At 61.4% G+C, this 57671-nt stretch carries 51 protein-coding genes and 4 pseudogenes (2 of these 55 cut by a window edge); 22 read left to right on the forward strand and 33 right to left on the reverse strand.

Going from position 1 to position 57671, the window contains the following annotated elements; all coding sequences use genetic code 11:
• The 7 genes from FSO04_RS10180 to FSO04_RS10210 form a co-directional block, all read left to right on the forward strand.
• Positions 1-274: the 3' end of a LysR family transcriptional regulator gene (locus FSO04_RS10180; protein ID WP_154559577.1), read on the forward strand. The gene continues 674 nt to the left of window position 1, outside the view; the window shows 274 of its 948 coding nt (coding positions 675-948); its start codon lies beyond the left edge, outside the window; the stop codon is at positions 272-274.
• A gap of 136 nt (positions 275-410) precedes the next feature.
• On the forward strand, positions 411-1061 hold the full coding sequence (locus FSO04_RS10185) for an RraA family protein (protein ID WP_154559578.1): 651 nt from the start codon (positions 411-413) through the stop codon (positions 1059-1061).
• Positions 1062-1079: 18 nt separating this feature from the next.
• On the forward strand, positions 1080-1853 hold the full coding sequence (locus FSO04_RS10190; RefSeq protein WP_154559579.1) for a fumarylacetoacetate hydrolase family protein: 774 nt from the start codon (positions 1080-1082) through the stop codon (positions 1851-1853).
• A 41-nt stretch (positions 1854-1894) separates the two neighbouring features.
• Positions 1895-3373 carry an aldehyde dehydrogenase gene (locus tag FSO04_RS10195; protein ID WP_154559580.1) on the forward strand — a complete coding sequence of 493 codons (1479 nt, stop codon included), beginning with the start codon at positions 1895-1897 and terminating at the stop codon, positions 3371-3373.
• Positions 3374-3495: 122 nt separating this feature from the next.
• Positions 3496-4032 carry a thiamine pyrophosphate-binding protein gene (locus tag FSO04_RS10200; RefSeq protein ID WP_154559581.1) on the forward strand — a complete coding sequence of 179 codons (537 nt, stop codon included), beginning with the start codon at positions 3496-3498 and terminating at the stop codon, positions 4030-4032.
• A complete protein-coding gene (locus FSO04_RS10205) occupies positions 4029-4634 on the forward strand; it encodes a thiamine pyrophosphate-dependent enzyme (protein ID WP_154559582.1) in 606 nt (201 codons plus the stop codon). The genes FSO04_RS10200 and FSO04_RS10205 overlap by 4 nt, the downstream gene beginning before the upstream one ends.
• A 7-nt stretch (positions 4635-4641) precedes the next feature.
• Positions 4642-5511, forward strand: coding sequence for an alpha/beta hydrolase (locus FSO04_RS10210; RefSeq protein WP_154559583.1), 870 nt, complete (start codon positions 4642-4644; stop codon positions 5509-5511).
• A gap of 60 nt (positions 5512-5571) precedes the next feature.
• Here FSO04_RS10210 and FSO04_RS10215 read toward each other — a convergent pair whose 3' ends face one another.
• From FSO04_RS10215 to FSO04_RS10270, 12 genes are all read right to left on the reverse strand, one after another.
• Positions 5572-6642, reverse strand: coding sequence for an oxygenase (locus FSO04_RS10215; RefSeq protein WP_233464806.1), 1071 nt, complete (start codon positions 6640-6642; stop codon positions 5572-5574).
• Positions 6643-6675: 33 nt separating this feature from the next.
• Positions 6676-7620, reverse strand: coding sequence for a Rieske 2Fe-2S domain-containing protein (locus tag FSO04_RS10220; protein WP_154559584.1), 945 nt, complete (start codon positions 7618-7620; stop codon positions 6676-6678).
• Between the two features lie 111 nt (positions 7621-7731).
• A complete protein-coding gene (locus FSO04_RS10225) occupies positions 7732-8757 on the reverse strand; it encodes an amidohydrolase family protein (RefSeq protein ID WP_154559585.1) in 1026 nt (341 codons plus the stop codon).
• Positions 8758-8910: 153 nt separating this feature from the next.
• Entirely contained in the window at positions 8911-9741 is an 831-nt protein-coding gene (locus FSO04_RS10230; protein ID WP_154559586.1) for an SDR family oxidoreductase, read from the reverse strand.
• Positions 9742-9754: 13 nt separating this feature from the next.
• Complete coding sequence (locus tag FSO04_RS10235; RefSeq protein WP_154559587.1) at positions 9755-10525, reverse strand: SDR family NAD(P)-dependent oxidoreductase; 771 nt, start codon at positions 10523-10525, stop codon at positions 9755-9757.
• Positions 10526-10589: 64 nt separating this feature from the next.
• The gene (locus tag FSO04_RS10240; protein ID WP_154559588.1) at positions 10590-11642 is read right to left on the reverse strand and encodes a phosphotransferase family protein; all 1053 of its coding nucleotides are present in this window, start codon (positions 11640-11642) and stop codon (positions 10590-10592) included.
• 19 nt (positions 11643-11661) lie between these two features.
• Positions 11662-12936, reverse strand: coding sequence for an acyl-CoA dehydrogenase family protein (locus FSO04_RS10245; protein ID WP_154559589.1), 1275 nt, complete (start codon positions 12934-12936; stop codon positions 11662-11664).
• Positions 12937-12971: 35 nt separating this feature from the next.
• Positions 12972-13709: an SDR family NAD(P)-dependent oxidoreductase gene (locus FSO04_RS10250; protein WP_154559590.1), complete on the reverse strand. Its 738-nt coding sequence runs from the start codon at positions 13707-13709 to the stop codon at positions 12972-12974.
• A 20-nt stretch (positions 13710-13729) separates the two neighbouring features.
• The gene (locus FSO04_RS10255; protein ID WP_154559591.1) at positions 13730-16048 is read right to left on the reverse strand and encodes a CoA transferase; all 2319 of its coding nucleotides are present in this window, start codon (positions 16046-16048) and stop codon (positions 13730-13732) included.
• A complete protein-coding gene (locus FSO04_RS10260; protein ID WP_154559592.1) occupies positions 16045-17052 on the reverse strand; it encodes a fumarylacetoacetate hydrolase family protein in 1008 nt (335 codons plus the stop codon). The genes FSO04_RS10255 and FSO04_RS10260 overlap by 4 nt, the downstream gene beginning before the upstream one ends.
• Positions 17049-17573 carry a bacteriohemerythrin gene (locus tag FSO04_RS10265; RefSeq protein WP_199203020.1) on the reverse strand — a complete coding sequence of 175 codons (525 nt, stop codon included), beginning with the start codon at positions 17571-17573 and terminating at the stop codon, positions 17049-17051. The genes FSO04_RS10260 and FSO04_RS10265 overlap by 4 nt, the downstream gene beginning before the upstream one ends.
• Positions 17573-18268, reverse strand: a complete 696-nt coding sequence (locus FSO04_RS10270; RefSeq protein ID WP_154559593.1) for an SDR family NAD(P)-dependent oxidoreductase — start codon at positions 18266-18268, stop codon at positions 17573-17575. The genes FSO04_RS10265 and FSO04_RS10270 overlap by 1 nt, the downstream gene beginning before the upstream one ends.
• 166 nt (positions 18269-18434) lie before the next feature.
• On the opposite strand from FSO04_RS10270, the gene FSO04_RS10275 reads away from it, so the two are divergent.
• From FSO04_RS10275 to FSO04_RS10330, 12 genes are all read left to right on the forward strand, one after another.
• On the forward strand, positions 18435-18848 hold the full coding sequence (locus FSO04_RS10275; RefSeq protein WP_154559594.1) for a Zn-ribbon domain-containing OB-fold protein: 414 nt from the start codon (positions 18435-18437) through the stop codon (positions 18846-18848).
• Entirely contained in the window at positions 18845-20035 is a 1191-nt protein-coding gene (locus FSO04_RS10280; RefSeq protein WP_154559595.1) for a thiolase family protein, read from the forward strand. Before FSO04_RS10275 ends, FSO04_RS10280 begins: the two co-directional genes overlap by 4 nt.
• Before the next feature lie 186 nt (positions 20036-20221).
• Entirely contained in the window at positions 20222-21523 is a 1302-nt protein-coding gene (locus FSO04_RS10285; protein ID WP_154559596.1) for an MFS transporter, read from the forward strand.
• A gap of 29 nt (positions 21524-21552) precedes the next feature.
• Positions 21553-22791 (forward strand): NAD(P)/FAD-dependent oxidoreductase, encoded by a 1239-nt coding sequence (locus FSO04_RS10290; RefSeq protein ID WP_154559597.1) that lies wholly within the window; start codon positions 21553-21555, stop codon positions 22789-22791.
• 80 nt (positions 22792-22871) lie between these two features.
• Positions 22872-23573 carry a hypothetical protein gene (locus tag FSO04_RS10295; RefSeq protein ID WP_154559598.1) on the forward strand — a complete coding sequence of 234 codons (702 nt, stop codon included), beginning with the start codon at positions 22872-22874 and terminating at the stop codon, positions 23571-23573.
• A 191-nt stretch (positions 23574-23764) separates the two neighbouring features.
• Positions 23765-24685, forward strand: a complete 921-nt coding sequence (locus FSO04_RS10300; protein ID WP_154559599.1) for a LysR substrate-binding domain-containing protein — start codon at positions 23765-23767, stop codon at positions 24683-24685.
• A 104-nt stretch (positions 24686-24789) separates the two neighbouring features.
• Positions 24790-25665 (forward strand): HTD2 family dehydratase, encoded by an 876-nt coding sequence (locus FSO04_RS10305; RefSeq protein ID WP_154559600.1) that lies wholly within the window; start codon positions 24790-24792, stop codon positions 25663-25665.
• Between the two features lie 20 nt (positions 25666-25685).
• Entirely contained in the window at positions 25686-26846 is a 1161-nt protein-coding gene (locus FSO04_RS10310) for an acyl-CoA dehydrogenase family protein (protein WP_168435631.1), read from the forward strand.
• A gap of 10 nt (positions 26847-26856) precedes the next feature.
• Positions 26857-28035, forward strand: coding sequence for a CaiB/BaiF CoA transferase family protein (locus tag FSO04_RS10315; RefSeq protein WP_154559601.1), 1179 nt, complete (start codon positions 26857-26859; stop codon positions 28033-28035).
• 25 nt (positions 28036-28060) lie between these two features.
• The gene (locus tag FSO04_RS10320; protein ID WP_154559602.1) at positions 28061-29437 is read left to right on the forward strand and encodes an MmgE/PrpD family protein; all 1377 of its coding nucleotides are present in this window, start codon (positions 28061-28063) and stop codon (positions 29435-29437) included.
• Entirely contained in the window at positions 29430-30275 is an 846-nt protein-coding gene (locus tag FSO04_RS10325) for an HpcH/HpaI aldolase/citrate lyase family protein (protein ID WP_168435632.1), read from the forward strand. Before FSO04_RS10320 ends, FSO04_RS10325 begins: the two co-directional genes overlap by 8 nt.
• A gap of 712 nt (positions 30276-30987) precedes the next feature.
• A complete protein-coding gene (locus FSO04_RS10330; protein ID WP_154559604.1) occupies positions 30988-31740 on the forward strand; it encodes a CerR family C-terminal domain-containing protein in 753 nt (250 codons plus the stop codon).
• A 28-nt stretch (positions 31741-31768) separates the two neighbouring features.
• Here FSO04_RS10330 and FSO04_RS10335 read toward each other — a convergent pair.
• From FSO04_RS10335 to dld, 3 genes and pseudogenes are all read right to left on the reverse strand, one after another.
• A pseudogene (locus FSO04_RS10335) lies at positions 31769-32501 on the reverse strand (IS6 family transposase).
• A 9-nt stretch (positions 32502-32510) separates the two neighbouring features.
• Complete coding sequence (locus FSO04_RS10340; RefSeq protein WP_154559605.1) at positions 32511-32657, reverse strand: hypothetical protein; 147 nt, start codon at positions 32655-32657, stop codon at positions 32511-32513.
• Positions 32658-33258: 601 nt separating this feature from the next.
• Entirely contained in the window at positions 33259-34998 is a 1740-nt protein-coding gene (gene dld, locus FSO04_RS10345; protein ID WP_154559606.1) for a D-lactate dehydrogenase, read from the reverse strand.
• Positions 34999-35153: 155 nt separating this feature from the next.
• Here dld and FSO04_RS10350 point away from each other — a divergent pair, with 155 nt between their 5' ends.
• Both FSO04_RS10350 and FSO04_RS47455 read left to right on the forward strand, forming a co-directional pair.
• Positions 35154-36047, forward strand: coding sequence for a LysR family transcriptional regulator (locus FSO04_RS10350; RefSeq protein WP_154559607.1), 894 nt, complete (start codon positions 35154-35156; stop codon positions 36045-36047).
• Positions 36035-36779, forward strand: a pseudogene (locus FSO04_RS47455) (transposase family protein); the annotation flags it as partial. The gene FSO04_RS10350 and the pseudogene FSO04_RS47455, both read left to right, overlap by 13 nt.
• A 236-nt stretch (positions 36780-37015) precedes the next feature.
• On the opposite strand, the gene FSO04_RS10365 reads toward FSO04_RS47455, so the two are convergent.
• From FSO04_RS10365 to FSO04_RS10380, 4 genes are all read right to left on the reverse strand, one after another.
• Positions 37016-37288 carry a DUF1488 family protein gene (locus FSO04_RS10365; protein WP_154559610.1) on the reverse strand — a complete coding sequence of 91 codons (273 nt, stop codon included), beginning with the start codon at positions 37286-37288 and terminating at the stop codon, positions 37016-37018.
• Between the two features lie 205 nt (positions 37289-37493).
• Positions 37494-38810, reverse strand: coding sequence for a replication-associated recombination protein A (locus tag FSO04_RS10370; RefSeq protein ID WP_154559611.1), 1317 nt, complete (start codon positions 38808-38810; stop codon positions 37494-37496).
• 510 nt (positions 38811-39320) lie between these two features.
• Positions 39321-40646: an aspartate aminotransferase family protein gene (locus FSO04_RS10375; RefSeq protein WP_154559612.1), complete on the reverse strand. Its 1326-nt coding sequence runs from the start codon at positions 40644-40646 to the stop codon at positions 39321-39323.
• A 30-nt stretch (positions 40647-40676) separates the two neighbouring features.
• Positions 40677-40844, reverse strand: coding sequence for an alpha/beta hydrolase family protein (locus tag FSO04_RS10380; RefSeq protein WP_154559613.1), 168 nt, complete (start codon positions 40842-40844; stop codon positions 40677-40679).
• Positions 40845-41915: 1071 nt separating this feature from the next.
• Between FSO04_RS10380 and FSO04_RS10385 the strand changes: the two genes are divergently transcribed.
• Positions 41916-42167 (forward strand): hypothetical protein, encoded by a 252-nt coding sequence (locus FSO04_RS10385; protein ID WP_233464807.1) that lies wholly within the window; start codon positions 41916-41918, stop codon positions 42165-42167.
• Between the two features lie 665 nt (positions 42168-42832).
• On the opposite strand, the pseudogene FSO04_RS10390 reads toward FSO04_RS10385, so the two are convergent.
• From FSO04_RS10390 to FSO04_RS10450, 14 genes and pseudogenes are all read right to left on the reverse strand, one after another.
• Positions 42833-43297 (reverse strand): annotated as a pseudogene (locus FSO04_RS10390) (DDE-type integrase/transposase/recombinase); the annotation flags it as partial.
• An 87-nt stretch (positions 43298-43384) separates the two neighbouring features.
• Positions 43385-43477 (reverse strand): annotated as a pseudogene (locus FSO04_RS48720) (IS6 family transposase); the annotation flags it as partial.
• The gene (locus FSO04_RS10395) at positions 43474-43713 is read right to left on the reverse strand and encodes a GMC oxidoreductase (protein WP_199203021.1); all 240 of its coding nucleotides are present in this window, start codon (positions 43711-43713) and stop codon (positions 43474-43476) included. The pseudogene FSO04_RS48720 and the gene FSO04_RS10395, both read right to left, overlap by 4 nt.
• A 394-nt stretch (positions 43714-44107) precedes the next feature.
• Complete coding sequence (gene iolG, locus FSO04_RS10400) at positions 44108-45115, reverse strand: inositol 2-dehydrogenase (RefSeq protein ID WP_154559615.1); 1008 nt, start codon at positions 45113-45115, stop codon at positions 44108-44110.
• A gap of 88 nt (positions 45116-45203) precedes the next feature.
• Positions 45204-46325, reverse strand: a complete 1122-nt coding sequence (locus tag FSO04_RS10405; RefSeq protein ID WP_154559616.1) for a porin — start codon at positions 46323-46325, stop codon at positions 45204-45206.
• A gap of 99 nt (positions 46326-46424) precedes the next feature.
• The gene (locus tag FSO04_RS10410; RefSeq protein ID WP_154559617.1) at positions 46425-47954 is read right to left on the reverse strand and encodes a CoA-acylating methylmalonate-semialdehyde dehydrogenase; all 1530 of its coding nucleotides are present in this window, start codon (positions 47952-47954) and stop codon (positions 46425-46427) included.
• A 55-nt stretch (positions 47955-48009) separates the two neighbouring features.
• The gene (iolB, locus tag FSO04_RS10415) at positions 48010-48804 is read right to left on the reverse strand and encodes a 5-deoxy-glucuronate isomerase (RefSeq protein ID WP_154559618.1); all 795 of its coding nucleotides are present in this window, start codon (positions 48802-48804) and stop codon (positions 48010-48012) included.
• On the reverse strand, positions 48801-49739 hold the full coding sequence (gene iolE / locus FSO04_RS10420) for a myo-inosose-2 dehydratase (protein ID WP_154559619.1): 939 nt from the start codon (positions 49737-49739) through the stop codon (positions 48801-48803). The genes iolB and iolE overlap by 4 nt, the downstream gene beginning before the upstream one ends.
• A complete protein-coding gene (gene iolD / locus FSO04_RS10425) occupies positions 49736-51637 on the reverse strand; it encodes a 3D-(3,5/4)-trihydroxycyclohexane-1,2-dione acylhydrolase (decyclizing) (RefSeq protein WP_154559620.1) in 1902 nt (633 codons plus the stop codon). The genes iolE and iolD overlap by 4 nt, the downstream gene beginning before the upstream one ends.
• Entirely contained in the window at positions 51634-53598 is a 1965-nt protein-coding gene (locus FSO04_RS10430) for a bifunctional 5-dehydro-2-deoxygluconokinase/5-dehydro-2-deoxyphosphogluconate aldolase (RefSeq protein WP_154559621.1), read from the reverse strand. The genes iolD and FSO04_RS10430 overlap by 4 nt, the downstream gene beginning before the upstream one ends.
• A gap of 41 nt (positions 53599-53639) precedes the next feature.
• The gene (locus tag FSO04_RS10435; RefSeq protein WP_154559622.1) at positions 53640-54659 is read right to left on the reverse strand and encodes an ABC transporter permease; all 1020 of its coding nucleotides are present in this window, start codon (positions 54657-54659) and stop codon (positions 53640-53642) included.
• A complete protein-coding gene (locus FSO04_RS10440) occupies positions 54652-56295 on the reverse strand; it encodes a sugar ABC transporter ATP-binding protein (RefSeq protein WP_233464808.1) in 1644 nt (547 codons plus the stop codon). Before FSO04_RS10440 ends, FSO04_RS10435 begins: the two co-directional genes overlap by 8 nt.
• Positions 56296-56356: 61 nt before the next feature.
• Complete coding sequence (locus FSO04_RS10445) at positions 56357-57286, reverse strand: sugar ABC transporter substrate-binding protein (protein ID WP_174825284.1); 930 nt, start codon at positions 57284-57286, stop codon at positions 56357-56359.
• 127 nt (positions 57287-57413) lie between these two features.
• On the reverse strand, positions 57414-57671 hold the final stretch of the coding sequence (locus tag FSO04_RS10450; RefSeq protein WP_154559624.1) for a TIM barrel protein. It continues 600 nt past the right edge of the window; 258 of the gene's 858 nt are visible here — the last part of the coding sequence; its start codon lies beyond the right edge, outside the window; it ends in the stop codon at positions 57414-57416.

Genomic DNA, 57671 nt, shown 5'->3' on the forward strand with positions numbered 1-57671 from the left:
CGTGCAGAAAGCGCTAGTTGCGCAGGGATACGGCGCGACGGTGATGCCTCGTGTTGCCGTTCAGCAGGAGATCGAGCGCGGCGTGTTCAGCGCTGCACGGATCGACGGCGAAGCCTTTTTAAGGCGAATTTATCTGGCAATCCCGACGACGAGACGGTCCTCCACAGCGGTTAGATGCGCCACCACCGTGCTGCAGAACTGCGTGAGGGATATCGCTTGCAGCGGCGAATGGGAAGGCGCCCGTTGGATCGAGCCTAGCCATACCCCGGACTGATCGAAGCATCAACTTTTGTGATTCGACATCCCGCCGATGCGGCTCCTAGAATCCCTTAGCCGCGGATGCGCCGCCAGGAGAAAAGACACCGCACGCGCTCATCTGCGTTATCCGCCCTTTGGCAAAGAGAACTCCAATGACCTCACTCGCCGATCAACTGGCCACCTGCAACACCCCGGGTCTTTTCGATGTCCTACGCATCCACGGCTTGCCCGTCCACGAATTGCCGCGCGACATCAAAGGCCTTGCACCCACAATGAAACTCGCCGGACCGGTGTTTACCGTCACCGGACGCGCCGACCCGACTATCTCGGTCAGCGAATCGCTGGAGCTCTTCATTTCCAGGGTTCTATCGGGCGCGCCGCGCGACCACGTCGTGGTGTGCCAGCCGCATGACCATGCGCGCTCGGCGATGGGCGATCTCGCCGCCGAGGCCCTCAAGCAGCGTGGCATCCGCGGGTATTACATCGATGGCGGTTCACGCGATGCGGACGAAATCGAAGCCATCGGTTTTCCTGTTTTCGCCCGCTATACCAGCCCGATCGACATTGTCGGCAGCTGGCGCCTGGAAGCCACCGATGTGCCGGTGGTCATCGGCGGCGTCACCGTGTCGGCTGGCGACTACCTGCTAGGCGATCGCGACGGCACGCTCCTGATCGAGCGCGAACATGCGGAGTTCGTCATTACCGAAACGGTCAAGACAATGAGCACGGATTCACGCATGCGCACGGCCATCCGCAGCGGTCGCGATCCGTATGACGCCTTCCTCGAGTTCGGCAAGCTGTAGAACACCCCAGGACATCCCATGAAAATCGCCCGCTATCAATTGCATGACGCCGTTCACTATGGTGTGCTCGAAGGCGAGCATCTGGAGCGGCTGGGCGGCTCGCCCTTCGACGGCATCATACCGGTCGGTCAGACAGATGCGTTGGCTGACGCGAAACTTCTCTGCCCGCTGCTCGCGCCGAGACTTTTCGCGGTTGGCATGAACTACGTCGGTCATATCGCCGAGGCTGGCGCGAAGACGCCTGAGATTCCGCAGTTCTTCATGATGCCGACGACAGCGGCCATCGGCCCAGATGAGGCCATCGTCCGGCCGCGCGAGGCCCAGGTGGTCCATCACGAGGCGGAGCTTGCCATCGTGTTCGGCAGAAAGGGCCGTCGTATCGATATCGCCCATGCGCTCGACTACGTTTTCGGCTACACCTGCGCGAACGATGTGAGCGAGCGTGTGATCCAGAACCGCGAAATGAGCTACGGGTGTTTGCTGGTCGGCAAGGCCTTCGATACCTTTTGCCCGCTCGGACCCGTCATCGCCACGGGACTCGATGCCGGCAATTTGCGCGTGCAGTCGAGCGTCAACGGCACCCAGCGCCAGGACGGCAACACGTCGGACCTGCTCTTCTCCGTGCCCTTCATCGTGTCTTATCTGAGTCAGGCGGTCACCCTGCTGCCCGGCGATGTGATCCTCACCGGCACGCCATCCGGCGTCGGGCCGCTTAACGGCGGCGACGTCTGCGACATCACGATCGAAGGCATCGGCACGCTGAGCAATCCGGTGATCGACGAAGCCGCTTGAGCGGGCTCGCCGCCGCGCCCTCCTTTGAAACAGGAATTAACATGCAACGCTATGTGCATTACATCGACGGCAAGGATACGCCGCCGCAAAGCCAACGCTGGTTCGAATCGCACAACCCGTACACCGGCGACGCCTGGGCGGAAATTGCCGAAGGCTCCCCCGCCGACGCCGATCTGGCAGTTCAGGCTGCGCACCGCGCCTTCACGAGCGGCGCATGGCCGCAGTTGACCGCAACGCAACGCGGCGCGCTGTTGCGACGGCTGGGCGACCTGATCGCACGCGACGCGCAAAAGCTTGCTGCCACCGAAGTGCGCGACAACGGCAAGCTGTTTGCCGAAATGGCCGGGCAGCTGAACTATATTCCGCAGTGGTTCTATTACTTCGGCGGTCTCGCGGACAAGATCGAAGGCAGCGTGATTCCGCTCGAAAAAAAGGGCTTCTTCAATTTCACGCGCCATGAGCCGCTCGGCGTGGTCGCGGCAATTACGCCCTGGAATTCGCCGTTGCTGCTCACCGCGTGGAAGATCGCGCCGGCGCTCGCTGCAGGTTGCACCGTCGTGATCAAGCCGTCGGAATTCACTTCGGCGTCCACGCTGGAATTCGTCAGGCTGATTGAGGAGGCCGGTTTTCCGCCGGGTGTGGTCAACGTCGTGACCGGATTCGGTCGCGATGTGGGGACGGCGCTCGTCGAACATCCTCTGGTGCGCAAAATCACCTTCACCGGCGCGGACAGCACCGGACGCGCGATCAACGAAGCCGCCGCGCGCCAGTTCAAGCACGTGAGTCTGGAGCTGGGCGGCAAATCGCCGAACATCGTGTTCGCCGATGCGAATCTCGACGACGCCGTCAACGGCGCGGTCGCCGGCATCTTTGCCGCGACTGGACAGACCTGTATTGCCGGTTCACGGCTGCTGCTGCAGGAGTCGATCTATGACGCGTTCGTCGAGCGATTGCTAGCGCTCGCACGCACGGCGCGGATGGGTGATCCGATGTCGGTGGATACACAGGTCGGCCCGATTACCACGCGTCCCCAATACGACAAGGTGCTGCACTACATCGATGCCGCACAGAGCGAGGGCGCCACGCTCCTGCTTGGCGGCAGCGCAGGGACACGGCCGGAATGCGGACGCGGCTGGTTCGTCGAACCGACTATTTTCGGCGACGTCGACAACAGCATGCGCATCGCCCAGGAAGAGGTGTTCGGCCCGGTGTTGTCGATCATTCGCTTCAGGGACGAAGACGACGCGCTGCGCATTGCCAACGACGTGCGCTTCGGACTCGGTTCGGGGGTCTGGACATCGGACATAGCTCGCGCGTTTCGCGTGTCGGAGCGGCTCCAGGCCGGCACCGTCTGGCTCAATGCCTATCGTGCGGTCAGTTTCATGTCGCCATTCGGCGGCTATAAGGATTCAGGTCTGGGCCGCGAAAACGGCGCCCAGGCGATCCACGCGTACCTGCAAACCAAGAGTGTGTGGGTCAACACGGGAGCGGGCAGCGCCAATCCGTTCGTGATGCGTTGAGGGCGCAAGGCGCTGCGCACGTCCATGCCAAAAGCTGATATCACCAGCAACCTTTGTTATTGGCGCTGCGTCCGTCTCTCGCCCTAGCATAGCGCTACACATTCACGGATTCACGAGGAGACATGAGCACAACCGAGTCGCCAGTATCGAACTGGCAGGAGAACATTTTCTCCATTCTGAAGGGCGGCGGCGTACGCCAGGTCGCCTACGTGCCGGATGCCGGCCACGCGCACGTGATCCGCCGCGTCCAGCAGGACCCGCAGATGCGCGACATCGTGCTCACCACCGAAGAGGAAGGCGTCGCGCTCACGAGCGGCGCATGGCTCGGCGGCCAGCGCGCGGTACTGCTGATGCAAAGCAGCGGCGTGGGCAATTGCGTGAACATGTTCTCGTTGTTGCAAAGCTGTCGCTTCCCGTTTCTCACCTTGGTGACGATGCGTGGCGAGTATGCCGAGTTCAACCCCTGGCAATGCCCGATGGGCCAGGCGACCCAGGCAGCGCTCGAATTGATGGGGATCACCGTATGGCGCGCCTCGACGCCTGACGAAGTCGAAGACATGGTGTCCGCCGGCCTCGACGCCGCCTTCGAAGGCGGTCAGCAGATTGCCGTGCTGCTGTCGCAGCGCCTCATTGGACGCAAAAAGTGGGAACGAAAATGAACACCGCCTCTTCCATCGCTTCTTCCGCGTCGATCGATCGTCGCGAATTCGTCGCGCGTCTGCTCGCGCTTTGCCCGAACGCGCTGGTGGTGACGGGCCTCGGTTCGCCGACCTACGACGTATTCGCCTCAGGCGACTCGGACCGCTACTTCTATCTCTGGGGCGCAATGGGCGGCTCGACCTCCGTCGCGCTCGGCCTCGCGCTCGCGCAACGCGATCGCCCCGTGCTGGCGATTACCGGTGACGGCGAACAGTTGATGGGCATCGGCAGCCTCGCAACCGCCGGCGCACAACAGCTGCCTAATCTGAGCGTGGTCGTGCTGGACAACGGCCACTTCGGCGAAACCGGCATGCAGCGCAGCCATAGCAGTCTTGGGACCCGGCTCGCGCAGGTGGCGCGGGCATGCGGCATCGAACAGGCTGCCGAAATTTACTCCCTCGACGGTGTCGAGGCGTTAGCCGCCCGGATCAACGCACGCGCAGGACTGAACTTCGCGCAGGTGCATGTCAAAGCGGACGAGTTACCGCGCGCGTTGCCCTCACGCGATGGTGTCTTTGTGAAGAATCGCTTCCGTCAGGCACTCGGGTTCGCTTCGTTGTGATCACGCCATGACTCTGTCCACCACGACTCCGCTGTCCGCCGAACTCGAAGCGCAATACAACATGCGCCTGCTGCGCCCCGATTTCGAGTCCAGCCTCCTGCAGGAATGGCTGGCACGTTCAGCCACATTCAGGCACTTGCCGGGCGCGCAACTGGATGTGGCGTACGGCCCGAGCGAACGGGATCGTCTGGACTACTTTCCCGCCGCGTCCGCCGATGCACCGCTGCTGATCTTCTTTCACGGCGGCTTCTGGCAACGCGGCGACAAGTCGGTGTACAGCTTCGTGGCCGAACCGTTCGCGGCCGCGGGCGTGTCGGTCGTGCTCGTGAATTACACGCTGTGTCCGGCGGTTTCGGTCGAAGGGATCGTCGCGCAATCGCAGCGGGCGCTGGCATGGCTGTGGCGTCACGCCGGCGAACTCGGGTGCTCGCGCAAGCGCTGGTTCGTTAGCGGCCATTCGGCGGGCGGTCACCTCGCCGCGCGGATGATGGCGACGCACTGGGATGCGCTCGGCGACGATTTGCCGAAACAGATGCTCAGCGGCGCGATCCTGATCTCGGCACTATTCGACCTGGAGCCGCTGTGCGGCACCTCGATCAACGAAGGTTTGCAGCTCGACCATGAGCAGGCGCGCGCCGCGAGTGCGTTGCGGCATCCTCCCGCGACCGACGCGCCGCAGCTGCTCGCGGTGGGTGGCGCCGAGACGGCAGCGTTTCATCAGCAGGCTCGCGCTTACGAAACAACATTCGGCAATGCGCAGCGTTTCATGCCGCATTACCGCATCGACGACTGCGACCATTTCGATGTGGTGCAGGCCTTTGCGAACTGTACGCATCCATTCTTCGAACTCTGCCGCGAGTTTATCCGCGCGCGTTAGCGAAGTGCACGGGCGTTATGCACGCCCGTCCTTCTCTCCAACGCCCGCTCTCGCGGGCTGTCAATCCACCATCCCGAGCAGCGCGCGGATGTCACGTCCTGGTTCGGCGTCCGATCCGTACGAGCAGTCACCGCGCGCCTGCCGTTGCACCAGTTGATCCATCAGAAAGCGATAGCGCGTACCCGGCGCATCGAAACGCGAATGCAGATCGAGGCGGTCGTCCGGTTCGAAATAGCGTTCGTTCTGCGGCCGGATCACCGAATTGTCCTGCGGCTGGATCACGAACGCGATTCGCGGCATCACATAGCGCAACGGAATCGGCGCGGCCGTCGTATTGAAGGTGACGTCGCAGCGCGAGCGATGGCGGCCCACCGGCACGAACGGCTGCAGGTTCGGCACGTCGTAGCCGGGCCTGAAACGCGGATAGGAAATGCATACGTTGCTGCGCAAATGCACGTGCAGCACCGCACGAAAATCTTGGTACTTCGCGCGCACGCCGCCTACCCAGCGCATGATCGGCGCCACCGACTTCTGCGTGACGATCCGGGTGCGCGTAACTGTCTCCGAAGTCCATTCCGTTTCAACGATGTCGGACTCGGACGCGCCGTCGCCGATCGTATTGGCGTGCAGAAAATCGGCATGCGTGAGATCGATCAGATTCTCGATCGAGAGCGCCGAGGTCGAGTCGAAGCGCACCGTGCGTTGCGTATAGCCGGGCAAACTGCCGTCGAGCGGCAAAAACGGAATGTGCGGCAGCAATTGCTCGTCGGCGTTATCCGGATTGCCGTACCACGCCCAGATATAGCCATAGCACTCCACCGCCGGATAGAAACCCGAGCCGCCAGTGAACGCGCTGGCCTGCGCACGGCGCTGGTCCAGTTGCTCGGGGCGGAACTCGGCGGCGAAAGGCTTACCCGCGTGGTCCCGCCACAGAAAATACGGCTGCGAATGGACGATGCGGCGAATCGGTTTCTCCGTCACATCGCGGCTATGCGAGACCGGGAACCAGGCGTCGTGCAGATCGTAGTTGAGCGGGGTCCAGTCGCGGCGCGCGGATCTGGACCGTGTGGCGGCCGAGTCGGCCGCGGCATCGGCCGAGTCGGTGGCGAGTGTTTCGGTGACGGCATTCATGATGCGGTGCTCCTTGTGAAAATGGGAAACAGCTCAGGCGGCCTCGCTTAAAGGCGCACGCCGCGCGGCGCGTGCCGCGGCCAGATCACGCGACGGCGCCACCAGCAACGCGGCCAGCACGGCGCCGTCGATCATTTGATGGATCTGGAACGGCGCGCGTGCGCGACGCCGGGCGAGATGCCAGCGCAGCGGCGCGCCGGCCACCCGCGTGTCGTGTCTGAAACCGCGCCAGCACAGGCTGGTAGTGCCGCGCCGATTGGCACTGGAAGCGATGCACAAAGTCACGAGTGGCGCCTCGTCCGCATCCAGCAACTCGACGCGTATCGTGCCGCCCTCGAGCGGCACCGCCGTGCGTACAATCAGCGGATGATCGATGACGAAGGCTGGCGGCAGCATCCGCGTCGTCCATACCGCGCCGCGATCGACCACGAGACGCCCTGCTTCCAACCGTGGATCGCCGAGGAAGAAATCGGTGATACGCACGCTGCCGAATTCGAGCAGGCATTCGGGACCGTCGAGCATCGCCGCGAGATACTCGTCGTGGGCGATATTGACCACGGCCGCGCCGCTGAACTCGGTGCCTTGCGGTTGATAGTCTGCACCTGGCAGCCGCGAGTCGTCGGGGCCGCCTTCGCCTAACCACACGTGTACGAAGCCGTTGCTTTCGGCAACCCGATAGGCACGCGCGCCGTAACGCGACGGCACGCGCTCGTCCTCACGCAGATTCGGAATCGTGGCGCACATCCCGGTCGTGCCATTGAAGGTCCAGCCGTGATAACCGCATTGCAGCCCCTTCGGCGTGACCGTCCCGAGCGCAAGCGGCACGCGCCGATGCGGACACCGATCCTCCAGCGCGCACAGCTCGCCTGCCGCATTGCGAAACAACACCAGCGCCTCACCATTGCACACGACGGCGAGCGGCTTCTCGCCGTTCACCGATTCGCGAAGCGCCGCCGCCCACCAGTTGCCTGTCGTCATATGCGTGTCTCCGTCTTTTTATCGAGTCTCGCCGGCACGGTGCCACCAGGCATCGCACCGGCTCGCGTTGCAGACTTCCTTGCGTGCTATGTTTTTGCGCGCGCTACTGCTTCAGGCGGCGACCTGCTCGCTGACGTCGAGCTTCAGCAGCTTGATGGCATTGCCGCTGCGGATCTTCTCGCGGTCCGTCTCCGACAGTCCGAGGCCTTCGGTCAAGTCGCCGTGCTCGTACGCGCCGCCGAAGTTCGTGCCGTATACCAGGTTATCCACGCCGACCACCTCCACCACGCCGCGGCGCAAGCCAGTTGCGTGCACATCGAGGTCGAAGTAGAAGTTCGGCAGATAATCCATCACCGGACGCTTGTTGCGCGAGTCCGGCGCCATCACGCGGTTGAGATCGTTCAGGCGTCCAAGCTGGAAAATCGCCATGCCGCCCGCGTGCGTGATGTAGGTCTTCAAGCCGGGGAACGTATCGAGCGCCCCGCCGTTGATCAGATTCCAGAAGAACAACGTTTCGTCGACGCAGTCGCCGACGATCGAGGTGGTTTCGAACCTGTCGTCGGTATGCTTTTCGCCCCAGTAGATCGACTGGTTGAAGCCGTGCACCATGATCGGCGCATCGAGCTTTTCAAGCTGCTCCCACACCGGGAACAGTTCTTCGCTATGCGCTTCCAGTCCATTGAAATTGGCGCCGCCCACGCACACGCCCCTGGCGCCGAGTTGCGTCACCGCACGTTCGATTTCGCGTGCAGCCTCGGCCGGATTGGCGAGGTTCGCATGCGCCCAGAACGCGAAATGTTCCGAGTCCTTTGCGCAGAAGGCGGAGAGTTCGTCGTTGCAGATGCGCGCGTATTCGTCGCCGAATTCGCCGGCCCAGTACATGAACGCATGCGACGGCGTGGACAGCACCAGCTTGTCGACACCGCGCTCGGTCATCAGCTTGCGGCGCGCGTCGTGCGTCATGCGCGCGAGCAGGTTGGCCTCGGCTTCGTCGTCATCGCGCGCTTTTGACGGTTGCGTCGTGCCGAGCGAAAAATGACCCACCGTCAGGCCTTTAGTCTTCATGAAGGGGCCCCAGAACTCGTGGCGCTTGAGCATCGCGGGGGTGAAAAGATGGGCGTGGACGTCGATCAGCATGGGTCTTTCTCCTGTATGGCGGGGTATGGCTTTGTGGGTCCGTGTATGGACGCCGGTCGCTACGCGAATGTCATGCGGGCGGCGGCGCGATGGTCGAAATGTCCGCGCATCGCATCAATGCGTGGCGCGCTCTGCTTCATTGGTTCGATCTATTCAGTCGGTTCGATCTGCTGCGCGAGGCATGCGGCCCATGAAACCCGGCGCGCGCTGATGAAACTGCCCGCTGCCAGATGCGCCCGCCACCGTCACGCCGGAATCGACGACCAGCGTGTGCGCGGTGACATGGCGCGCATCGTCGCTTGCCAGGTAGACGAGCGCGGCGGCGATTTCCTCGGGCATCAGCGGCGTACCGAGCGGCGATGCCGTAGCGGCTGCGTCGAGCGCCGCTTCGAGACTGCCGAGGCCCTGCACGATCATGTTGGTGACGGTCGTACCCGGGGCCACCGCGTTGACGCGCACGCCGTGAGGTGCGAGTTCCGAGGCCGCTGATCGCGTGAGTCCGATCACACCGTGTTTGGCTGCGGTGTACGCATGCGGCCCGAGACCGCCGATGACACCGGCAGTACTCGCCACCGACAGAATGCAGCCGCCCTTTCGCCGCACCATCGCGCGACCGGCGTGCTTGATACCGTAAAACACGCTATCGAGCAGCACAGCAAGGGTGGCGTGCCAGGCAGCGGCGTCGGTCTCGAGAATTGAGCCGAACGCACCCACCAATCCCGCGTTGTTCACCATACAGTCGAGCCGGCCATGCCGTTGCAATGCATGCTCGACCGCCTGAGCGACCTGGGCTTCAACGCTCACGTCGGTGCGCACGAACGATGCATTCGCCAGTTCGTGCGCCAGAGAAGCACCGGCGTCGACGTCGATATCGGCCAGCACCACCGTGGCGCCTTCCGCCGACATGCGCCGTGCCGTCGCCGCGCCTATGCCACTGGCGGCACCGGTGATCAGCGCGACCTGGCCTTGCAGACGTTCAGTCATCGCGTGCCCGCGCTCAAGGAATCATCAGACCGCCGTCTACCGCCAGCGTCTGTCCGGTGATTAAGTTCGCGCCGTCGCTGACGAGAAAGAGCAGCACGGGCGCCATCGCTGTGTCGGGATCGCCAAGGCGCCCGCCCAGCGGAATCTGCTGCGCCATGAAAACGTCGTGCGCGGCGAGTTGTTCGGCATCCAGCCGGGCGCGGAACTTCTCGTACATCGGGGTCCACATGGCGGGAGCCAATGCATTGACCGTGATGCGGTGCTTGCCCCACTCCTTCGCCGCCGTGCGAGTCCAGCCGAGCACCGCCGCCTTGGCCGCCGAATAATGCGCGAGCCCCGGCACGCCCATCACGCCCGCCGCCGACGCGAAATTGATAATGTGCCCGCCGTGTTCTTTCAGATGCGCGAAAGCGGCCTGATTGGTGTTGAGCGTGCCGCGCGCGTTGACGTCGAACATCAGGTCCCAATCTTCCTGGGTGATCGATTCCGCCGGCGATTTACGCTCAACGCCGGCGATATTCACGAGCGCATCGAGGCCGCCGATGCGCTCCACCGCCGCGCTGAAAGCGTCGTCGACTTGCGCGCGCTGGCTCACGTCGCAGCGGAAATAATGCGCGACGCCCGGCCCCTTTGCGGATGCATCTGCGGCGATCTTGCGGCCCGTGTCGTCGTTCAGATCGAGTGCCGCCACTTTCGCGCCCGCAGCAACCAGGGCCTTTACGGCACTCGCGCCGATACCGCTCGCTGAGCCCGTCACGATCACGCGTTTGTTCTGGATACCCATGTCTGTCTCCGTGTTTCTATTCTGTTCGTATCGAATACGCCATGCGCCACCGGGGGGACGTGCGTCACGCCAGTTGCACAATCAGATCTTTGGCCTGCCCGAGCAGGCGCACAGCCGACGCATGATGCTTGCTACCAAGTTCCGCCGATGACTTGCCCGCGCACGACCGCGCATAACTCCCCTCTAGCAGAATGCCGAGCTTGAAGCGCGCGAGCACGACATACCAATCGATCGCGGATAAATCACGATCGCTACGCTCGCGGTAGTAGCCGACGAGCTCGGTGGCACTCGGAAATCCGAGCCACGGTGTGACGCGTATCGTTCCCGCGCCCTGACCCTCGGCATTCGGCCAAGTCGCCACCAGCCAGCCGAGATCGAGCATGGGATCGCCGACAGTAGCCAGTTCCCAGTCGATGATCGCCGCGAGTTCGGCCGTGTCGTTGCGGAACATCACGTTAGCCAGATGAAAATCGCCATGCAGAATGCCGGTGCGCGACGGCGCGGGGCGAGTCGCTTCCAGCCACTGCGCGACCTCGACGACGCCCGGCAATGAGGCCGGACCGGGCCAGCCCGCATGCACCTGATAATGCTCCAGCTGACCGCGCCAACGCGAGACCTGCCGTTCGAGGAAGCCCTGCGGTTTGCCGAAGTCGCCAAGACCAACCGCCAATGGATCGACTTCGCCGAGCCGCAGCAGCGCATCGACCATCGAGTAGCCCATGCGTTGCTGCGCTCGCGGCTGCGCATGAAAATCCGGCAGCGCCGCCGCCGAAGCGTTGAAGCCTGTCACCGGCGCCATCAGATAGAACGGCGCGCCGAGCACGGCATCGTCGGTACAGGATCCAAACAACGCCGGATGCGGCACCGCGGTGCCTGCCAATGCGCCCAGCACGCGCGCTTCGCGAGCGATGGTCGCGCACACTTCCGGCCGTGCGTGCAAAGGCGGCCGGCGCAGGACGAATTCACGCGCCCCGCGTCTGAAGCGCAACAGGATGTTTTGCGTGCCGCCCGTGAGAGGCTGCGCGTCGGCAATCGGTCCGCTTTCGAGTGACTGCGCATCCATCCATTGCGTGAGCCGTTCGAGGTCCACGGCCGCTTGCCAGCCGGAATTCGTCATCACCTACTCCTGTGAGCAGTTAGCCAAGCGCCGCGCGGAATTTGCGCTCGGCTGCCGCGGCTGCGGTGGGCCGGTGGTAAGCAGGAAACAGGTCCTGGCACGGCGCGTAGTCACGCAGCAACTGTTTGGCGACGGTGACCTTGTGCACCTCGGTCGGACCGTCGGCGAGACCCATCTGGAAGGCACGCGAGATCATGCCGGCGAACGGCATCTCCGAAGAAGCGCCGATTGAACCATGCACATGCAGCGCGCGCGCCGCGATGTCATGCAGCACCTTCGGCATCGCGGCCTTCACCGCAGCGATGTCCTTGCGCACCTTCTGGTAGTCCTGATAGCGATCGATGCGCCACGCGGTGCGCATCACGAGCAGGCGGAACTGCTCCAGTTCGAGCCACGAGTCCGCGATCTTTTCCTGCACCATCTGTTTGTCGGCGAGCACACTGCCCTGCGTGTGACGTGACAGCGCCCGCTCGCACAAGGCATCGAGCGCTTTCTGCGCGAGACCGATCGTGCGCATCGCGTGATGCACGCGGCCGCCACCGAGCCGCACCTGGGCGACAACGAAGGCTTCGCCGGGTGCGCCGAGCATATGGTCGGCCTGCACGCGCACCTGGTCGAAGGCCAGATAGGCGTGCGTCGCTTCAGGCTCGTCGGCCATACCGACATTGCGCAGAATGCTTAGGCCCGGCGTGCCCGCCGGCACGATGAACATCGACATGCCCTTGTAGGCGGAGACATCCGGATCGGTGATCGCCATCACGATGAAAAAGTCCGCGAACCGCGCGTTCGACGCAAACCATTTCTGCCCACTGATCACCCAGTCGTCACCGTCGCGCACCGCACGGGTCGTGAAGACTTTGGGATCTGCGCCCCCTTGAGGTTCGGTCATCGCGAAACAGGAGACGATATCGCCTGCCAGCAAGGGCGCGAGATAACGCACCTTCTGCGCTTCAGTGCCGTAATGCGCCAGGATTTCCGCATTGCCGGAATCGGGCGCCTGACAGCCGAAGACGATCGGCGCGAACAGCGCGCGGCCCAGAATCTCATTGATTAGCGCGAGCTTGACCTGCCCATAGCCCGGTCCGCCGAGTTCGGGCCCGAGGTGGCACGCCCACAGCTTGCGATCCTTCACCTGCCGCTGCAACGGCTTCACGAGAATCTGAAACTTCGGGTCGTGGATATTCCACGGGCTGCCCAATACATGTTCGAGCGGTTCGACTTCGTCGCGCACGAACTGCCCGATCCAGTCGAGTTCGGCCTGAAAGTCAGGATCGGTTTCAAAGTCCCAGGACATGCGGTTCCTCTTCGAGGTAAACGTGCGAATAAGACTCAGGCGAGCAACATGCCGCCGTCGAGCAGCAAGGTCTGGCCGAGCATGTAAGCGGACAGCGGCGACGCGAGGAACAGTGCGCCGCCGGCCATGTCCGCGGGCGTGCCGAGGCGACCGAGCGGAATGCGCCGCAGCGCGCCTTCGAGCCGCTTCGGGTCGGCGGTCGTCACGCGCGTGAGCTTGGTTTCCACAAGCCCGGGCGCGATGCCGTTCACGCGGATGCCGTCGCGTGCCCACGCTTCGCCTAGCGTGCGTGTCAGACCGAAGGCGCCGGTTTTCGACGCGTTATACGCGGGATTGCCGCGCGTCGAATGAAAGGCTGCTGCCGAACTGACGATGATCATCGCGCCGCGTGCCGCCTTCAACGGTTCGAAGCAACGGTCCGCACAGGCCATCAGGCTGGTGAGGTTGATGTCGAGCACCTTTTTGAAGCCTGCCGTCTTGAACTCCTGACGGTCGTATAGCACCGTGCCTTGCGCCTGCACCAGCACGTCGAGACGATCGAACGGCAGTGCGCACCGTTCGATGTTCGCCGACTCCGAGACGTCCACCTGGGCATAGTGCAGCCCCGTCAGATTCGAATCGATCGAATCGGCGTAATCGGATACCGAAGCGCGCGTGCCCCACACATGTACCGTCGCGCCGCGTTGCAGAAACGCCTGGGCAATACCGTTACCGATACCGCTCGAGCCGCCCACCACCAGCACGTTCTTGCCGGTGAAATCCAGTTCGTTCATTGTCCTTGTCTCCGTGGCGCTCAAATACGCGTGATGCCCTGATTGACCAGCTGTTCGATGTGTTGCGCGTCGAAACCCAGCATCTCCAGCACCTCGCGGCTGTGCTCGCCGAGCGCGGGCGGCGCCCGTTCGATGACGAGCGGTAAATCGTCGAAGTCCCACAGCGCGCCGATCTGCTGCAGCGAGCCGTAGACGGCGTGGCCGTACGTAGCGTGCAGCCCGGCGGCGGCATGGTCGGCGCTGTCGAGAAACGCGTCGCTTTGCGATTCCAATGCAGGCTCGGCGGGTACGCCCGCTGCGTGCAATGTGGTCAGCGCCGCCGTGACGTCGAGCACACCAAGCGCGGCTTCGGGCTCCTTGCCGGCGACACGCATGAAGGCGTCGCCTTCCGCTACGCTCAGCGCGGCCACGGCGATCCAGCCATCCTTGCAGCGATAGAGGCGATGCGTCGGCGCGATGCCGTGCTGGCCCGCGTCGAGATGCGCCATCGGCGTCAAGGCGCGCTCCCGATCGATCACAACGGCTTCGCTCGCGGTCATCGTCATCGCACCGAGCAGCGACGAGGCGACGGCCTGTCCCTGGCCGGTCCGCATGCGCGCGAGATGCGCGAGCAACACCGCGAACACCGACGACAAAGCCGCCAGATGATCGCCGACGCCAAAGCGCAGCCAGCTCGGCGGATTGCCCTCGCCGCCCGACTCCGCTTCCCAACCGACCGCCGCCTGCATCAACTGATCGAAACCGGGCCAATCGGCACGGGGACCTTGCGGACCATACGAGCTGACGTGTGCGCAGACGAGCGCCGGTTTGATGGCCCGCAACTGCTCGGGCGCAATGCCGAGCTTGCGCGCGGCAGGCAGGCGCACGTTGTGATGAACGATGTCAGCCCAGTTCGCAAGAGCTTCGACAACCGGTTTGCTGCCTTCGGCGCCGAGCTTCAGTGCAAGCCCGCGCTTGCCGCGCTGCGTGCCGGCGAAGGCGCGCTCGAGCCGTCGCATTGCGTCGCCCGCGGGTGGCTCGACCTTGATGACGTCGGCACCGAGATCGGCGAGCACCATGCAGGCAAACGGACCGGCGAGATAAGCGCCGAGGTCCAATACCTTGAGACCGTCGAGCGGCGGACGGGATGCCGGAGACGCGGCGCCTGACGCGCGAGCGCCATTAGCGACGCCGGAATCCGCGCGAGCGGTGGCGCCAAAGCGATTCTTGTCCGACCAGTCGATATCGCGTGCTGCCGTCGGTGCTTGCAAAGGTCCGCGCACACGTGCTGGTGGATTGACGTGATAAGCCGGTCCGGGTTGGGACGTCCTGCCGAGCACCGGATCGTCCACGCCGACCACATAACCGTTGAGCCGCGCCTGCTCGTCGGCGTAAATCTCGCCGAACGGCGCGGCGATCTGCGCAGCGACGTCGTGCGCCCAGAAATGTTCGACCCAGTCCTGCGCATTGCGCGTGGCGATGATTTCGCGGTTCGCGCCGAAGTTGGGCGCGACATGGCTCGGCGGCCATTGCGCATTGGCGCGCGCTACCTCGTTCGGGCCCATCGCGGCGAGCGCTTCGGCCATCCACGGCGCGGCGTCGGGCGAGTAATGCACGTGAATCCAGCGGCCGTCGGCGCAGCGATGCAGCGGAATCGGCACGCTCTTGTCGAGCCCCTTGACAAACACCGGTGTGGGCTGCGCGGCGCGCGACCAGTGCATCGTCATCGGCACGAGCGCGGCTTGCGCGAGGCTCGTGTGCGCGATGCCGCCCTGCCCGTCGCGTTCACGCGCGATTAGCCGCGCCATAACGCCGACCGCGCTCAGCCAGCTGGCGATCCAGCTCGCGAACGGCATGCGGATAAATACCGGACCAGGCCGATGCCCGGGTTGTTCGTCAAGAATGCCTAGACGCGCCAGCACCAGCGTCTCGCGCACCGGAGCGTCGGCGAGCGCATGACGGCGCGGCCAGCCGCCCACGCTCGCGATGACCAGCGCCGGATAGCGTTGCCGCAATTGCGCGTCGTCCAGCGACCATCTGGATGCTTCGGCGGGCGTGAGGTCGTGGACCAGCACGTCGGCATCCGGCAGCAAGCTATCGAGCAGGTCGCGCTGCGCGGCAAGGTCGCCATCGGTCACGCGGCGCTTGCCGCGATCGAGCACATGAAAGAGTGCCTCGTCGCGCTCGGCCTCATGGCGTGGGCGTTCGATTTTTACGACGTCCGCGCCGGCTTCGGCGAGATACAACGCGGTGGCGCTGCCTGCGAGGCCCGTGGCAAAGTCGATTACTTTCAGACCGGCTAACAGCGCTGGCTTCGTGCTTTGCGCCCGTTGCGCGGCGTCGGCTTGAGCGGCACTCATGCTTCGACCTCCTGCACCACCGGCCGCACGATCCTGCTGCGCAACACGCCGATGCCCTCCACCTCCAGTTCGACCACATCGTCCGGCTTCAGATAGCGGAGCTGTTCAAGTCCGCAGCCGTTGCCGACCGTACCTGAACCCAGAAACTCGCCCGGATGCAACGTCTCGGAGCGCGAGATATGCGCGATCACGTCCTCGAATTGCCAGCGCATGTCGCGCGTGTTGCCGCGGCCCCATTCCTCGCCATTGACACGCGCAATCATCGTCAGATCGTACGGGTCGCCCAGTTCGTCGGCGGTGACGAGGCACGGGCCCATCACGTTGGCCGTATCGAAGTCCTTGCCTTTGGCTGGCCCGAGCATGCCGCCCATTTCGGTGGCCTGGGCGTCGCGCGCGCTGATGTCATTGAAGATCGTGTAGCCGTAGATGTGCGCGCGCGCATTCTCGCGCGAGACATCTTTCGCGCGCTGGCCGATGTAGCAGCCAAACTCCAGTTCGAAGTCGAGCAGCTTGCTATAGGCAGGCCAGATCACGTCGTCGTCGGGGCCGATCACCGCGAAGCGGTTGCACTTGTAGTAGATCGGCTGACGGTTGAAGGTGTCGATCACGCGATCGTCGGCGCGCGTGTTCATCGCCTTCAGCGTCGCCTCCGGGTCGGGCGTACGCAAGGCGCGCGCACGACGCGCCGCGGCGAAGCTCTGCCGCAAGTGCAGTTCGAAGCACGAGCAGTCGCGCATCTGCGTGGGCGGTTGAATCGGCGCGAGCAGCTTCACGGCACTGCGTTCGTGCACCGCGTCGGCGGGCGCGCGGGCCTGCAGCGCGCGGGCTTCTTCGAGCAACGGCTCGCCGCCTGTCAGCAACGCCTGCACGCTCGCCAACGCGATACTGTCGCCGCCACGCACGATGCGGCTCGCCTCGCGTAAATCGAGTACCGCCTGATCATTGTCGAACAGTGCGCCGGAGCGCTGCACGCCGTCTGCCAATTGGAAAGTGACGAGTCTCATCGAGTGGTTCCGGCTTGAAGGGATGAATCGGACGCAGGGGCGGCGCTGCCCGGCATGGCGCGTCGCAGGACCACCGGCAGGCCGCCATGGGTACGTTTGCTCATCCAGTGGGACAAGGCCGCGTCCATGTAATCGGCGTGGCCGGGAAACCAGCCGGCGAGCGCCTCCGCGAGTTCTCGCGCGACCTGACAGGCGGCGCCGTCGCGCAGCATCTGTGCAACTTCGCGCACCGAGCGCAGAACCGCCGCGTGTTCGTCCGCGTGACACTGGGCGGCGGGAAAGCTCGTGTCCTGCATCCATTGCTCTTCCTGCTCGAAATGAGCGACCGCATGCTTTTCGAAAGCCGCGAGCGTCCTCGGCACCGCTGCCTCGTCGCATTGCTGCAAGGCAGCCACACAGTCGACGAACTCACGATGCGTCTCGTCCATCTGCGCAAAGCCAAGCAGGAAGCCGTCATGCCAGCTCAGCGCGGCGGCCGGCTGCGGCATTGCGTTCAGGTCATGAGAAAGTGCGGTCGCCATCACGCGCGCCCCGCTACCGGCAGGCACGCGCCGGTCATCGCGCTGGCATCGTCAGACAACAGGAAGGCGATCACCGCGGCGAGCTTGTCCGCCGCGACCCAGCGCGACGTATCGGCGTCCGGCATATCCGCGCGATTCGCGGGCGTATCGATGATGCTCGGCAGCACCGCGTTGACGGTGACGTTGCGGTCTTTCAGTTCTTCCGCGAGCGCTTCGGTGAGCCGCGCGACGCCCGCCTTCGACGCCGCGTACGCGCCCATGCCCGCACCGGCCTTCAGGGCGGCCAATGCGCCGACATTCACGATGCGTGCGCTCTGCTCGCGCAGCAGATAAGGCAGGACTTCATGCGAAGCGATCGCCGCCGTGCGCACGTTCATCGCGTAAAGACGATCCCACGTTTCGATGCTGCCCGACTCCAGCGTTTCCCACGCAAAGCCACCCGCGATGTTGACCAGCGCGTCTATCCCGCCGAGCCGCCCGGCGATCTGCTCGAACGCGCTCGAGGTGCAGGCCGCATCGCCCAGATCGACACCGCCGAATACCGCTTCCACGCCGTCGGTCGCCACGCTCGCAGCGCGATCCACCAGCGCGACACGTGCGCCGCGCGCGCTCAGTTCGGCGCCGACCTGGCGCCCTAACGCGCCAAGACCGCCCGTGACGATGACTCTGCGATGGATGAGTTGATTGGTCGGCATAAGAACGCCTGTCTCCTGTGTTTGACCGGGCTTCTGGGTGATTTCCCTGGCGGGAAAACCCTGCACCGTTCTCGCTAATTTAATACATTTTTCGCGTTTCTGTTCATATATTATGGCGACATCAACAGACGGTCAACTGCCAGGCAATACGAAATCAACCGCATCCATGCCGAGAAAACTTCCTCTTCTGACTGCTGAAACCGCGCCGTTCTGGCAAGGCGGTGAACATGGTCTGCTCAACATTTACCACTGCGATGCGTGCCGCTATCTGTTTCATCCGCCCGCGCCGCTCTGCCCACGCTGCATGTCGTCGCACGTCGGCGCGAAGCCGGTCTCGGGACGCGGCAAGGTGGTGAGTTTCACGATCAATCATCAGGCATGGCTGCCCGACCTTCCGGTGCCGTATGTCGTCGCGATCGTCGAACTCGCGGAGCGCGAAGGCCTGCGTTTCGTCACGAATATCGTCGGCGGTGCGGTCACGGACGTGCATATCGGCATGCCGGTGCGCGTGAAATTTGAACAGCAGGAAGACGTGTGGCTGCCACTCTTCGAAGCCGATCCCGAACGGAGCGCGGCATGAGCGAGAACCTGTTCGAGAAGAACGTGGCGATCAGCGGCATCGGTCAATCGGAAGTGGGCCGTCCTTCGAACCGCACGGCGATGCAGTTGAGCGTGGACGCCGCGCTCGAAGCGATCGCCGATGCCGGCCTCACCCGCGAAGATATCGACGGGATTGCATGCTGGCCGGGCGACAACGACAATGGCAACCCGTTCTCGCCGGTGGGTCCGAATGCGCTGATGAATGTACTCGGCCTGAAGGTGAACTGGTATGGCGCAGGCTACGAAGGACCTGGCCCGCTCACGGGTCTGGTGAACGGCGCGATGGCGATCGCTGCCGGTTTGTGCAGACACGTCTTGGTGTTTCGCACCATTACCGAGGCAAGCGCGCGCCTCAAAGACAAGACCGCCAGCGCGCTCACCAACAAGACGGTGGGCCGCGACGGCAGCTATTTCTGGCAGTGGTACACGCCTTTCAATGTCGTCTCCGGCATCAACCTGATGGCGCTGTATGCGCAACGTCACTTTCACGAGTACGGCACTACGGCCGAGCAACTTGCTCAGATTCCGCTGACCTGTCGTGCCAACGCGATGCTCAATCCGAAAGCGGTGTTTCGCAATGCAATGACGATGGACGACTACCTGGCATCCCGCATGATCTCCTCGCCGCTGCGCATGTTCGATTGCGATGTGCATTGCGACGCGTCCACGGCCATCGTGCTGTCACGCGCCGACCTCGCGTGCAACGGGCCGAACGCACCGATCCGGCTCGAAGCCATCGGCTCCGCGCTGCATCAGCCGTGGTCGTGGGATCAGATTTCGTTAACGGAGATCGCCTGCTTCGACGTCGGACGCATGCTGTGGTCGCGCACCGATCTGAAGCCGAAGGACGTCGGGAGTGCGCAGCTCTACGACGGCTTTTCGATCCTGACCATGCTATGGATGGAAGGACTCGGACTCTGCCCGCGCGGCGAGAGCGGCGCGTTTGTCGAAGGCGGCCAGCGCATTGCGCGCGGCGGCCACTTGCCGTTGAACACCAACGGTGGCCAGCTGTCCGGTGGACGTACACATGGCCTCGGCTATGTGCACGAGGCCTGCACGCAGTTGTGGGGCCGAGGCGGCGAACGCCAGGTCGCGCCACATGAGGTGGCGATTGCAGCGGCAGGCGGTGGTCCGCTCGGCGCCAGCGTGCTGCTGGTCAAGCAATGACGCGGCTCACTTTAGACCGATGACGCAACCAATCGCGTCTCCTCCCAGGGCATCTACCGAGTTATCCGCATCAATCTATATGTAGAATTGTTTTCTGTATGTGGAATACCACACCCGTAGCGAACTGCTTTCCAGGCGCGTTTTGTGCGCACAGTGGTCGCTTGCCGATCCGCAAAGGAACCGCCGATGCCCCCCTCTGACTCGTCTCAATCCGCCGCCATCGACCTCACCGAATTCCGCGCCGGCTGGCGCTCCGTGCTGATGGCGATGCTCGGGCTTGGCGTGGCCGCCAATGCTTCTCTGCTGTATGCGTTCGGTTCGCTGGTGATTCCGCTGCAACATGCGTTCGGCTGGAGCCGCGGTGAACTGCAACCGGCGATCAGCTTTCTGTTCGGCGGTGCTGTGATCGGCGCGCAAATTGTCGGCTGGCTCAATGACCGCTATGGGATGCGGCATGTGACGATCGCGTCGCTGATCGGACTCGCCGTCGTCTATGCGCTGATGTCGCTGATGCAGGCGATGGGCCACTCGATCGGGTGGCTCTATCTGATGTGCACGCTGCTGCCGATCGCCGGCATGGGCACGATGCACATCACGTGGACGCATCTGGTCAACCTGTGGTTCGAGCGCAATCGCGGCCTGGCACTTGCCGTGATGCTCTCAGGCACGGGCCTCTCGGCAATTCTGATCCCGTCGGCAGTGACGTGGGTGATCGGCCGCTGGAACTGGCAAGCCGCGTTTCTTTTGCTGGCGGCGCTGCCGTTGATTCTGGTGTTGCCGCTCGTGCTGATGTGGTTGCAGACACCGGCCGCGCAAGACGCATCTGCGGGCCGTGGCGAGCGTGCCGCCGGCCATCGTGCGGCGCCGCCGGTGCGGGCGCATACGGGGCTCGCGTTCCGTGACGCGATGGGTTCGGCGCGCTTCTGGACGCTCAATATCGCTCTCTCGCTCGTGGTGGCCGCAACGGTCTCGATGGTCAGCAACACCGTGCCGCTCCTGCGCGACAAAGGGCTCTCGGCGGTCGAAGCCAGTCATATATTCGGCAGCTTCGGACTCTCGCTGATTGGTGGCCGATTGCTGGTCGGCTATCTGATCGACCGCCTGTGGGCACCCGCGGTCGCTGCGGTCGCGCTCGCCATGCCCGCCCTGGGTTGTCTGCTGCTCTCCACCACCAGCGCCGATCACGCCGCCACGCTCGCGGTTGCGACGCTGTTGATCGGCCTCGGCGCCGGCGCTGAATTCGACATTGCCGCGTATCTGATTGCGCGTTACTTCGGCATGCGCAATTACGGGCGCCTGTTCGGCATGCACGTCGCGCTGATCACCATCGCAGCCGCATTGGCGCCGTGGCTGTTCGGCCGGATCTATACCGTGACCGGCTCGTACACGACGATGCTGTCGATCTGCGGCGCCGCCTTTCTGCTTGGCGCGATCACGCTGCTGCCGCTCGGCCGTTACCCGAAATTCGATTCACTGAATCTGGCCTGATTACTCGACTCGTACTCTCGATCCCTCTCATGTCATTGAATAACGTTGTCATTGTCGGTGCGGGCCAGGCCGGATATCAGACTGCGGCTTCGCTGCGGCAGGAAGGTTTTGAAGGACACATCACGCTGATCGGCGACGAGCCAGGTGTGCCATATCAGCGTCCGCCGTTATCGAAGGCTTACCTGCTCGGCAAGATCGGCACCACGGCGCTGCGCTTTCGCACTCACGAATGGTTCGAGCAACAGCGTCTCGAACGGGCCGAGGCGCGGGTCACGCGGATCGATCGCGAGGCGCAGTGCGTGGAACTGGCGAGCGGCGAGCGCGTGCCGTACGACCACCTGGTGCTCGCCACGGGTGCGCGCAACCGCGTGCCGCCCATTGAGGGAATCGAACTCGACGGCGTATTCGGCATCCGCACGCTGGAACATGCCGACGCGCTCGCGCCGCGCGTGGCGGCCGCGCGCGACGTGGTCGTGATCGGCGCCGGCTTCATCGGCCTCGAATTCGCGGCCGTAGCGGCGGCCAAAGGCCTGTCAGTCCACGTGATCGAACTCGGAACGCGGCCGATGGCGCGCGCCCTCTCCACGCATATGTCGACGCTGTTCAGCGCTGCGCATACCGGCTGGGGCGTGAAGTTCGACTTTGGGCAAACCGTCGCGCGGCTGGTCGGCGACAACGGCCAGGTGGTGGCCGTGGAAACGGGCGACAACCGCCGTCTGCCAGCGCAACTGGTCGTGTACGGGATCGGCGTGTTACCCAACACCGACCTCGCCGCCGACGCGGGCCTCGCCGTGCAAAACGGCATCTGCGTCGACACGCAGTTGCTGACCAACGATCCTTCAATTTCAGCCATCGGCGACGCCGTCAGTTTTCCGTCTGCCTGGAGCGGCGCGCCGATCCGCCTGGAGTCGGTGCAAAATGCTGTCGACCAGGCCCGCAATGTCGCGGCACGCCTGACTGGCAAACCTGTGGCTTACACCGCGTTGCCGTGGTTCTGGAGCGACCAGGGCGATCTGAAATTGCAGATCGCAGGGCTCTCCGATGGCCACGATGAAACGGTCCTGCTCGGCTCTGGTGAGAACCGGCAATTGAGCGTGTTGTGCTTCCGCTCCGGCCGCCTGATCGCAGTGGAATCGTGTAACCGGCCGGGCGACCATATGGCGTCGCGCAAACTGCTGGCCCGCGCCGCGTTGCCGACCATCGCGCAAGCGGCCCAGCCGGGGTTCGACCTGAAGGAATTCGAAGCTGCCACACGTGAGCCGGGCTGAACTGATCCGGAGCTGATTTGAATGAGACCGCTGCGGGCGCGCAGCGGCATCGTGGTTCAGCGTCATATACGGGAGCGTCGATGAGAGCACTCAAATGGGCCATGGCGGCGTGGTGTCTGCTCATGGTGCTCGCACATGCCGCCCCACCCGCAGTCAGCGGCCCCGCATCGCCTCAGGCCACCCGTTGTACCGCCGGCGATGCGGGCCGCTACGAAGTCAGCGAGTTTGTCGACCGAATCGCGCTCGTGAGCGATGGCCATCTGGTCAAGCGTATCGACGTGCCCCAGGCCAGCTGTTATCCCTCGTGCCGGCGCGAACAGGCGGATAACCATCTATACCGGATCGAAGATCCTGCCGGTGACGAGTTCATGCACCCGTTGCTGCATGACGATGATCCGACGGACCCGGCACGCGTGTCGTCAGCCGCGCTGCAGCAGAGCGATGCCGCCGCGCTGCAACTGGCGGTTCGGACCCGAGGCCGTGCGCACGCCTGGATCGTCGAGGCTGACAAAGTCAAACGCATTGTGACGTCGACGAAAGAAACGACGGCCAGCGGCAGTCTGACGTATAACGATCCGTTTTTTGTCGTGTTCAACCATGCATCGCTGCCCACGCTGACCATCACGGCGGCGGATGCGACTCTTGAGTTGGGCCCGAGCGAATTGGACCTGAATCGTTTTCCTTCGTGGCTGGTCGAGCCGATCGCGCCACAGCAGTTGGGCGCGTCGACGGTTTATACGCTGAAGATCGTCGGCGGCCCGGGTTGCGCAACAGGCAACTGAACACCCGTCGGGGACAAACTCGGAGCGCGCCTTTTTCAGGGCCTGCTGCAGGTCTGCTTTGGCACTTTCGGTATCGAACAAATCGAACGGTCCGTTGCTGAACGACGTAATCAACATCGTTTTCTCCAGATTGATTTCCGCTTTTTGCCACACCGGATCAACCGAGCTTCTCTTCATTCAGAGTACGGAACATGGCCATGCATTTCGATCTGGTTGATCTTCGTCTCATCACATGTATTGCTGAGACGGATAGCCTGACGCGTGGTGCCGAGCGGTTTCATATGTCGGTACCCGCGGCAAGCACCCGGATCAAGAATCTGGAAGAAAGCATGGGGACCAAGCTGCTGTATCGGACCAGCCAGGGCGTTACGCTCACGCCGCCGGGCCAGGCATTCCTTCACCACGCCCGCTTGGTCCTGTCGCAACTCGAGCAGCTGCGCGGCGACATGCAGGAGTACGCGCGCGGCATCAAAGGTCATGTGCGGATCTTTGCGAACACTACCGCTACAACTGAATTCCTACCTAACGACCTGCGGGACTTTCTCGCGGAACATCCTGACGTGAACGTCGAGCTTCGCGAACGGTTGAGCCATGACGTGGTGCGCGCGGTCAGTGAAGGCACGGCGGACGTCGGGATAGTCGCCGGCAATGTCAGGCCCGAATCGCTACAAGTCCTGCCATACCGCTCAGACCGGCTCATATTGGCGGTCTCGAATGCGCATCCCCTCGCCGGAAAGACCTCCATTCCATTTGAAGAGGCAAGCGAGTTTGATTTCGTCGGAATGCCCGAAGCTAGCGCGATTCATACCTTTCTGAACCGCGTAGCAAGCGACATGCACAAGAAACTTCAGGTGCGCATTGAAGTAGGTAACTTCGAAGCGCTGTGCCGAATGATCGAGGCCAACGTCGGGATCGGCGTGTTGCCTTGCTCTTCAGCGTTACGCTACGTGAAAACCATGAACATCCAGCTCGTTGAAATCGAGGACGACTGGGCGACGCGCAATCTGCTGATCTGCGTGCGCAACCTTGACCTGTTGCCGTCTTTCGCGCGGGAACTGGTCGACCTCCTCACGCAGAAGTGCAAAAGCGAGCGCGAGTCCCAGCCGGCCTGAACGTCAGCAGTTAGTCTGCGTTTAAAGCCCTCTTCTCCAGACACAAATTGTAGTCAGCAGGCGGGTGCGTCAATCTAGCGTGAACGACGCTATCCGACGCCCCCATGACTGCTGAACTCAACTACCTGCGCACCTGGATCGGCCGTACACAGGTCGAGCGCGAATTCGTCTCGCCACGTCTTGCGCAACAACTCGCTGCGACGCTGGACTATGAGGACGTCCCGCGTGCCGGTTCTCAGTTGCCTCCGCTGTGGCACTGGGCGTTTTTTCCTCACATCGTTTCGCAGTCGCAGGTCAGTGTGGACGGACATCCGACACGCGGTGGATTCCTGCCGCCAGTGCCACTGCCCAGACGCATGTGGGCGGGCAGCCGCGTCCGGTTCGAACGTCCGCTCGTGGTCGGCAGCGAAGTCACCAGGACGTCGCAGATTCTTGACGTCGCCGCCAAGGAAGGGCGTACCGGAAAGCTCGTTTTTGTACGTCTGCGTCACGAACTGGAAGACCTCGAAGGTCCACTGATTTCCGAAGAACAGGACGTTGTGTACCGCGAGTCCGCGACGACGGCGTACACCGCGGCAACCGGCCCGACCGCGCCGGCGGCTTTCACCTGGAAGCGAGAGATCGTGCCCGACCCGGTCCTGCTCTTTCGCTACTCCGCCGATACCTTTAACGGGCATCGCATTCACTATGACCGCAACTATGCCCAGGAACAGGAAGGCTATCCGGCGCTGGTCGTCCACGGGCCACTGACTGCGACGTTGCTGATCGATCTCGTCCGGCGCAGTGTTCCCGGTGAATCGATCGCTTCTTTCTCGTTCAAAGCGGTCAACCCGCTGTTTGACTGCGCCCCCTTTTTTATCTACGCGGCCCGTGCCCCCGGATCGACCGAAGTGAAGCTCTGGGCAGCCAATTCCAATGGCGTGTTGTGCGTCGATGCCGAGGCGACGCTAACGGCACCCGCGTATATTTTTCAGAAATGAACTCAGAGGAGTAGAGACAAGTGCTGGCTAACATTGACCCCTATCAGGACATTCGCGAAGCGGTTCGCGATCTGTGTTCCAACTTCCCCGCCGAGTATTTCCGCAAGATCGACGAGGAACGCGCCTACCCTGAAACCTTTGTACAAGCCCTAACCGACGCCGGTTGGCTCGCAGCCCTTATTCCACAGGAATTTGGCGGCTCAGGGCTCGGACTGACCGAAGCTTCGGTGATCATGGAAGAGATCAACCGCAGCGGCGGCAATTCCGGTGCGTGTCACGGGCAGATGTACAACATGGGGACACTGCTCAGGCACGGCTCGGCAGAGCAAAAGGCCAAATATCTTCCGGAAATCGCAAGCGGAAAGTTGCGGCTTCAGTCGATGGGCGTGACCGAGCCGACGACCGGCAGCGACACCACCAAGCTCAAGACAACCGCCGTGCGCAAAGGTGACCGATACGTCGTCAACGGTCAGAAGGTGTGGATCTCCCGGATCCAGCATTCCGATCTCATGATTCTGCTCGCGCGGACCACGCCGATCGATCAGGTCGCAAAGAAATCCGAGGGCATGTCGATATTTCTGGTCGACCTGCATCAGGCAGTCGGCAAGGGCATGACCGTGCGTCCCATTCCGAACATGGTGAATCACGAGACCAACGAGCTATTTTTCGACAACCTCGAGATTCCCGCCGAGAACCTGATCGGCGAAGAAGGCAAAGGCTTCAAATACATCCTCGATGGCCTGAATGCCGAGCGAACGCTGATCGCCGCTGAATGTATCGGCGATGGCTACTGGTTCCTCGACAAGGTCTGCAAGTACGTCAAGGAACGCGTCGTCTTCGGCCGCCCGATCGGACAGAACCAGGGCGTGCAGTTTCCGATCGCCCGCGCGCACGTCAACGTCGAAGCGGCAAGCTTGATGCGCTACAAGGCCTGCGAGCTTTTCGACGCCAGGCAGCCCGCCGGCGCGCAAGCCAATATGGCCAAGCTGCTTGCGGCTGACGCCTCCTGGGAGGCGGCCAATGCGTGCCTGCAGTTCCATGGCGGCTTCGGTTTTGCGAACGAATACGACGTCGAACGCAAATTCCGCGAGACACGGCTCTATCAGGTCGCGCCGATCTCGACCAATCTCATTCTTTCGTATGTAGCCGAGCATCTGCTCGGACTGCCGCGCTCTTTCTGAGGAGACGGACATGAAACCGCTGGACGGCGTGAAGGTCATCACCCTCGAACACGCGATTGCAGCACCGTTTTGCACCCGTCAGCTTGCGGATCTTGGCGCACGCGTGATCAAGATCGAACGCCCAGGCGTCGGCGACTTCGCGCGTGCCTACGATGAGCGCGTGCACGGCATGGCCTCGCACTTTGTATGGTGCAACCGCTCGAAGGAGAGCCTCACGCTCGACGTCAAGGCCCCGCAGGCGCAGAGTATTTTCGAGCGCCTGCTTGAGGACACCGACGTGCTAGTGCAGAACCTGGCGCCCGGCGCCGCGGCGCGACTGGGGCTGTCGTATGAAGCGTTGCATGAGAAGTATCCCCGCCTGACTGTCTGCAACATCTCCGGTTACGGATCCGATGGTCCCTATCGGGACAAGAAGGCATACGATCTGATGATCCAAAGTGAGTCCGGGTTCCTGTCGATTACCGGCGCTCCGGACTCACCGGCCAAAGCTGGCTGCTCCATTGCTGACATCGCCGCAGGGATGTATGCCTACACGAACATTCTCTCCGCGCTTCTGCAACGATCGAAGACCGGCTTGGGACGGGAAATCGACGTCTCGATGCTCGAGAGTATGGTGGAGTGGATGTCGTATCCCCTTTACTACGCGTTCGATGGCGCATCCCCGCCACCTCGTGCCGGCGCCGCTCACGCGACCATCTACCCCTATGGCCCCTTCCCCGCCGGCGATGCAAAGACAGTCATGCTGGGATTGCAGAACGAGCGTGAATGGGGTGTCTTCTGCTCGCAGGTTCTGCTGGAACCCGAACTCGCCATCGATCCTCGTTTCAGTTCCAATTCGAAGCGGGTAGCAGCACGCGAGGAACTGCGCGAAATCATTGTCACCGCATTCAGAAAACTGACTTCGGAAGAGGTCATCAGTCGGCTGGATAGCGCGCAAATCGCTAACGCGCGAATGAATGATATGCCCGACGTGTGGTCGCATCCGCAGCTTAAGGAACGCAATCGCTGGGTGAACATCGACTCACCTGCCGGTCCCATTCCCGCCCTGCTGCCGCCAGGCATCAGTACAGCATCCGATGTTCGACTGGACGCCGTGCCCGCGTTAGGCCAGCACACCGAAGCCCTTTTGAATGAACTGGGTTTTTCGACCCATGCCATCCGCGAGCTTCGTGAAGCGGCCGTGATCTAACTCCCCCAGTTAAGGTAAGCCTGTTATGAGCAATACCCAGATTCTTGCTTCGTTTGCGGCCAATCTCAAGTTTGAACAGATCCCCAAAGACGTGGTGGCACGCACGGAAGACCTCTTCCTTGACTGGTTCGGATCAGCACTGGCTGGCCGCGAGGCGCGTCCTGTCGAGACGATCCAGAAGTACGCATTCGAATTCGGGCCGCAGTCTGGTCTCTGCGAAGTACTGATCTCCCGCCGAACCACCAGCGCGCTCTTCGCGGCAATGATCAACGCCGCCGCATCGCACTTCGCTGAACAGGACGACCTTCACAACAGTTCGGTTCTGCACCCGGCAACCGTCGTGTTCCCCGCAGCGTGGGCCGCTGCGCAAGCGCTTGGTAGAAGTGGCAAAGAGTTCATCGCAGCGTCTGTCGCAGGCTATGAAGTGGGCATCCGTGTCGGTGAATTCCTCGGTCGGTCGCACTACAAGATTTTTCATACTACCGGCACGGTCGGGACGATCGCGGCTGCAGCAGCAGTCGGTAATCTTTTGCGATTGAGCGACGAGCAGATGGTGAACGCGTTTGGCTCCGCCGGCACCCAGGCAGCCGGACTCTGGGAATTTCTGAAAGACGCCGCGGACTCCAAGCAACTGCATACGGCCAAGGCTGCGGCGAACGGTCTTCTCGCAGCCTACCTGGCGGCCGACGGCTTCACCGGCGCGAAGGACATCTTCGAGGGCGCGAAAGGCATGGGCGCGGGCATGTCCACGCAAACGCATCCGGACAAACTCGCCGAAGCGCTCGGCGAGCGCTGGGCGCTGATCGAAACGTCCTTCAAGTATCACGCTTCCTGCCGGCACACTCATCCGGCGGCCGATGCTCTGATGCAGGTTCTTCAGCGTGAGAAGCTCGCGCCGGATGACATCGAGACGGTGGTGACTCATGTTCACCAGGCTGCAATTGACGTCCTCGGCCCGGTAACCGACCCAAAGACTGTTCATCAGGCGAAGTTCTCCATGGGCACCGTGCTCGCTTTGGTAGCGGAATTCGGCCACGCCGGTGTGCGTGAGTTCGACGGCTATTACAAGGAAAGCAGGATCGCGCACTTCTGCAAAAAGGTCTCGATGGTGCTCGACCCTGAAGTCGATACGGCCTATCCGTCACGCTGGATCGGGAAGGTCATCGTTCAGACGAAGGACGGCCGCACGTTCGAGGGCCGCGTGGACGACCCCAAGGGTGATCCAGGCAACACGCTCACGCGCGCTGAACTCGAACACAAAACGATCACGCTGGGCTTGTATGGCAATGCGGCCACCGAAGACGAACTCAAGCGCTCAATCAAGTCGGCATGGACGATTACCGATGCAACCGTCGTACCCAAACTGCTCCCTGAATCGAAACTGGAGACTCAACGTGGCTGACCTTGCACCCCGGTCTTATCTCTTCGTTCCCGGCAACCGGCCGGACAGGTTTGCCAAGGCGGCTGCGTCGGGCGTCGATGTTGTCGTTATCGATCTGGAAGATGCAGTGCCTCCCACCGAGAAGAAGATCGCGCGGGCTGCCCTCGCCGAGTGGCTGTCGACAAACAGTACGCCGGTGGCGGTCCGTGTGAATGATGTGAACAGCGAATGGTTTCGCGACGACATCGCTCTATGCCGTGCGCCATCCGTCGCAGCCGTCATGCTGCCCAAGACGGAACGCATCGACGATATCTTCCTCTGCGAGTTCGCGGGCAAGCCGACCGACATCCTGCCGATGATCGAAACCGCCCAAGGTTTTCGGAATGTCGTCGCTATCGCCCAGCACCGGCTGACCACCCGACTCGTATTCGGTAATGTGGATTTCCAGCTCGACCTCGGCATTGACGGCGACGATGAGCAGCTTCTGTACTTCCGCTCACAGATCGTCTTCGCCTCTCGCATCGGCAACCTGCTGCCGCCGGTGGACGGGGTCAGCACCACGCTCGACGATCCCGAGCAGATCACGCGCGACACGATTCGTGCAAAGCGGCTCGGCTTCGGCGCCAAGCTCTGTATACATCCAAGGCAAGTTGCTGCGGTCAATGCTGCGTTCGTCCCCAGCGAGAAAGATGTCGAATGGGCCCACCGGGTTGTCGAAGGCGCTGCTGCATCCCACGGCGCGGCCGTGGCTGTCGACGGCCGCATGGTCGACCGGCCGGTCATTCTGAAGGCGCAGGAAATCCTGGCAGAGTCCCAGCGACGTCTGCCCCGCGGCGCTTGCGCCAGCAGCTCCGCCTGACGCATCTCCCTTCGGCAACATGGGTTTTGGAACATCGAGAAAAAAAACCACAGCGTTGCCGACCCTCACAGTGCCGGCCTGCCCCTGCCTCAAGGCAAACCTCAAGCATTAGCGATGCACGAAGATCCCTTATGTCGGTTCCAAGATTGCTCGCGAAAGCGATACGCGTTGCGACGCACGCGTCCCGCAACCGACCGTGTCATGCTCGCCGATTGAGACTTTGAGAAGACTGTCGCACCACGGTGGATATATGTGTGGGTTAGTGCAATTGGCAATGTGCACTTTTTATCCTTCGCCGAAGGGCGCTTGAGCCACAAACCGAGGCGGTAATGAGGGGCGCGTCGGACAACTCCGTTTCCTGGCAAATCCTGCGCTTGCCATTCCACTCCTGAGCTATCGCCGTCCGGCAAGGGTCACCCTGTGGCGCTGAAGGCTGAGGTGCTAATGACGGTCGCGAACATCAACAGCTTTCGATGAAGAGCCCAACGGTCCACCGGCGGACGAGCCAACCCGGTCCGACAATCAGTATGACGATGCAAAGTGCGATCTGCACCGTTCGCCTGATGCGTGATGCAGGCGGGTATCGGGCGGGATGGAGAGCCTCCGGTCGCCAACGTCGTATCGATCAAATTATTTCCGGTTGGTGCAATTATTCCAGGCGCTACAATTGTGTCAGGTGATTTATTTCTGCGGATGAAATGGAGACACATGGATGAACACCGAAAGAAGACTGCGCCGTTCGCCAGAGGGCGGCTACGCGCGCGGCGATCGGACGCGCCACCGGATCATCGAGGCGGCGATCGAACTGTTTGGCGAACACGGTTTTGGGGGCGCGTCGACGCGCGACATCGCGGCTCGCGCCGGCGTCAACGCGCCCGCGCTGCAGTACTACTTCGAGAACAAGGAAGGTGTGTATCGCGCGTGCCTCGAAGCGCTCGCCGACGATGCATGGAAGGCATTCGGGCCGGTCGTCAAGCACGCGAAGGAAGCGCTCCGTGAAAATGCCGACGTCGCAGCGTTGATTGATGCCTTCATGCGCATTCAGGAAGCAATCGCTGACACCGTCCTCGCGAAAACCAACATTCCCGGCAGGCGGCTTTTCTTCGCGCGCGAGCAGGCCGGACACGAACCCGAAAGTGCAACGCAGATTCTCACCGGCCGGATCCGCGAGCCGCTAAATGATGCGAGCACTGCGCTTGTGGCGCGAATTTCTGGACGCGCCGCCGATGATCCGGTCACGCTGATCCGCACGTTCAGCCTGCATGGGCAACTGGTGATTTTTCATGTCGCGCACCGCTCGACGCTGACGGTCTTTGGCTGGAATAGGATCGATGCAGAGAAAGCCGAACAGATCAAGTCGACTATACGCGAACAGACGCGCACGCTACTTGAACAATGGAGCCGGGAACGTGATGAGGGGCGCACACCCGCTGTGCAAACGGCTTTGTCAACTTGTCGAGGCTGAGGAGAAAAGACGACGGGAAAGAGCGTCCTCAGAAGGCGGAGGACGGATTTTGGGCGACTTCGGTGATGTTGCACCACGCAGCGAATCGCGCCGCGAGTTGTTTGCGATAGAGAGAAGCGCGCAGTAGATGCCGTTTCAGTGCGAAGAGCTGACGGATCGGACCGAAGCTCGAAAGGAAAGCCTGTGTGCGTTTCGGGTCGCGAAAGCCTCACATGCGACGCTCGCGTTCGCGCGTCAGTTGATGACTGTTCTCTGCGCGGTTGATCAGTCGGGCCGCAGCCTTGACGAACACGTGTTTCACGTTCGCAAGTTCCGGGATCAGGGCTTTTGTTGCCGGATAGCTGCACAACTGATCGGTGACGATCTTGCTCGGCAACGGGCTCGAACGCAGCGCACACTTGAAGAAGCGTTTGGCAGCGGCTTTCGTGCTGCTTTTGCAGCAGGATGTCGAGTTCGCCGCCATGCTCGTCGACCGCACGCCACAGCAGGTACGGTTCGCCACGCATCGTGACGAACATCTCGTCGAGGTGCCACGTAGTACCCGGCTTGCGTCGCACCGCTTTCGCTCGATGAGCAAAGCCCTTACCAAACTTGTCACACCAGCATCGGATCGTCTCGTATGTCACGATCACGCCGCGTTCGAGAAGCAGTTCCTCGATGTCGCGCAAGCTCAACTGGAAGCGAAATTACCATCGAACAGCACAGCTGATGACACTAGCCGGGAAACGGTGACCGTGATAGAGCGATTTCGATTTCTTCATCGCGCCATCTTATCCCACGGGGCACGCAACCTGACAATGCCCTTCAAGTGCCTCGCGCGTGATCGCACACTCGGCGAAGCCCGTCTGTTCGGACAACCGGAAGTCGATTCTGCTGCCGTCGGCCGACGCGCTTGGCGCGAAGTCAAGTACGTCCATGAAATACCTCGTAAATTCATCGGGTCACTTTTGGCTTGCTGTCGCTCGCTTCCAAATTTAACAGAACACGCCTGGCGGCCCACTGCAACGACGAGGACAGACTGCGGATTTAGGCACGCGCATGCGCATGTAAGGCTGGGACCCCTTATAGACTTGGTTTTAGCGTTTGTGGGGTGCAAGTTTGTCGACGACAGTGGGTTGCGATATTTTGACCTATAAACAGCTTGCAGCGGTGAGCTATTACGGGAACCGAAAGCAAACATCTGACAACCGTGTCGCAGTTAATCCGTCGCCCACAGCCAGCAAAAGTGGTTATGCGAGATCAAACTGCCACAGCGCTAGTCGATGACAGAAGTCAACGCGATCCCATCGGCAACAGACGTTGCTGTGAACGGCCGCTGTCGAGACAAAGTCGAACGCGTTTTTACCGACCTGAAGGAGACTTGCAACAGATCTCAAGGGGCATTCCTTAACCGACCGGCACTGGCCCTTGCGCACGGCACGACGCCATGCTTCTTAGCAACACCATTCAGTTCTCGCCGCCGCAACTCAGACAACAGAAATAGTGACTGCGAACTCTGCTGGCGGCAATAGACGGCAGCTAGGCCGCCGCTTCCCGGTACCTCGCGAACTTCGACGTCTGTCCGATCCCCGGGTTGAAGCAGTTGCAGGGATCGAGTTGCTCATAGAACGCCGCGAGCTGGGGCTTCGCACGGTACAGGTGACCGACGTTGTGTTCGGCCGGATACTCGGCGCCGCGGCGGTCCAGCAGCGTCCACATCTTGTGTTCGACTTCGAGGCAGTCGTTGCCCTTCTTGACGATGTAATCCTGGTGGAACACGTGGCACAGGAAGTGGCCGTAATACAACTTGGTGGAGATCGCCTCTTCGATGTCAGGCGGCAGCGTCTCGATCCAGTCGCGATCGTTACGGCGCAGCGCAACGTCGAGCGCGACGATGTTTTCCACTTCCCGGCTGTGCACGGTGCGATAGCGGACTGCGGCGCCGGCGGCGGCAAAGCGATGCAGGAACGCTTTCCTGCCTTCTTCGTCGGTGCATTCGAAATAGCCGCCGGTGGCGTTTTCGAAATAGCTCGAGAGGAAGGCACGCGTTTCTTCGACACTTTCGGCCGTCACCTTCAGCATTAGATGATGCTCGTACTTGTCACGATACTGTTTCATTCGCGGCGGCAGGTGACTTGGGAACAACCGGCTCGCGGCCTGCATGACGCGGTCGGTGATATGCGAAGGGAAAAACCCGAGGCGATCGAACAATGCATCGAAACGGCTTTTCAGTCCGAACAGCGCGGGCAGCCGGGACGTGCCGAGATAGTTGATCGCGAGGAAGCTGTCCTTACCGTACTCCTCAGCGACGTCGAAGGCGTCCCGATGCAGGTATTCGCCCGAGATCGGCAGGTGTTTGAAGTCGTGGAGCGCATGACGGCGGATATCAGTGAGCTCGTCCGGCCGGTTCGTGCCGATATAGAACACTTTTGCGTTTCGCTCAATCGGAAACGTGTCGAGCCGTACCGCGAACACCATCAGCTTGCCGGCCGAGCCTGACGCCTCATGGAGGCGCTGTGGATCGGCGTTGAAGCGCGCCGGCGTATCGGCATCGATCTTACGAACATGAGTCGCGTAGCCGTGGTCCGAGCCGGCGCCCGCGTCGTGCCGGACATCGGAATCCGAGAACCCGCCACGCTCAAGCCTGCCAAGGATGTCGTCGGGCGTTTCGCCCAGCTCGATTCCCAGATGGTTCACGAGGCTCAGTCGGCCTGTCGCATCGACCCGTGCGAATGCCGCCATTTCCGAGTACGCCGGGCCGCGCTGCACCAGCGCACCGCCCGAGTTGTTGCACACGCCGCCAAACACCGACGCGCCGATGCAGCTCGAGCCGATCACCGAATGAGGCTCGCGCCCAAGCGGCTTCAGCATTTTTTCAAGCTGGTCGAGTGTGGCCCCCGGAAGGCAAACGACCTGCTTGCCATCGTTGATCACGTACACCTTCTTCATGCGGCTCGTGCTGACGATCACGATGTCGCGATCATAGTCGTTGCCATCGGGTGTCGAGCCGCCAGTGAGGCCCGTATTCGACGCCTGTGTAATGACAATCACGTTCGCTGCGATGCACGCCTGCAGCACCTTCCACTGTTCGACAATCGTGCCGGGGCGTACTACCGCGAGCGCCTTGCCTGCACCAAAACGAAAGCCCGTGCTATAGCGGCGGGTCGCGCCGTCATCCGTCAGGGTGTGCTTCTTGCCAACGATGTTGCACAGGTCCGCAATCAACGTGTGGGCCGCGTTGGCCGGAAGCGTGGCTAGTGACGCACGCGCTGCTGACATCAAATTCTCCCGAGGAAACATTGGGCGTGACGCGCATCGACTTCGTTCAGCTGTTTTGGCTGCGGCCTCGGAGCGCATCGGATTGACCCAAAGGTTAAAATCAGGCCGGCCATTAGTCCAATATCTCAAAGCCACATTTTGGAGACGAAAAAGATATGGAATTTCGTCAGCTACGCTACTTCCTCGCCGTCGCCGACCATCTGCATTTCACGGAGGCCGCGACGCACCTCGGCATCGCCCAACCGCCTTTGAGCCAGCAGATCCTGAAACTCGAGCGGGAAATCGGCACGCCGTTGTTCATCCGGCATCCGCGCCGCGTCGAATTGACCGAAGCGGGACGGCTTTTTCGCGAGCGCGCGCTACGCATCGTCGAGGACGCGCAGCAGGCGCTCGTCGAAGTACAGAACGCGGGACGCGGAGAGACGGGACGGCTTTCGCTTGGCTTCGCGGGTTCGACCGTGTTTCATCCAACCGTCGCGACGATAATGCAACGGTATCGGCATGCGTATGAGCGCGTGTCGATCAGTTGCGAGGAAAGCAACAGCTCGCAGCTGCTCGACAAAGTCGCCGAGCGGCAACTCGATGCCGCTCTGGTGCGCATGCCGCTGAATTGCCTGGATCTGATCGTCGAGCCGCTGGTCGACGAAGACATGTTGGCGGTGCTGCCGGCGAGCCATCGCCTGAACCGACGACGGCGTGTCGATCTGGCAGACCTTGCGCACGATTCGTTCATCCTCTTCCCGCGGCCAATCGGCCCTGATCTCTACGACTCGATCATCAGCGCCTGCCGCGAAGCCGGCTTCGCGCCCGCCATCAGCATGGAGTCGCCACAGATCTCATCGGCGGCGAACCTCGTGGCAGCTGGATTCGGGGTTGCGGTGGTGCCTGCATCGATCCGGCAGATCCAGGTCGAAGGCGTCTCGTATCACGAACTGCGGAGCAAGCCGCTCTCGACCGGTATCGCGTTAGTCCATCGGCAGCGCGAAAAGTCGCCGACGGTGCTGAACTTTGTCAGGATTTTGCGGCAGCAGCGAGTGGCCGCACGATGAACGAGCTGAACATCGACACGTGGTGTGCGAACAGCAGTTCGGCCTAGGGGCTGCGTCGAGCGCGCGCACCTGACCCTGCAGGACCGGGTGGTGAAGGAACTGCGGCTGCGCGGCATCAGCACGATTGACGCCTCGAATGCGCATGCGCCCGCCTTCATCGCGTCCTACAATGCGCGCTTTGCGAAACCGCCGAAGAGCGCGTTCGATGCACACCGGCCGCTGCGTGACGATGAGGATCTGGACGCCATCCTGACCTAGCGCGAGCCGCGGCGCGTGACGAAGTTGCTGACGGCGCAGTACGACCGCGTGATCAACCAGCTCGAGGACACGCCGGCGAACCGGAAACTGGTTCACCGCTATATCGACGTCTGGGAGTATCCGGACGGGCGGATTGAGGTCAGGGCGGATGGCACTGCCCCTCCCTACGTGCCCTATGCCCGGCTGTCGGAGATCGACCACGACGCGGTGATCGGGCACAAGCGGCTCGGTCACGCGCTGCAGGTCGCGCAGGCGCTGCAGCCGCAGCACGATAACCGGCGCGCATCGGGTTCACCGTCACGCACGAATCGTGACAACGGGGTTGAGCCGGACCTGCGCCCACCGGGCACGAAAAAGCACCGCGAGCTCACCCAGGCCGATGTTGATGACGTGATCATGCAACTGGCGCTGCAGCATGTGCAGACACACAAACTACCGCGCAAACCTCGCCAGCGGCCTGCAGGATCTCGCTGAACGGACGTAGGCGCCCTGCCCGCTCACGCGCTGCCCTCCAACGCTACGTGAGATTCAAACCGTTAAAGACTGAGTCAAAACCGATGTCAAAACCCGACATCTATCTGGCCATCGGCACAACATTTAAGAAGGGCCTCGACATGCACATTCGTTCCTTTTACTCGATTAATGGCGATCGAACGTAGTGCCGGACAGCTCCGGAGATCTGAACTGTGCCCGGATTGAGCCGAGGCCACCTACCGCTTTGTGACGAAGTCATCACTTGTAAGTTGCACGGGCTGGTCCGGCCGAGCCCGCATCTTCCTTTCCGCAATTGCGGCAATCCGATTTCGACCATCGGCGAACGTCTTCAGCATGCGACTTTCATCGGCACCCGGTGAGAGCCAGAAATGCGCTTCAAGTGCCTTGCGTGTGATTGCACACTCTTCGGAGCCGATCCGTTCGGGCAATCGAAACGTAATTTTGCTTCCGTCTGATGAAACGCTTGGGACGAAATCAAGAACGTCCATGACACACCTCGTAAATTCATCGGCAAATTGTTAACTTGCTGTCGCTCGCTTTCAAATTTACCAGAACGGTCGAGATTATATCTAATCTATACATATCTCGATCAAAAGCACCGCTCAGCATGAGAACAGGGCATCACTGTCTGCATGCGTACTATGCATCGCGACATCCGATACATATTTCTCGCCTACAATCGTGGGACAAATTTTAATTTTGCGAATCCTTTGAATGAGTCCCATCGTCAAGCGACTGTAGCCATCGAAGTTTTTCAGCAATCCTTATCTCAAGTCCGCGCGGGACTGGTTTGTACCATTGAGCTTCTGGCATACCGTCGGGAAAATACCGTTCGCCCGCTGCATAAGCATCCGGTTCGTCATGCGCATACCTGTAGCCCTTGTGATATCCAAGCTCAGACATCAGTTTCGTTGGCGCATTCCGGAGATGCATTGGCACCGGCCGGGAGCCGTCAGCTTGAACAAAGGCCCGGGTCTCATTCCATGCAGCGTAGACCGCGTTCGACTTTGCCGCCATCGCGATATATGTAGCGGCCTGAGCCAAGGCCAGGTCTCCCTCAGGCGAACCTAGACGTTCGTACGCCTCCGCAGCGTTAATGGCCACGTGGAGAGCTCGAGGGTCGACATTTCCCACTTCCTCACTGGCCATCCGAATCAATCGACGAGCAACGTAACGAGCATCTGCGCCGCCATCTAGCATTCGCGCGAGCCAATATAGCGCGGCATTTGGTTGCGAGCCGCGAATGGACTTATGCAGGGCTGAAATCTGGTCGTAAAACTCATCACCGCCTTTATCAAATTTACGTAGCGAGGGACTGCTTGCTGACAGCACAAAATCGGCGGTCATCATGCTAACGCCAGCGCCAGATGCAGCGGTAGACACTTGCTCGACCAAGTTCAAAAACCTACGCGCGTCCCCGTCGGCGAACCCCACCAATACCGATATCGCATTTTCGTCAAAACTGACATCGTTTAGATGCAGGAGCGCCCGGAGATAAAGCTGGCGAAAATCGGCTTCATTCAACGGCTGCAAAACATAAACCTGAGCCCTCGAGAGAAGCGCGCTATTTAATTCGAAAGACGGATTTTCAGTCGTGCTGCCGACAAGAATAAATAGACCACTTTCGATATGCGGTAATAGTGCGTCCTGTTGCGCCTTATTGAATCTGTGTATTTCATCAACAAAAAGAACCGTTGACTTACCTTGAACGTCAAGTGCATTTTGAGCGACGTCAATCGCGGCCCTGATTTCTCTCACACCCGCCAAAACGGCCGAAATGCTCACAAACTCGCTATTGGCAACATTCGCGGCAAGACGCCCCAACGTGGTTTTGCCCACACCGGGGGGGGGCCATAAAATGAATGAATGCAGTTTTTCTGCGTCGAAGGCCAGCCTGAGTGGTTTTCCTTGACCTAGGAGGTGCTGCTGCCCAACCACCTCATCGACTGACCGGGGCCGCATTTTCTCGGCCAAGGGTTGAATAGGGACTTTCGAAAACAAATCAGTCATTCAATTGCCACCAAGGTGAAATACTTAAAATCGGCTCAAACAAAAGAGAAATAGGTCACCCCCTCGGCAGACTGATTTATGCAACAACGCCATCGCGAGATGGCAAAGGAATGGCCGGGACGAGCCGTGTAAAGCGAGAGGCTTACGCGCGGCTATATGAGCGGCTGGCGGTGAAATTCCACCGATCGACCCGCTTGAATGCCTGCTACTCAAGGCTCAATTTGTTTTGAATCGCCTCCCAACAGGGGTTGGCGGTCAATCGCCGCGTCCAGAAATCTGAGCTTTCACCGATCGGGATTCGTCCATCAAAAATCCACGCCTACCGAGGCTCTCGGACAAATTCAGCGCCAACCGAAAACCAGCACCCAGTTGCCTGTCGTAGCGACAGGCCTCACGCATCGTTGAATTCAGACGTCCAGCACAATAGAAAGCGCACAAGGGATATCTATTGCTGCGCGGCTATCCTCTTAGACACCGCGCAGTTTTTTATGACCTTGTGCTCGTAGCTCCTCAGACCTCGATCATCGTCTGTTTCGCCGCTCGCTCAGTCGCGGCAATGAAACCATCAACCTCGTCCTCGGTCATGACAGTCGAGAGGAATGCCTTGCCCGTCTTGGCGATATGATAGCCCTCAAGTACCAGATTTCGTTGCAGCTTGGTCACCCACTTCATCTCCTCCTTGCTCGAATAACCGGATCGGTAGTCGTGAATCTCGCGCTGATGACCAAACACCATGAACATCGATGAAAAGCCGGTGGCCTGACCCGGGAAGCCGGCATTGGCGAACGCCTGGGTCACGCCCGCGCGCAAACGGTCCCCCAGCACGTCCATGCGATCGGACTCGGCCTGAGTGTACAAGTCCAGAGCGATTTTGCCTGCAGTCATGGTAATCGGGTTAGCGGTGAAGGTACCGCTCCATGGCAATAGCGGCTTGCCCTCACGGTGATCGAACACTTGCATGAACTTGCGCGAACCTGCCACGGCCCCCACAGGAAAGCCACCGCCGATGATTTTTGCGAGCACGGTAAGATCGGGCTTGATATTGAAACGCGTCTGCGCCCCGCCGCTGTGTACGCGGAAGGTGATGACCTCATCGAGAATAAACACTGCGCCGATTTCAGTTGATACACGGCGGATCATTTCAATAAAGGCTTGCGACACCGGGACGAAACCGAAGTAACTCGGCGCTGGATCGATAAGGATCGCAGCAATGGAATCGCGGTTCGCCAGGATGATCCGCTCTGCCGCTTCGACGTTGTTGTACGGGATCACCACGACGTCGTTCTTGACGCCTTCGGGCGTACCGTTCGAATACCCGACGGACTTGGGATCATCACCCCAGTTTTCCGGCGAAGAGTCCAGGCTGACTTCGGCATAATCGTAGGAGCCGTGATAGACGCCTTCGGCTTTGACGATTTTGGAGCGGCCAGTGATCGCGCGTGCAGCCTTGATCGCGCACATCACCGCTTCGGAGCCGGAGTTGGAGAATCGGATCCACTCGAAGCCTTCAGCGCGTGCACAAATGGTCTCGGCCAGCGCCACCTCAGGCTCGGTCGGCAGAGTAAACGCAGTGCCCTTGGTGACCTGCTCCTGAATAGCCGCGACGATCGCCGGGTGAGCGTGGCCATGGATGAGTGAGGCGAAGTTGTTCAGCAGGTCCAGCCGGCGCGTTCCGTCGACGTCCGTGACATAGGCGCCAGAGCCGCTCCCCGCGTAGACGGGGAAAGGTTCTTGCCATGGCAAGATGCGGGTAATTCCTCCCGGCATGACTTTACTGGCGCGGTCGTACAGGGCTTTGGACTGGCTATGGGTTTCTGGCCATTTTGCAGCGGACATAGGTGTTTCCTTCAAAGGCAGTAGGCTTGATCAGAAGTGGCGTTTGAACCATTCAACGGCCGCGGCGCTGGAGGCCTCGAACTGGCCCAGGTAGGGGTCGAAATGCCCGCAATCGAGTGGCACCAGATGCTCGGGTTGCAACGTCCGCTCGTAGGACTTGAGCGCAAAGTCCGAAACGGTGACGGTGTCTTTCTGCACAACGATGATTTGAAGTGGCGTAGGGCCGATGCGGTCGATGGCGTACGCGGATTCGTACTCGCGACTGCCGTAAAACCATGCGCCACGACAATGGCAGCGTGGTGAACGGTTGCATCGCCCGTGAGACAGAGCCAGCCCTTCAATGTCAGGTCATCGGTTGTCTTGAAGCTGATATCGCTGCGCATGAGCATCCTGTCGTGCCGTGGCTATGGTCTTTTCGCAGATGTTGAATGCTCGCAATTTGTACGCACAGGTTCGTGGTGGCCAAACTTCTGCGATTGTCGGCCAACCGAACTACTGGCCGTGAACGTGCAGTTATTTGGCCTTCGGCGTGAGCCGGACGCCGTCGATGCGCAGCGGGAGGATTGAGCGCACGCCCTGCTTGTATTCGAAGCCCCGTGGGGCGCGACCGGGCGGGTACCCTTATTCGATGGCCTGCAATTCGAGCTGCACCGGCAGCCTGCGTAGCCCGCTGCGCGTCCCGAACTTTCGCCGCGCACCCGTCGGCGCAGTTGTGGTCTTCACCACCGTGTTCCCGGCCGCTAAGGGTGGTGCATTAGCGATCGGGCGATCAGTCTCTGATATTTGACGCGGTGCGGCGCCTGAACCGTTCGATGGCCGGCTATCCGACGCCGCAGACAGCGCCTGCGCGAGCCCGCTGCACGCATGGTCAGCACCGTCACGCACCGCGATCCACCCGCCGGAGCGGGATTCGATATCAATTGTCTGTCGGCAGAACGGGCAGTGCATGGGATTTTCTCGGCAAATTTCGGCGGCCCCCAGATGATGCCTGTTTCCTGACCGTGTTGCCGGTTTGCCGCGTAGGCGAACGGCATGGCAGGGGCCGCCTGAGGAAACTGGAGTCTGCCTGCCGCTGTTCGTCGAAGGGTAGTGGCGACGAACCGATCGGGACCTGACTGGCCTGTGGTTGCACTACTCCTGAGCAGTGCATTAGATATTGATAAAAGCGGTTACCAATAGTAGTGTCTCGACCTATTGGTGAGTGGATTCGGGAACAACAAGTGGCACAACTGTCGATCAAAGGGGCTGCCAGGCGAAATGAGTTTGCTGATGCAACATGAAGTGGAGACGGGACGACTCTGTCGTTCATTGACACTGCGCGCCAGCGAGGACGGCAGGAGCGTGCAGCTGGTGGAATGCGACGAGCGAAAGGCTGGAACCCAGCGCGAATACCGGTTCGAGATCACTACGGGCGAACTGATCACCCTGATTCGCTCGCACGGCAAAGAGGTGCCCGGAGAAAATCAGGGCAATCCTGCATATTCCGGGTCCATCCCGGTAATCACACAGGCGAAAACATGAGCGAGCTTCTTCAAAGCGCCCGAGCGTTACTTCGACGCGGACGGGTAGAGCGCGAAAGCCTGTCACACAGGTGATGGATTGCAAAGACGCGATTTAGCTAAAGTCAGCGCGCGTTCTGCCGAAAACGTCATCATGAACACACCGAAACCCTCCGACGCTGCGATCATCCATGCCGCGGTACAAACCCTGGAAACTCCTCTGCGGGATTCGCGGGATGGAGCCAGACGATCTCGACGATGCGGTGGTCGACAAGTTTCTCTGGAGTTCGTTCGAAGAGTATCTCAGCAGCGGCTCGATTGTCGCCGATACGGCTTTCGCCAGGCGGCCCTAACGGAGGCTTACCGCACGGCTGATAGTGCGTATCCAGTTCCTGTAGCCTCACGTCAGCCTCGCCAACCCGCTGGTTGTCAATCCCATCTGGTGTCGCGCGACGCATCCCAAGCAGATAGGCGATGGCGCTCGCGCGCGTCAAGAAAGAACGTTGCATCCTGGCTGAATCCTCACTTCTGAGGGCAGCATGGTACTGGATGCCCCTGCTCATGTCGAAAGATCGGACCGGACGGGAACGCATCCCACGATGCCAATGTTGGCCGACGCAACCGGTTTCCCTAGCGTTGTCACATTAACGTGATCGCGGCGCAGAAGTGCGATGGACGGAGCTTTCCTTAAAAGCAGGGCGGATTTTGGGTAAGCTCGGTGAAACGATGCCACGCGTCAAAGCGGTGAGTGAGTTGTTTGCGGTAGAGAGACGCGCGCAGCAAATGTCGCTTGAGAGCGAAGTGCTGCCGGATCGGTCCGAAGCTCGAGAGAAACGCCTGGGTGCGCTTGGGGTCGCGAAATCCGCGCAGGCACCGCTCACGTTCACGCGTAGGTTGATGGCTATTTTCGGCCCGGTTGTTCACCCGGGCCGCAGCCTTGACGAACACGTGTTTGACGTTTGCCAGTTTGGGAATCCTGGACTTCGCGGCCGGATAACTGCGCAGCTGGTCAGTGACGATCTTGCGCGGCACTGGGCACGAACGAAGCACGCGCTTGAAGAATCGTTCGGCTGCGGCCGTGTCGCGCCGCTTCTGCAGCAGGATATCGAGTTCGGCGCCGTGCTCGTCGACGGCTCGCCACAGCACATAAGGTGTATTAGCCTAGACCGGACCTGACAGGTAGTCGGAGAAGCGAGATAAGGAAGCAGATCTAGTGAGGGATCAGTTTCTCCCTGGCAAGCTCAACTGAAACCGAAAGTACCAGCGAACGGCACAACTGATCACCACCGCCGGAAAGCGATGACCATGATAGAGCGATCTAGATTTATTCATCTCCCGATTCTACGCGACCACCTTGGCAACGTGACAAAGCCCCCGTCGGCAATCTTCTCCGCCACCATGAGTGTCGGCGCGTTCGTGTTGGCACCCGGAACAACCGGAAAAATGGAAGCGTCCACGACTCGCAATCCCTGCACACCACGCACCCGCGCAAACTCATCCGTCACGGCCAGCGGATCGTCGGCCGCACCGGTTGTACCAATGCCGGTGTTCCGGACCGGGGCGGCGATCCGTCAGTACGGCAACGCAGATCTAGCGCCGGCACTCGATCTGCGACGCGAGACCGCGACAACAACGAACGCTAAGGCGTCAGGACACGTTCCGGGCAAACGCAAGGGACGTGAATCAATCGCCCCGGCTTTGACGCAACCAGATAGTTTTGGCGAACCGATGGCAACAGATCAAAAGACCCTTTTGTGAAGCAAGGACCACATCCCGGATTACCGGCATGGGACCAATCGAAAGATGAACGTCGGCCTCGACGTTTAGATTGGTCCCCGATGCTTCGGCCCATCCTGGCGGACAAGCTTCAACATGCCGCGCTCGTAGACACTGGTCCAGCAGTGCTGTACGCGGGAATGCCCCGCGCGTACGAGGATGCCGATATGCCACACCAGAAGAGCGCTACGCTCCTCCCTCAGATTCGACCTGAAGTGTCTCGCCTTTCTTTTGCCACGAAAGCGTGGCGAGTTGAGCCAACTCGAGCGCCTTAACGCCGTCATCGATCGTCGTACGCACAGGCGTGCCTGTGGTCAGCGCCTGGACGAAGTTCCCCATCTCCGCAGCGTAGGCCTGCCGATAGCGCTCGAGAAAGAACGGCTCCGGCACGTCGATCGACACAGCATTTGCCGACCAGCCGGTCACTTCGGTCGGCCGCACATTGCCCGCCTGCAGCATGCCCTTGCTGCCGAGCACTTCGAAGCGCTGATCGTAGCCATAGGCTGCCCGCCGCGACGTATTGATCTGGCACAGGAGCCCGCGCCGGGTGCGGATCGTCACCGCGGTTGAATCGATATCGCCCGCGTCCTGAACAGCCGGATCGGTCAGGCAACTGCCAGTCGCGTGAAGCGTTTGTGCCTCGTCGTCCAGGATCCAGCGAAACACATCCAGATCGTGGATCAGCATGTCCTTGAAAATACCACCCGAACTCTTGATGTATTCGACGGGCGGCGCCCCTGGATCGCGGCTCGTGATGATCAGCATTTCCGGATTACCGATCTCGCCGCGCTCGATACGCGCCTTGAGCGCCGCAAACGTGGGATCGAAACGGCGTTGGAAACCGATCATGCAGGTCACACCATTGCGCGCAACCGCCGCTGCACTCTCACGCGAACGTTCGACGGTCAGGTCCACCGGCTTTTCGCAAAACACCGCTTTCCCTGCATTCGCCGCCTGGATAATCAGACCCGCGTGGGTATTCGTGCTCGACGCGATGACAACTGCGCCAATCGAAGGATCACCCAGCGCGCCATCGACGTCCGTCACCTTCGCGCCGTACATCTGCGCGAGCGCCTGTGCCGAGGGCGCGTGCATGTCGACCACATACTTGAGCCGCACGCCCGCCTGACGTACAAGGTTCGATGCATGAATCTTGCCGATGCGGCCGGCTCCGAACAAAGCAATGTCAATCATCGTATTCTCCGTTTTATGGGTATCGTCAAAATGAAGCTCTTGCCCGTGGGCAAGAGCGGTAAATAGCGCCTGGCATCAACACACTTTGTTAGAACGAGTGGTTGATGCCGATATAACCACCGGTCTGCGAACGCCCCGGCAACGGGTTGTCGAGATTGTCGTTATTCAAACCGGGGTTGTTGTTCACCACAGAAAAATTCGACCCGCTTGCGTTACGCACATGCGCAACCGTCGCGTACAGGAGCGTGCGCTTCGACAGGCTGTACGTTGCACCCGTCGTGAACATCGTTGCGTGGCCGGACGGATCGTGTGTCGCGTCTCCAGCACCAGACCCGACATGGATGTAATACACAGCACCGCTGAGCGTCAGCGCCGGCGTCGGCCGATATTGCCCGCCGAACCAGTAATGATCCGCGCTGCGCGCAAGACCGGCAGGCGTGTCCGGCGCGCTGAGATGCGTGTAGGCGGTCTGTAGCGTGAGTGCATCCAGATACAGGTTGGCGCCAACAAAGAATTCCCGTGAACTGGTGAAGACGTTACTCATGCGCCCGTTCGGGTCACGTAATTCGTCGTACATGCCCCGCAGCATGAACAACGCATTCCGGTAGGTCAGTTGCACCCCATCACTGCGACCGGCCTCGTCGGCGGCTCCGCTGTTAAATGCGCCGGCCTGATTGCCGAGTGCGTACTGAAGATGCGCACTGAAGCCGTAAATGGAAGGCGACTGATATTCGATGTTGTTGCTTGTGATCGGTACGTTGCGGCTTCGAACGAGTGCAGTGGATGAATAGGCTTGCTGCACCATCGGGTCAGCATCCCACTGATCATTCGCAATGAACAGATTGCGTCCCATCTGAAGCTTCCCGTACTGTTCGCTGCTGAACCCGACTAACGCCTTCCGGTTGAAGAGACGCCCGCCGCTACTGCCGGCATCTCCCGACATCAGGTTCGTACCCGATTCGAGATTGAAAATGACGGCCAGCCCCCCGCCCAGATCCTCCTTGCCAAGCAACCCGAACCGGCTCGCTCCAAAGTCGCTACTTTCAGCGCGCAGGCGCGAAGCGGTCGTGCCGGTACCCGTCTGCACCTGGCTGAGAAAATCGAACCCCGCGTCCGCTACGCCGTAAAGCGTCACAGAGCTTTGTGCCTGCGCTGTTGCAACGGTGAATGAACATGCACCGATCAGTACACTAAAAAATGCCTTTTTCATTCTGTCTCCATAACCATTGTTGTTTGTTATATAAAAACGCCACTCGCACCGTCGTATGCCGCGATGCTTCGTTTGTTCAATCGGGGGGGACGTTTGGACCTACATCGTCGGCATTGCAAACTCGGCGCCCTGCGCGCGACCGCCTAGCCAGCGTTGCGTAACGGCCTTTTGCCGCGTGTAAAAACGCACTGCCTCCGGACCGTGCGCATGGTGATCGCCGAGAAGACTCTTCTTCCAGCCGCCAAAGCTGTGGAACGCCATCGGCACAGGAATGGGTACATTGACGCCAACCATGCCGGCCTGCACCAGATGACTGAACTCGCGTGCCGCCTCGCCATCGCGGGTAAAAATCGCGGCGCCGTTGCCGTATTCGTGTTCATCGACGAGCGCCAACGCCGTAGCGAAATCCGGCGCACGCACGATGCAGACCACCGGGCCGAATATTTCTTCGCGGTAGATCTTCATGTCGGGTGTGACATGGTCGAACAGTGTGCCGCCAAGGAAGAATCCCCGCTCATGACCGGGTACCACCCGCTCGCGTCCATCGACGACAAGCTGCGCGCCCTCGGCTACGCCCGCTTCGATATAGCCGACGATCTTTTCGCGATGCTGCGCGGTAACGACCGGCCCCATTTCGCTCGCGGCCACCGTCCCAGGTCCAACGCGCAATTCGCGTACGCGCGCCGCAAGCTTGTCGACCAGCGCATCACCGATCGAACCCACCGCGACGGCCACCGAAATCGCCATGCAACGCTCGCCCGCCGCGCCGTAGCCGGCGCCCATCAACGCATCTACGGTGCGGTCCAGATCAGCGTCCGGCATCACGACCATGTGATTCTTCGCGCCGCCGAACGCCTGCACTCGCTTGCCGTTCGAGCAACCGCGCGAGTAGATATATTCGGCGATCGGGGTCGAACCGACGAAACTCACCGCCTTGACTTTCGGATGGTCCAGCAGCGCATCGACGGCTGACTTGTCGCCCTGTACAACGTTGAACACACCGTCCGGCAGTCCTGCTTCCTGCAACAGTTCGGCAAGCAGCACGCTGGTCGTCGGGTCACGTTCGGAGGGCTTCAGGACGAAGGTATTGCCGCACGCAATGGCCATCGGAAACATCCACATAGGCACCATCGCGGGAAAGTTGAAAGGCGTGATACCCACGCAGACGCCGAGAGGCTGCCTCATCGTCCATCCGTCGATGCCTTTGGCGATCTGCTCCGTATAATCGCCCTTCAGAAGTTCGGTGATGCCGCACGCGTACTCCACCACTTCGAGGCCACGAATCACTTCGCCTTTCGCATCGGGCAGAACCTTGCCGTGTTCTGCTGTTATCGTCGCAGCGAGCCGGTCCAGGTTGCGTTCGATCAGCTCCTTGAAACGGAACATGATGCGGGCACGCTTGAGAGGGGGCGTTGCCGCCCAAGCCGGGAATGCCGACGCGGCCGCTGTCACTGCGGCGTCGACGTCGCTTTGTGAAGCAAGTGCGACGTGCGAAGCAACGTCACCAGTCGCGGGGTTATAAACGGGAGCCTGGCGTTCACTTGAGCCGGATCTATGCTTGCCGCCAAAAAAATGCGTGGTGAGTGTCACACCAACTTGAAAAGACGTACTGACTCCTGCCGCTTCCATAAGGCATCCTTATCATAGATAATAGAAAAACTACCACGGAAATCGCGACTCAAGACTATCGCGACAACATCCACTCGTGAGCAGGATCGTTCTTGAAGTGCCAAGCGCGCTTCGGCCCAGCCATCACATTCAGGTAGTAGCCGTCGTAGCCATGCGGCATCACCACCGGGTGATAGCCGCGCGGCACCATGACCACATCATGATTCTCGACCGCCAGCGCCTCGTCGATGTCTCTCGTGTCGGTATAGACACGCTGAAAGGCGAAGCCTTGCGGCGGATTGAGGCGGTGGTAATAGGTTTCTTCCAGGTAGCTTTCCACCGGTATATCGTCGACATCGTGCTTGTGAGGCGGATAGCTCGATGCGTGCCCTGCGGGCGTCAGCACTTCGACTACCAGCAGTGACTCCGCAGGCTCGGTTTGAGGAAGGATGTCGCAGACATACCGCGTATTCGATCCCCTGCCGCGCACCGAACGGGCAATCGTATCCGGCTCGATCAGGCGAGCTTCGTACTGACCTTCGGCCGGCGCGCTAGCCAGTGCGATTTCGGCGTCATCGTGAGCGTGGATCGACACTGCGGTGCGGGGCGGCACGTAGACCGCATAGGGCGAGCACGCCTCGAAGACGCTGCGTCGCGCGCCGATCTCGCCCCATTTCTGCTCTGGCGTGCCAACGCTGACCACGCCCGTGAGTACAACCACACAGACCTCGGTCGCGCCGGTATTGAACGTCACGTGCTCGCTACGCGTGAGGCGTTGAGCGGCAAAACCAACGTGACGCCATCCGGCGCTATCAGGCGTAACCGTGACAATCTCGCGTCCCGCGGGCTTTCCTTTAACGAGCAGGCTCATGCGGCCTCCAGTTGTGCGGTTGCGCGATCGACCAGTGCACGCAGATGCCGATAGCCGCTTTGAGCGTAGGCAAGGCTCGGCGCCACCGCCGGGTCCTGCTCGGCTTCGACGACAAGCCAGCCGCGATAGCCATCGTCACCCAGTTGCCGGATCAAAGGCGCGAAATCGATCGCCCCGTCGCCTGGCACCGTGAAGGCGCCGTTGATTACAGCATCGAGAAAACTCCATTGACGGTTGCGTGCAATCTCGACGATCTCAGGCCGAACGTCCTTGAAATGAACATGGCAAACGCGTGCGATATGCCGGGTGAGCATATCCATGGGCGTAGCGCTGCTGTATGTCGTCTTGCTACCGCCGAATGCTGCATGACCGCTATCGAACAGCAAGCCGACGTCGTCGCAAGTGAGCGACATCAGACGGTCGACATCTTCCGATGTTTCCACATAGGCGCCCATGTGGTGGTGATACGCGAGGCGTACACCGTGCGAGAGCGTGTACCGCGCCACTGTGTTCAACCGCTCGGCGTAGCGCCGCCATTGCTCGTCGGTATAAAAACGAGGTCGTTTGAAGAGCGCGACATTGCGTTCGCCCTGGATCGAGCCGGCAACCTCCCCATAGACCATCACCTTCGCGCCGCCTTGCGCCAGCAGCGCGAGATGCGGACCGAGCGCCGCGATTTCCTCATCGGCGGAACGCTCGGCAAGGCGCCCCGAATACCAGCCCGACACCAGTTCCAGGTGATGACGCGACAGCACCTCGCGCAGCGCGCGCGGTTCGCGTGGAAACTTGTTGCCGAGTTCGAAACCCTGATACCCGATCTCCCGGCCCTCGGTAAGCGCAGTCTCAAGCGGCGTCTCGCGACCGAGCGAAGGCAGATCGTCGTTGAACCACGAGATCGGGTTGATGCCAATTTTTACGTCGAAGGAGTTCGTCATAGCGGGCTCTTTTGCTGTTGCTTGTTCTGTTCATAATCCGCGCGCGCCGCACGCACCTCTTCGCGGGCCGACACTTCGGGTACCGCAACTTCCCACCAGCAGCCGCCTTCAGCCGTTGTGCGAGCGGGGTCCGTGTCGATACAAATCACATAGGTACGATCAGAATCGCGTGCACGCTCGAGTGCGGGTTCGAGTTCGGCAAGGTTCGCCACGTGTTCGGCGCGTGCGCCGAGGGACGCGGCATGGGCAGCGAAGTCGATCCGTGGCGCGCCGAGCGGCCCCTGAACGCAGTCGTCCAGAAGATTGTTGAACGGTGCGCTGCCGCACGCCTGTTGCAGACGATTGATACAACCATAGCCGCGGTTATCGAGTACGACGATGATGAGCTTCGCGCCGAGCATCACCGACGTGGCGATTTCGCTGTTCATCATCAGATAGCTGCCGTCGCCGACCATCACGATCACGTCGCGATCCGGCTGTGCCAGCTTGACACCCAGACCGCCCGCGATCTCGTAGCCCATGCACGAGTAGCCATACTCCATGTGATACCCGCCCGGCCGCGCCGTGCGCCAGAGCTTGTGCAACTCCGCAGGCAACGTGCCCGCCGCGCAAACGACGATATCGTGCGACGGCGAATCCGCATGCGAACGCTGTACCGCGCCGATCACATTGCCGTCGTACGGCAATTGGTCCGGCACGAGTTCACGCCGGCCGGTGATCTCGCTGACCGTTGCGCGCCAGCTATCGGCGGCTGTGCGCGCTCTGTCCTGCCACGCCACGCTGCTTCGCCACGCGTCTTTCGCTTCAGGCGTTGCGGCGGACAATCCGCGTGACAGCGCATCGAGCGCGAGTCGCGCATCCGCAAGCAGTTCTACATCGCGCGCCTTGCCCGCATCGAACGCATTGACGTTGATCGTCACGACGCGCGCTTGCCCGAACAGCGAATGCGACCCCGTGGTGAAGTCCTGCAAGCGCGTACCGATGGCGATCACGACGTCCGCTTCCCGAGCGAGCGTATTGGCGGCCGGCGAGCCAGTGACGCCGACCGAGCCCAGTTGCAACGGGTGATCCCAGCGCAACGCGCCTTTTCCGGCTTGCGTTTCACACACGGGCACGCCGTGCCGCTCACAAAACGCGCGCAGCGCGGCACTGGCCCGGCCGTACAGCACGCCCCCGCCGGCCACGATCAACGGACGCTGCGCGGTGCGTATCGCCGCGGCAGCCGTGGCCAGTTGATCCTGCTCTGGCGATGGCGCACGAAAACTCACCATGGCAGGCCCGAAGAATTCGACCGGATAGTCGTACGCATGCGTCTGCACGTCCTGCGGCAGCGCCAGCGTGACCGGACCACACAAGGCCAGATCGGTCAGCACGCGCACCGCACGTGGTAGCGCACTCAGCAACTGCTCCGGCGCGACAATCCGGTCAAAATAGCGCGACACGGGTTTCAGGCAGTCATTGGCGGAGACGGTTCCGTCGTGAAAGTCTTCGATTTGCTGCAGCACCGGATCAGGCGCGCGTGAAACAAAGGTATCGCCGGGCAACAGCAATACCGGCAACCGGTTCACGTGGGCAAGCGCTGCAGCGGTAACCAGATTGGTGGCGCCAGGACCAATCGACGACGTACAGGCCATCATCCGACGTCGCATGTGGGCCTTCGCGTAGGCGATCGCGGCGTGAGCCATGGCCTGCTCGTTGTGCGCGCGCAGGGTGGGCAACGTGTCCCGCTGCTGATACAGCGCTTCGCCGAGTCCAGCAACGTTGCCATGTCCGAAGATCGCAAATACCCCGCCAAACAGCGGCACCGGCGCGGTGCGCTCATCATCGGCTGGGGCACGCAATGCGGCCAGATACTTGACGAGCGCCTGAGCGGTAGTCAGTCGAACGGTGCGCGTCATGCCGCTTGCTCCTCGCGCGCGGCGTGCGCGACAGGGTTGCGGGATGACCGCCACAGGTAGATCAACGTCTCGAAGTTGCTGCGCACTTGATCGATCAGCATCCGATCGTCGATCTCGCCAGCGAGCCATGCCCGGCCCGGTTCATGAAAAATCGTGCGGCCCACGGTAAACCCGCGGCACGTCGTGCTCGAGCGTGCCGCCTCGAATCCTTCAGCCAGCTTCGCAAGCGGCGCATTCAAGCCTAATAGCACGACGCCACGGCAATATGGATCGCGCTCCTCGATCAGCGCATCGATGTCGCGCCACGCGTCTGCGCTCATCGGCTCGAGCTTCCACCAGTCGGGATAAATGCCAAGGTTATAGAGGCGCTTGAGTGCCCGATGCACAGTGTCCTGCGCCTGTGGACGATCCTTCGGCGGAATGACTTCGAGCAGCAGTTCGTGACCGCTTGCCTGCGTCGCGTCATAGAGCGCACGGAGCTGGTTTTCCTGCTCCAGCCGATGCAGCGGCTCATCGTCCGGATGATATTGAACCAGGCATTTGACGATATGTTCGCTGGGCCAGCTTGCGAGCGCCGTACCGATCGAGCGCCCATGTTCGAATTCCAGCGGATTCGATCCGGGCAACTCGACGGGGCGGCCGACCCACCAGCCGCGACCCGTTGCCGCGTTCAAGGCATCCTGTCCATAGCGATCGTCGATCAGCACCGCGATCCTGCCGGTGTAGCGACTGGCCACTTCAGTTTCTGCGACCGCTTGCACGAAAAGCTGCTTGAGGGTCGCAATGCGCGCTTCATCGGCGCCCGCCTGCTGCGCCATCTCGAAGAACTGGTTGCGATGATCGAACGCGAAACCGAGCACTTCATCCGAGCGCTTGCGCGGCACGCTCACCCGATGTAGACGCGCAAGGGCCGCGTCCTGGTCGGGACGGCGCAAACGGGCGGCATTGGCGAGGAAATAATCCAGTTCGGCGGGCGTCGGCATGGCCGGTGCGCACGCATGGCGCGATACGACGAGCGCGCCACAGGCGTTCGCATAGGCGCAGCACGTTGCGTAATCAGCGCCGGTCAACCATCCTTTGAGAAAGCCGGAGATAAACGCATCACCCGCGCCGAGTACATTAAGGACTTCGACTTCAATGCCCCGAAAATGCCGGTCGCCATCCAGGTCAGCCGGAATCTCGCCGTCGATCACCGTGCAGCCCAACGGTCCGCGCTTGACAACCAGGGTTGCCGTGCTCACGGCGCGCACGGACCGCAGTGCCTGCAGCAGATCTTCGGCACCGCCGGCAATGCAAAACTCCTCTTCCGTGCCGACGATCAGATCAAACCTCGGCAAGATGCCACGCAGATGCGCGCTTACGCTGCCGTCGGCGGTAAAGCGGGTCTCGCCATCCGCCTTGCCCGTCAGCCCCCACAACACCGGCCGATAGTCGATGTCGAGCACAGTGCGCACACCGTTGCGCCGGGCGTAGCCGAGCGCCGTCATGCTCGCGCGATGCACGCCTTCAGTCGAGAAGTGTGTGCCGGTAATCAGTAGCGCCTTGCTGGAAGCGATGAACGCTTCGTCGAAATCCATCTCATCAAGCGCCATGTCCGCGCAGTTTTCACGGTGAAACACGAGCGGGAACGTACTGCGATCTTTCAAACCGAGCAGCACGAGTGCGGTCAGCCGCTCCATGTCGGTCTTCACGTGGCCGACGTCGCAGCCTTCCTGGGCCAGCGCGTCGACGAGGAAGCGGCCCATGTGGTCGTTACCGACGCGCGAGAGCATGGCCGACTTCAAGCCGAGGCGGGCGCAGCCGAACGCGATGTTGGCCGACGAGCCACCCAGATACCGCGAAAAGCTGGTGACGTCTTCAAGCCGGGCACCGATTTGTTGCGCATAGAGGTCGACAGCAAGGCGGCCCAGACAGATGATGTCCAGCGACCGGTCTGCAGCAAAAAAGGCGGATTGAGTCATATGCGATTGCACCGAAATAGATGGCGGATGGATAGCGTTGCTTAGCGGGCGCGCCGCTTGCGGTATTGGTCGGCGATCACGGCGGCGACGATGATCATTCCCTTGACGATTTCCTGGATGTACGAGTCGATCCCGAGAAAGGTGAAACCGCTCGAAATCACGCCAAGGATCAATGCGCCGATCACCGCGCCGGTGATCCGACCCACGCCGCCGGCGAGACTGGTGCCGCCGATCACGGCCGCGGCAATTGCGTCGAGTTCATACGACATGCCCATGCCGGACTGGCTTGTCTGTGCACGCGCCGAGACGACCACGCCGGCCAGCCCCGTCAGCAGCCCGGCAATCGTGTAGACGGCCACCAGATTGCGCCCGACGCTAATGCCCGACACGCGCGCCGCCTGCACATTGCCGCCGATCGCATACAGGCATTTACCGAAACGCGTATAGCGCAGCACGATGTGGAAGACGAGCGCAGCCAGCAGAAAGATCGCCACCGGCTTCGCCCCGCTGCCGATTGCCGAGTAAGCATCAGTGAACATGCTGATGGGCTGGCCGTGCGTGTAGTAGCGCGCGAGTCCACGCGCCGACACCATCATGCCGAGCGTGACGATAAAAGGCGGCACGCCGGTGCGCACGATCAGCGTGCCGTTGATCAGGCCGCAAATGCCGCCGGTCAGCACACCCACCGCAACCGGCACGAGCACCGGCAGATCGACGAGTCCGGGAAACACCGTGCGCCCGAAACCCGAGGTCTGCGCGAGGCTGCCCGCAATCATTGCGGACAGCGCAACCACCGATCCGGAAGACAAATCGATGCCACCTGCAATGATGATCATCGTGACGCCGACGGCGATCAGGCCAATTTCGGACACCCGCAGCACCATGATCAGCAGGCCCTGCGGGTTATAGAGGAACGACTGGCCGCGCTCGATCCAGCCGAGCGCTTCGAAGACCAGCGCGATGCCGAGCAGCACGAGCAGAATGCTGGTCTCCTGCGGTAAGCGCCAGTTACGTGGAGCAGGACGCTGGATTTCCGGGGTGAGGGTTGCTGAATTACGCATAGTTGTCTCCTGTGTCGATCGGAGTTAGCGCTTCAGCGCTTGCCCCGGTCCCATGCAAGATGGTTGTTTCCGTTACCGCTAAATCAGGCTGCTCGCCGGAAGCGAGCGCCATGATGCTTTCCTGCGTGGCGCTCGCACGGGGCAGAACACCGCTGACGGTGCGCTCGTGCATCACCACGATCCGGTCGCTCATGCCCATCACTTCGGGCAGTTCAGACGAGATCATGATGATCGCGACCCCCTCCCTTGCGAGCTGCGTGATCAGCGTATGGATCTCCGCCTTCGCGCCGACGTCGACGCCGCGCGTCGGTTCATCGAGGATCAGGATCCTGGGTTTGTTCAGCAGCCAACGCGCGAGCAACACTTTCTGCTGGTTGCCGCCGCTCAGGTTCTCGATGATTTCGTGCAGTCCGGGCGTCTTGACCTTGAGTTGACGGCACATATCGGCGCATGCGGCATTGACGCGCTTCTGCCGAACGAAACCCAGCGCGCAATTGCGGCGCAACGCCGAGATCTCCATGTTTTCGCCGACGGAAAGCTGCAGGAAAAGACCGGTGCTTTTGCGATCCTCAGTGAGAAACGCGATGCCCGCAGCGATCGCCTGTTGCGGAGAGCGAATCGTCCGGCGTTTGCCGTCGAACAGCAATTCGCCTTCGTCCGCCGGATAGATGCCGAAGACCGACTCCATCACCTCCGTGCGCCCGGAACCCATCAGACCGGCCACGCCGAGAATCTCGCCGTAGCGAAGGTCGAAGCTGACATTCGAGAACGCGCCGCGGCGCCCGAGGTTGCGCACGGTCAGCGCTACCTCGCCGATCGCGACCTCCATCTTGGGAAAGACCTGTGTGAGTTCACGGCCTACCATCGCTGCAATCAGCGATTGCTTATCGAACTCTTTCGCCGTGCGCGTCACGATATGGTGGCCGTCGCGGAAGATCGAAATATCGTCGGCGATCTGAAACACCTCGTCCATCTTGTGCGTGATGTAGATGATCGCCTTGCCTTGCGCCTTCAGTTCGCCGATGATCCGGAACAGATGTTCGACTTCCTTGTCGGTGATCGCCGAGGTCGGTTCGTCCATGATCAGCAGATCGGAGTCGAAGGACACCGCCTTGGCGATTTCCACCATCTGGCGGTTCGCAATACTCAGCTCACCGAGTAACACCTGCGGATCGATCTCGATGCCGAGTTGCGCGAACAGTTCGCCAGTGCGCCGGTTCAGCGCGCGATGGTCGATCAGGCCCAGCAGATTGCGCGGCTCGCGGCCGATCCAGATGTTCTCCGCCACCGTCATGTAGGGCAGCAGATTCAGCTCCTGGTGAATCATCGCGATACCGCGGTCGAGCGCGTCGCGCGGTGACTTCAACGCAATCGGTTTGCCTTTGAAATGCAGCGAACCGCCGTCGGGAAAATAGACGCCCGCAATGATTTTCATCATCGTCGACTTGCCCGCGCCGTTTTCGCCCATCAGCGCATGCACCCGGCCGGCGTGGATGTCGATCGACACGTCGTCGAGCGCGATCACACCGGGAAAGGCTTTGCGAATCTTGCGCGCGGCGAAGATCGGCTCGTGCGCCGCCGACGCAGCGACGTGTTGCGGCCGAGCGGCCTGCGCGCTCATGAAGAGATCTGACATAGTGGCACTCCCTCTGTGGATGAAGCGGGGCGCGCGCGGTGCCGCCCCGAGGTCATGCAGGCTATTTGTTCAGAAAGCTCTTGTAGTTGTCCGGTGTGACGAGTTGATAAGGGATCCAGTCTTCTTTGGGAACGCTCTTGTCGCCGCCTGCCACCTTGATCGCGGTATCGACCGCGGCCTTGCCCTGCCCTCGCGCGTCCTGGAACACGGTGACGGCGAGATCGCCCTTGGCCATCGCGTTCAAGGCTTCTTTGGTCGCATCCACTCCGCCGACCAGCACGCTCTTCGGCGAGACGCCAGCCTGCTTCATCGCAATCAATGCACCGAGCGCCATCTCGTCGTTATTCGCGGCGATCGCGTCGAACTTCTTGCCCGAGCTCAGCCACTGGCTCATCAGGTTGATGCCCTGGCTACGGTCGAAGTTCGCTGTCTGCTCCTCAGCGATCTTGATGCCAGGATTCTTTGCGACGATATCCTTCACGCCGCGTGTACGGTCCCGCGTTGCGTCGGTCGACAGTTCGCCGAGCATGATGGCGATATTACCTTTGCCCTTGAGTTGTTTCGCGAGGTAGTCCATTTGCAGGTGCCCGGCCACGAGACTGTCCGAGCCGACGAAATAGGCGCCGTTGCCCATTGGCTCATCCGGCTTGCGATTGACGTAGACGATCGGGATACCGGCCTTGCGTGCGGTGTCGGTCATTCGTTTGGTTGCCGCCGCGTCGGCAGGATTGACGACGATCGCCGCCACCCGCTGCGACACGAAGCTCTCGACCTGGCTGACCTGCCGCCCTACGTCGCCTTGCGCATCCTCGAAGTCAAGGTTGATGTCTTTGTGGGCTTTACCTTCGGTCGCCATTGCGTCACGCACCGAGGTCAGGAAGTTATCGTCGAAGTGCGCCATCGAGACGCCAATCGTCGTACTTGCCATTGCGGAAATCGGCAGCACCGCCGCGAACGACAACGCGACCGCGGATCGGGTGAAGAATTTCATTGACATGTCTCCTATCAGTTGATGGAACCCGCGCGGCCTATCGGTCTGATGCCAAGGTCCGCGCGGCAAACTTTCATGCGGCGTTCACGTTCTCTATCTATTTCTATGCGTGACCTGAAAGCGGTGGCTACGCGGCCTTGCGCACCTGAGCCGACTCGACGCTCGCGCGGATATAAGCGATGCTGTCGCGCAAGCGGCGCTCGATGTCGTCAGCGCCGGCGATTTCCTCGGCGAACGGCTCGAACGATACGTGGCCGCGGTAGCCACGCGCAAACAGCTCGTTCAGCTGACGGATGTTGCCGAGCCGATCGTCCGCGCCGACCAGCACACGGTGCCCGTCGCGCATCTGGTCAACGGGCAGGCCGCCATCCTCGACGCCCGAAAC

It is taken from the genome of Paraburkholderia madseniana (assembly GCF_009690905.1).
In the GTDB taxonomy this organism is placed as follows: domain Bacteria; phylum Pseudomonadota; class Gammaproteobacteria; order Burkholderiales; family Burkholderiaceae; genus Paraburkholderia; species Paraburkholderia madseniana.

Bases quoted from the DNA above. Each gene is read 5' to 3' on its own strand.
- FSO04_RS10375 (WP_154559612.1), bottom strand. From the start codon at position 40,646: ATGTCCGCTGCAAAATGGCCAGAAACCCATAGCCAGTCCAAAGCCCTG.
- FSO04_RS10385 (WP_233464807.1), top strand. From the start codon at position 41,916: ATGCAACATGAAGTGGAGACGGGACGACTCTGTCGTTCATTGACACTG.
- iolB (WP_154559618.1), bottom strand. From the start codon at position 48,804: ATGAGCCTGCTCGTTAAAGGAAAGCCCGCGGGACGCGAGATTGTCACG.
- FSO04_RS10265 (WP_199203020.1), bottom strand. From the start codon at position 17,573: ATGGCGACCGCACTTTCTCATGACCTGAACGCAATGCCGCAGCCGGCC.
- FSO04_RS10445 (WP_174825284.1), bottom strand. From the start codon at position 57,286: ATGAAATTCTTCACCCGATCCGCGGTCGCGTTGTCGTTCGCGGCGGTG.
- FSO04_RS10350 (WP_154559607.1), top strand. From the start codon at position 35,154: ATGGAATTTCGTCAGCTACGCTACTTCCTCGCCGTCGCCGACCATCTG.
- FSO04_RS10245 (WP_154559589.1), bottom strand. From the start codon at position 12,936: ATGTCCTGGGACTTTGAAACCGATCCTGACTTTCAGGCCGAACTCGAC.
- FSO04_RS10440 (WP_233464808.1), bottom strand. From the start codon at position 56,295: ATGTCAGATCTCTTCATGAGCGCGCAGGCCGCTCGGCCGCAACACGTC.
- FSO04_RS10320 (WP_154559602.1), top strand. From the start codon at position 28,061: ATGAGCAATACCCAGATTCTTGCTTCGTTTGCGGCCAATCTCAAGTTT.
- iolE (WP_154559619.1), bottom strand. From the start codon at position 49,739: ATGACGAACTCCTTCGACGTAAAAATTGGCATCAACCCGATCTCGTGG.
- FSO04_RS10195 (WP_154559580.1), top strand. From the start codon at position 1,895: ATGCAACGCTATGTGCATTACATCGACGGCAAGGATACGCCGCCGCAA.
- FSO04_RS10235 (WP_154559587.1), bottom strand. From the start codon at position 10,525: ATGGGTATCCAGAACAAACGCGTGATCGTGACGGGCTCAGCGAGCGGT.
- FSO04_RS10280 (WP_154559595.1), top strand. From the start codon at position 18,845: ATGAGCGAGAACCTGTTCGAGAAGAACGTGGCGATCAGCGGCATCGGT.
- FSO04_RS10290 (WP_154559597.1), top strand. From the start codon at position 21,553: ATGTCATTGAATAACGTTGTCATTGTCGGTGCGGGCCAGGCCGGATAT.
- FSO04_RS10240 (WP_154559588.1), bottom strand. From the start codon at position 11,642: ATGACGAATTCCGGCTGGCAAGCGGCCGTGGACCTCGAACGGCTCACG.
- FSO04_RS10315 (WP_154559601.1), top strand. From the start codon at position 26,857: ATGAAACCGCTGGACGGCGTGAAGGTCATCACCCTCGAACACGCGATT.
- FSO04_RS10430 (WP_154559621.1), bottom strand. From the start codon at position 53,598: ATGACTCAATCCGCCTTTTTTGCTGCAGACCGGTCGCTGGACATCATC.
- FSO04_RS10275 (WP_154559594.1), top strand. From the start codon at position 18,435: ATGCCGAGAAAACTTCCTCTTCTGACTGCTGAAACCGCGCCGTTCTGG.
- FSO04_RS10220 (WP_154559584.1), bottom strand. From the start codon at position 7,620: ATGACGACAGGCAACTGGTGGGCGGCGGCGCTTCGCGAATCGGTGAAC.
- FSO04_RS10410 (WP_154559617.1), bottom strand. From the start codon at position 47,954: ATGGAAGCGGCAGGAGTCAGTACGTCTTTTCAAGTTGGTGTGACACTC.
- FSO04_RS10260 (WP_154559592.1), bottom strand. From the start codon at position 17,052: ATGAGACTCGTCACTTTCCAATTGGCAGACGGCGTGCAGCGCTCCGGC.
- FSO04_RS10255 (WP_154559591.1), bottom strand. From the start codon at position 16,048: ATGAGTGCCGCTCAAGCCGACGCCGCGCAACGGGCGCAAAGCACGAAG.
- FSO04_RS10285 (WP_154559596.1), top strand. From the start codon at position 20,222: ATGCCCCCCTCTGACTCGTCTCAATCCGCCGCCATCGACCTCACCGAA.
- FSO04_RS10190 (WP_154559579.1), top strand. From the start codon at position 1,080: ATGAAAATCGCCCGCTATCAATTGCATGACGCCGTTCACTATGGTGTG.
- dld (WP_154559606.1), bottom strand. From the start codon at position 34,998: ATGTCAGCAGCGCGTGCGTCACTAGCCACGCTTCCGGCCAACGCGGCC.
- FSO04_RS10210 (WP_154559583.1), top strand. From the start codon at position 4,642: ATGACTCTGTCCACCACGACTCCGCTGTCCGCCGAACTCGAAGCGCAA.
- FSO04_RS10225 (WP_154559585.1), bottom strand. From the start codon at position 8,757: ATGCTGATCGACGTCCACGCCCATCTTTTCACCCCCGCGATGCTCAAG.
- FSO04_RS10330 (WP_154559604.1), top strand. From the start codon at position 30,988: ATGAACACCGAAAGAAGACTGCGCCGTTCGCCAGAGGGCGGCTACGCG.
- FSO04_RS10405 (WP_154559616.1), bottom strand. From the start codon at position 46,325: ATGAAAAAGGCATTTTTTAGTGTACTGATCGGTGCATGTTCATTCACC.
- FSO04_RS10340 (WP_154559605.1), bottom strand. From the start codon at position 32,657: ATGGACGTACTTGACTTCGCGCCAAGCGCGTCGGCCGACGGCAGCAGA.
- FSO04_RS10270 (WP_154559593.1), bottom strand. From the start codon at position 18,268: ATGCCGACCAATCAACTCATCCATCGCAGAGTCATCGTCACGGGCGGT.
- FSO04_RS10435 (WP_154559622.1), bottom strand. From the start codon at position 54,659: ATGCGTAATTCAGCAACCCTCACCCCGGAAATCCAGCGTCCTGCTCCA.
- FSO04_RS10250 (WP_154559590.1), bottom strand. From the start codon at position 13,709: ATGAACGAACTGGATTTCACCGGCAAGAACGTGCTGGTGGTGGGCGGC.
- FSO04_RS10305 (WP_154559600.1), top strand. From the start codon at position 24,790: ATGACTGCTGAACTCAACTACCTGCGCACCTGGATCGGCCGTACACAG.
- FSO04_RS10200 (WP_154559581.1), top strand. From the start codon at position 3,496: ATGAGCACAACCGAGTCGCCAGTATCGAACTGGCAGGAGAACATTTTC.
- FSO04_RS10205 (WP_154559582.1), top strand. From the start codon at position 4,029: ATGAACACCGCCTCTTCCATCGCTTCTTCCGCGTCGATCGATCGTCGC.
- FSO04_RS10215 (WP_233464806.1), bottom strand. From the start codon at position 6,642: ATGAATGCCGTCACCGAAACACTCGCCACCGACTCGGCCGATGCCGCG.
- FSO04_RS10365 (WP_154559610.1), bottom strand. From the start codon at position 37,288: ATGGACGTTCTTGATTTCGTCCCAAGCGTTTCATCAGACGGAAGCAAA.
- FSO04_RS10185 (WP_154559578.1), top strand. From the start codon at position 411: ATGACCTCACTCGCCGATCAACTGGCCACCTGCAACACCCCGGGTCTT.
- FSO04_RS10300 (WP_154559599.1), top strand. From the start codon at position 23,765: ATGGCCATGCATTTCGATCTGGTTGATCTTCGTCTCATCACATGTATT.
- FSO04_RS10230 (WP_154559586.1), bottom strand. From the start codon at position 9,741: ATGACTGAACGTCTGCAAGGCCAGGTCGCGCTGATCACCGGTGCCGCC.
- iolG (WP_154559615.1), bottom strand. From the start codon at position 45,115: ATGATTGACATTGCTTTGTTCGGAGCCGGCCGCATCGGCAAGATTCAT.
- FSO04_RS10370 (WP_154559611.1), bottom strand. From the start codon at position 38,810: ATGACTGATTTGTTTTCGAAAGTCCCTATTCAACCCTTGGCCGAGAAA.
- iolD (WP_154559620.1), bottom strand. From the start codon at position 51,637: ATGACGCGCACCGTTCGACTGACTACCGCTCAGGCGCTCGTCAAGTAT.
- FSO04_RS10295 (WP_154559598.1), top strand. From the start codon at position 22,872: ATGAGAGCACTCAAATGGGCCATGGCGGCGTGGTGTCTGCTCATGGTG.